Consider the following 52,895-nt stretch of genomic DNA (forward strand, 5'->3'; position numbering starts at 1 on the left):
TTCCCCCGCCGCTACCTCCCCGAAGGCAGCATGGACAAGATCTACCCCAACAACGATCAGATCGGTCCGGCTACACCACCACAGGGGACATGACCCACCCCTGACCGTTGTCAAGCAGTACATCGAGAACCAGCAGCGCCCCGTCTGACCGTCACCACGGGGGGGCAGAGCCCTCCGGCGCTCCGCGCCTCCGGCCCAAGGACGGCCTCCACCCCCCTCTGAAGGGCGGAGCACTGCGCAAGATCAGAGGTAGATCTCCCACCAGCGGTCTGCCGCAGCACGGGCCAGTTCGGCGTCGTACTGTTCGGCATCGAAGTGAAGCGCCGGCGGCGGCACCTCTGGGTACGGCACCTGCCAGTCGGACCACTCGACCACGCCACCGCTGCGCTGCACGAACACGGACAAGTAGCCGCAGCAGCCGCCGGTACAGTCCGGCTCGCCCAATCCGACACGTTGGCCTTCGCTGGTCGCGGAAAGCGGGCTGGGCCGGTCCGCAGGCAGTGCCCACTTCGCATACGGCCCGCGGCCCCCCTGTCCGAGCGTCTCTTCCACCAGGTCACGCCCGTCGACCCAGAGTCGTAGCTGGGCTGTGTACCGGGGTCCCGGCGGCAGCACGCGCATCGTGAGCCGATTGAACACGAGGCCACCCTACGGTGCGTGCCCGCCCCCTCCTGGCAATCGCCGCACCGGTGACGGGCTCTCCGTCGAATGAGCTCACGGCACTTGCCGGGCCCGAGTGGGCGCACTGCTGCACCCTGTCGGGGCCGAAGGTCAGCGACCGCGGCAGCGACCAGGCGGAGCAGCGTGATCGGATCACCGGCGGCCGCCGCGGCCAACGGCGCCTCTGCCGGGTGCCGTTGACGCCCGTACGGCCGATGAACGGCCCCTGCGCGCAGCGGCCCCAACGCCCGGCGGGGTGACCCGCCGGGGCCGTGTGTTGCGGGCGCGGCGCCGTCAGGCGGTGCGCGGCGCGTGCGGCGGCATCGCGGGCGGGCCTGCGGCCGGGCGGGCAGGGGTCGCGCGGCCGTGGAGTTTCAGGCAGTGGGCCAGGCAGCCCAGGGCCGCCGTGCACAGCAGGGTGCGCATGATGTTGGTGGTCTCCCAGATGCCCTTGAACTTGTCGACGAGGGAGAAGTCGCTCACCTTGGACGGGTCGCCGAGCTGGGCGAGCTCGTTGTTCAGGGGGATGTTGACGGAGAACGTGATGAGCAGCGCCACCAGGTAGAGGGACGCGGCGATCGCGGCCCACAGGGCCGGTGAGCGGCGGCCGCGGCGGTATTCGATGACGGCGGCGGTGGTGGTGGCGATGAACGCGGCGATGAAGACGAGGGCGAACAGGCCGCTGCTGTCGATGAGTTGGTTGAAGTTCTGCATCGCCTCGACGTAGACCCGGTCGGGGGTGCCGGCCAGGCCCGGCATGATCGACACGTCGAAGGTGAAGAACAGCCCGGACATCAGCCCCATGGTGATGGTCGAGAGCACCAGCAGGATGCCGGTCGACCTGCTCGGCGCGGGGGCGGGCGGGGGCGGCACGGGCGCGTACGGGTTCACGGGGCCGTACTGGTGGTACGGGTTGGCAGTCATCGGGGTCGTCCTCACTGTGGTCGTGTCCGACGCTCACGAAGCTCGCGAACGGTGCCGGGCCGATGCGCGCAAGCGTCGGGAGCCTAGGGCGGGGACGGGTGCGCGGGCAGGTTTTACGAGTGGGGCTGGACGCGGTCTCGAGGCGGCAGGGAGCGGCGGGCACGCGCAAAAGGCTGTGCGCCGCAGGCCGGTGGGGGCGGCGGGGGCGAGCGGGTTTCGACGGTTTCTCGAGCGGTCGCTGAGAGCGTGCGCGGGGCGCTGTCCGCGCCGCCATGCTTCGGAGGAGGCCGTCTTGACCGCGCAGCTCTTCGACAAGCCGGCCCGGCCGGCGGCCGCGCCGGCCGGCGGGCCGGGGCGGGCTGGGCGGCCCGCCGCCGCGCTCGCGGTGATCGCCGGATGCAACGCGATGATCCAGCTCGACGACCCGATCGTGAACATCGCGCTGCCCGGCATGCGTGCGGACCTCGGCCTGACGGCCGTGGGCGCCTCGTGGGTGGTCACCGCCTTTTCGCTGGTGTTCGGCGGGCTGCTGCTGCTCGGCGGCCGGGCCGGTGACCTTCTGGGCCGCCGCCGGGTGTTCATGGCCGGGGTGTCGCTGTTCACGGCGGCCGCGGCGCTGCGCGGGGCGGCCTCGTCGGGCGAGATGCTGATCGCGGTGCGGGCGGTGCAGGGTGCGGGCGCCGCGCTGGCCGCCCCCAGCGGTCTGGCGCTGCTGCTGAGCATGTTTCCCCAGGGCCCGTCCCGGACCCGGGCGATCGCGGTGTGCACGGCGGTCGGGGCGCTCAGCACGGCGGGCGGGCTGCTGCTGGCGGGGGCGCTGACCTCGCTCAGATCCTGGCGGTGGGTGGTGTATCTGGATGTGCCTCTGGGGGTGGCGATCGTGGCGGCCGCGCCGTTCGTGCTCGCCGAGACGCCGCGTGCCCGGGGCCGTTTCGATGCGGCCGGGGCTCTGGTGTCGGCGCTGGGGGCGGCGGCGCTGGTGTTCGGGCTCGCGCGGGCCGCGGAACGGCCGCTGGGTGATGTGACGGTGGTGGGCAGTGTGCTGGCGGGGCTGGTGCTGCTGGCGGTGTTCGCGGGGATCGAGCGCCGTGCCCGGCAGCCGATCGTGGCGCCCGCGCTGTTCGCCGACCGGGACCGGCTGCTGGCGTATGCGGCGACGCTGGCGGTTCCGGGCGCTTTGATCGGCACGTACTTCTTCCTCAACCAGTTCTTCCAGGCGGAGCGCGGCTGGCCGGCGCTGGCGGCGGCGTTCGCGCTGCTGCCGCTGCCGGTGACGATGGCGCTGACCGCGAGCGTGTGCCCGCGGCTGCTGGGGCGCTGGGGTGCGCGGCGGATGCTGGCCGTGGGGGCGACTCTGCTGGGGTGCGCCGATGTGTGGCTGGCCGTGGGTGCGCAGGGGCGGTACGCGGTGGCGGTGTTCCCGGCGCTGGTGCTGCTGGGAGCGGGAATGGCGTGCAGTGTGCTGCCGCCGACGGTACTGGCGACCTCGTCGCTGCGGCCCGGTGAGGCGGGGGCCGCGGCGGGTGTGCTGAACGCGGTGCAGAGTGTGGGGGGTTCGGTCGGTCTGGTGACGCTGGTGACGGTTGCCGCGCACGGGGCGGGCATGGCGGGCGGGTTCGCCACGGGCGCGGTGTTCGCGGGGCTGGCGCTGGTGGCCGCCGCCGGGCTGCGGAGGCGGCCGCCGGGCGCCGTCAGCTGATGCGCATCTGGGCCATCATGCCCATCGCGGAGTGGTCGAGCAGGTGGCAGTGGTAGACGTAGGTGCCGCGGTAGGTGTCGAACGTGGCGTGCAGCCGTACGGTCTCGCCGGGCAGCAGCCGCACCGTGTCCTTGAGGCCGGACTCGGAGGCGTCGGGGGCCTGCCCGTTGCGCTCGAGGACCCTGAACTGCACCAGGTGCAGGTGGAAGTTGTGCGGGACGAGGGTGTTGGGGTTGGTGACGGTCCAGATCTCGCCGGCCCCGTGGCGGATGCGGGTGTCGATGCGGTCGTGGTCGAACACCTTGCCGTTGATCAGGCCCTGGGCGCCGGGGGCGCCGCTCTCGTCGCTCATGCGCACGTCGAAGGAGCGCTCGACGCTCGCGGCGGGCAGGGGCGGCAGCGTGCGCAGCACGGACGGGATACGGCTCGGGTCGGGCGCGGTGCGCACCACGTCGAAGCGCAGGACCTGGCCGACCTGTTCGGGGCTGCCGGGTCCCAGGGTGTTCTCCAGGACCAGCCGGGTGCCCACCCGGTAGCGGGAGAAGTCGATGACGATGTCGGCCCGTTCGGCGGGTGAGAGCCACAGCTCGTCGGTGGTCGCCGGGGCGGGCAGCAGGCCGCCGTCGGAGCCGATCTGCGTGAAGGTGCTGCCGTCGGCGAGCCGCAGGCGGAAGAAGCGCAGGTTGGAGGAGTTCAGCAGCCGGAAGCGGTACTTGCGGGCGGCGACCTCGAGGTAGGGGTAGGGCTTGCCGTTGGCGAGGAGGGTGGTGCGGCCCAGTGCGTCGTCCATCTCGTAGACGAGCCGGCCCTCCTCGTCGAAGCGGGCGTCGCGCAGGGCGATGGGGATGTCGTGGGCGCCGGCGGGCAGCGGCAGGGACCGTTCGGTGTCGTCGGTGAGCAGGTAGGAGCCGGACAGGCCGCGGTAGACGTGTTCGGACTCGTGGTGGTGGGCGTGGTCGTGGTACCAGAGTGAGGCGTGCGGCTGCCGGTTGGGGTAGGTGTAGGTGCGGGTGGTGCCGGGGGCGAAGGTGTCCATGGGGGCGCCGTCGTCGCCGGGCGGCACCGAGGCGCCGTGCAGGTGGACGGAGGCCGGGGTGTCGAGGGCGTTGCGGTGGCGGACGACGACCGGCCGGCCGGATCTGGCTTTGATGGTGGGGCCTGGGAAGTGGCCGTTGTAGGTGAGGACCTCGGTGCTGACGCCGGGGAGTATCTCCTTGCGGACACGGCGCAGGGTCAGGGCGTAGGTGTCCTTGCCGCCGCGGGTGGAGACGGGGGCGAGGACGGGCGGCTGGGGCAGCGGAACGGCGAAGCGGGGTGCGTTCGCGGCGCGGGGGCCGGCCTGGGCGCTGCGTGCCTGGAGCAGCGGGGTGAGGGCGGCTGCGGTGAACAGCGAGGCTCCGGTGGTGGCGAGGGCTGCGCCGAGCACGCGACGGCGGGTGACCATGGTCTTCTCCTTGAGGGCAGGGTGCGGGCCCGGTGAGTGCAGCACGGCCGGCTCGCACGGCGCTGGGGCCCGGCGGGCGGGGGTCGCGGGGTGCCCTGCGGGCGGGATGGGCCCGGCGCGCAGGCGGGTGCGGCATCGCGGGGCAGGTGCGGGATGGGCCCGGCATGCGGATGGCCCGGCATGGCGGGATGGGCGCGGCAGGCGTGGCGTTGCGCCGGGGGCGTGGCATTGCGGGGGTGTTGCGCCGCTGTCCGTATACCTGGTGCGTCGGTTGTGCCGCCTGGGAGGACAGTTGTCGTGGATCTTCGTTACTGGCTTCCGCGTGCGGTGGATGTCGTGGAGCGGTTCGGCGAGCGGTTCGGTCCGTTCACGGCCCATCCCAGCCACCAGGTCGACGATGCGGCGTTCGCGCCGGTCTTCGAACGGTTCGCCAAGCGCCTGGACGACAACTATCCGTTCTTCCACCCCGTCTACGCGGGCCAGATGGTCAAGCCGCCGCATCCGGCGGCCGTGGTCGGCTATGCGACGGCGATGCTGTTCAACCCCAACAACCACGCCGCGGAGGGCGGTCCGGCGACCACCGAGATGGAACGGGAGTGCGTCGCCGCGCTCGGGGCGATGTTCGGTCTGGTGCGGCCGCTGGGCCATCTGACGACCAGCGGCACGATGGCGAACCTGGAGGCGCTGTATGTGGCGCGCCAGTCCCATCCGGGGAGGGGTGTGGCCTACAGCTCCGAGAGCCATTACACGCACGAGCGGATGTGCCATGTGCTGGGCATGGAGGGCCACCGGGTGCCGGCCGACGGCGAGGGCCGGATCGAACTCGAGGCGCTGGAGCGGCTGCTGGCGACGGGCCGGGTCGGCACGGTGGTGGTGACGCTGGGGACGACGGGCCTGGGCGCGGTCGACGCGGTGCACGAGGTGCTGCCGATGGCGCGCCGCCACGGGGCCCGGGTCCATGTGGACGCGGCCTACGGCGGCTTCTACGCGCTGCTGGGCCGCTCCGAGCGGCCGGAGGGCCTGGACGTACGGCCGTGGCGGGCGGTGGCCGAGTGCGACTCGGTGGTGGTCGACCCGCACAAGCACGGGCTGCAGCCGTACGGCTGCGGGGCGGTGCTGTTCAACGATCCGGGGGCCGGGCGGCATTTCGCGCACGACTCCCCCTATACCTACTTCACGCAGGCCGAGCAGCACCTGGGCGAGATCAGTCTGGAGTGCTCGCGGGCGGGAGCGGCGGCGGCGGGTCTGTGGCTGACGCTGCAGCTGCTGCCGCTGAGCCGGGACGGTTTCGGCGAGATGCTCGCCGCGAGCCGCCGCGCCGCGCTCGGCTGGGCCGATCTGCTGGACGCCTCCGAGGTGCTGGAGCTGTACCAGCGGCCGGACCTCGACATCGTCACGTATCTGCCCGCGGTGCGGCCCATGTCGCTTGCGGCCGCCGACGCGGCCTGCGAGCGGATGCTGCACGAGGGCATGTACGCGGCCGAGGATCCGGTGTTCCTGAGCGTGCTGCGCGCGGACGCCGACGCGTTCGCCCGGCGTCTGCCCCATGTGGTGCGGGACGCCGGTGCGGCACGGGTGATGCGCAGTGTTCTGATCAAGCCGGAGGCCGAGCTCCATCTCGACCGGCTCCACGCCAGGGTGGAGCAGTTGGCCGCCCTGGCCGCCGGGGGGCAGTAGTCGGGTCCCGGGGCGCGGACGGCCGGCGCCGTTCTTTTTGGAGGGATGGGTCCCTTGTCCTCGTTCACAGTCCCGGCGGCGCCCGGCATCGGCCGGTCCGCGTCGCGGGCCGAGACCGATGTGCTGGCCGCTTTGCTGGCCGATGCCTTCTTCGACGATCCGCTGACCCGCTGGATCACTCCCGACGACACGCGGCGGGCGCAGCTGCTGCCCGGTTTCTTCAAGGTGGTGCTCTCCATGTCGTTCGCGTTCGACGCGGTGCGCACCACGGCCGCCTTGGACGCGGTGCTGACCTTCCTGCCGCCCGGCGGCTTTGAGGAGACCGAGCGGCAGGGCGAGCGTTACGCACGGCAGTTCGAACAGGTGCTGGGCGAGGACGCGGCCCGGCTGGCCGCGATCGGCGCCGCGCAGGCCGAGCGCCATCCGGTGGACCGGCCGCACTACTACCTGGCGTTCGGCGCGGTGTGCGGCCCGGCGCGCGGCGCGGGTGTGATGGCGGCCCTGGTGGGCGAGATGACCGCGCTCGCCGACGAGCAGGGCGTGGGTACGTATGCGGAGGCCAGCTCTCCCGGTGGTGAGAAGTCGTGCCTGCGGCACGGCTTCACGCCCTTCGGGGATCCGATCGCCTTACCGGGCAAGGGGCCCTCACTGCGCCCGCTGTGGAGGGATCCACGGTGAGGGGCGACGAGACGCTGCGGATCTTCTCGGCCGACGAGGTGGAGCGCGGGCAAGTACCCGACGGGCAGGCGGGGCCGCTGCGGCGGGTGCTGGAGTGGAGCCGTGAGTTCCTGGTGAGCGGCCATCCGCTGCTGGGCCGCAGCGGGCCGGTGTGCCCGTACACGCAGCCGTCGCTGCGCCGCGAGCTGTTCCTGCTGGCGGTGCCCGCGGCGGGCGGTGCGGCGGATCTGGCGGACGCGGTGGCGCATCTGCGGGTCTGGTACGAGAAGTTGTCGGTGGATCTGGAGGCGGAGGACCGGGAGCTGCTGACTCTGCTGATGGTCCTGCCTCACCTGGATGCACAGGACTCGGCGCCGCTGGATGCTCTGCAGCGGGCGGCCAAGGACGAGTTCGTCGCCGAGGGGCTGATGATCGGCCAGTTCCATCCGGTGTGTGCGGAGCCGGGCCTGTGGAACGAGGAGTTCCGGCCGTTGCGTTCGCCGGTTCCACTGCTGGCGGTGCGCCGGCTGCTGGTGTTCGATCTGCCGTTCCTGGTGAACACCGACCGTCATCTGGCGCACTACCTGCGGCAGTTCGCGCCGGGGATCCCGGCGCGGATGCGGGATCAGCTGGTGAGCCGGATCGCGTCGTCCTGACCGGCCCCCACGGCGGTGGCCCCTCCTTCGGGCTTCCGGCCTGTGCCGGCCATTCAGAAGGCCCCACCGCCTGGGCGGTGGGGCCGCCTGTGTGTACGGGCCGGCGAGCGCAGGTACGGTCCTGGTGTCGGGTCTGAACCGGAGCCGGGTATGCGTCTCTGCCGCATGACCACACCGGCGCGCGCATCAAGAGGTGTGTGTCACCGGAGCACGAACGACGTGAGTGTCAGTGCAGACGAATCGTTCGCCTTCTCTCCTTTCCTTTTTAGACCAGGAGCGCCCGGAACCGTCCGTGTACGACGGTCCGGCCCCGGGACGGCACGGCACGGGTTCACAGGGGATTCTCATGCTGTTCCCACATTCGGCACAGCCTGGCGCCCCATCCTCGATCACGTCACAGATTCCGGACCGGAGGAGTGTTCGATGGCGACCAAGAGAGCCCGAGTGGGTCTTGCCCTCGCAGGAGTCGCGAGCGTGGGGTTGTTGTTCCCGGCCGTGGCCCTGGCGGAGGACAGCGGCCCGGCAACCGTGACGGGGCCGACCGCGTCTTCCGGTGGCAAGGGGGATCAACGGGAGGACCGCCGCGAGCGCGGGCAGGACCGCCTGGAGAAGCGGCAGGACGAACTGGCCGCCGCCCTTGCGAAGGAACTGGGCGTGTCCGAGGACAAGGTGAAGACCGCGCTGGAGAAGGTCCGGAGCGAGAAGCAGCAGGAGCGCAAGACGGAGCGCGAGAAGCGGTTGTCGGAGCGTCTCAAGAAGGCGGTGTCCGAGGGGAAGCTCACCCAGGAGCAGGCCGACGCCATCCTCATGGCGGCGGAGAACGGTGTCCTGCTCGGGGACGGCAGGCCCGGTCACGCCCGCCCCTGAGGCACCGGCCGTCCCGGGGGCCGCGCCGACGGGACGGCCGCCCGACGCCGGCCGGCAACCCCGATGAGCTGAGGGGCTTTCGCCCCCGCGGGGGCCGGCGCCGCCCGTCCCGGCCCTCCGCCGCGCCGGCGGTCAGGGGCGGGGCGCCTGCGGCGGATGCCTTGCCCGCGGTGGCGGGCCGGGGCCCGGTGTCCCGTCCCAGGCCGCGAGATCCGCCCAGTCCCGGTCGACATTGCGGTAGCGGTTGAGCGGCCCGGTCGGGCCCCCGCGCTCGAACTCGCCCGCGTAGAAGTCGAGGTCCTCCTCGGTCAGCCGGGAGGGCAGCGGGCCGCGGGAAAGCGGTCGGACAGCCGCCCTCCCCGGGCGGTCACAGGCTCTCGGCACTGGCCGGCGGCCGGCCGTCCTCGTCCGTCCATACGGAGGATGTCACCGTTCCTAAGCGAGTTGGCCAGTGCTGGCCGCATCGCATGATTTCGGACTGGTAGTCCGGTGATCCTCCGAACGGTCTTGAGGATCTGGGAACAGCGCGAGCTGGTCACCTTGGCCCCAGCAGGTCTTACCGCCCTGGTTGGGTGCGCCTGTGGTCCGGGGTGGGCTCGCGGTCCCGCGTGGCCTGGGAACGAATACGGCCTGGCCGGTAGCTCTCCGCGCCGCGATCCTCTGGTCGCGGGCGGTCACACCTGGCCGACGCCGAATCCTGTGGCCCAGGCCACGTCTGCCGATCGCCACAGCGGCACCGTGGTGCCGAGTGACGCTGGTCCTGGTCTGCTGCTGGACCGGGGCTTTCCAGTACCTCTCGCCCCAGATGCTGGTGTATGCCGGGTCGACTGCGATGACGAGGAGTCCGGCGTGGAAGGCCATGTTGCGCAGTCGTTCGCGGAAGCGTGCGGTGGGGATTGCGGCGACGGTGCGGCGAAAGGTCCTGCCGCGCTTGCCGCGCCCCATCGTCTCGCGGCCGGCCGCACGGGCGTCGTCGAAGCCCAGGTTTTCGATCGCGATGCCGGCGCAGTCGTTGGCGCGGGCGATGACCAGGAGTTGACTGATCGCGGCCCGCAACCTGCCGTCGCGTTGGGAGGCGGGACCGGTCATCTCCAGTGGCACGGTGATCGGCTCGCCGACCGGGTTGCCGTACGGATCGAGGACGTAGGCGGCCAAGTGGTCGGCGTTGAGGTCCACACCGAGCATGCGTGCACCCAACGCGGCGATCTCGTCCGGGGCGGGGAGGGCAGCGGTGTCAGCCGACCAGGAGGCATCGAGGTACCAGCGTCCGCGAACGGGATCGTGGGTGATGTCGTAGCGCACCGCCCGGTTCGCGCTCACGCGGTCCAGCCACTCGCCGCGGCGGTGGGAGAAGGCCACGGTGCAGGCGAGCCGGTAGCGGCCCCTGGGGGCGTTCGCGAGATGTCGCAGCGGTTCGGGCAGCAGGATCGACACCGAGTCATCGGACGGGTCGACGGTGATCGTGTAGTTGCCGTGCGGTGCGCTGGACTCACCATCGGCGGTGAGGAACAGCCTGTTGGCGTCCCACTGCTGCCGCCACTGCTGCTCGCTGAGTCTGGCGTCAGCAAGATGGTGGCGGGTCTTCGCCAGCCTCCGGCCGCCGACCACGACAGCGGGGCGGCCTTCCTCGATGCGCTGCTCGACGGCGGTCAGGCGTGCGGTCAGCACCTGCAACCGGCGCTGCTTCTGGGCGCGTTCGTGTCGGTCCGGATAGCCGCGCACCTTGCCTTTACGCTGCCCGCACGGCACCGCGAGACGCTTGCCGATCTTCCGGAGGGCACGGCGCAGAGCAGTCCGCTCGTCGAACAGGCAGCGCAAGGAGAGCTTGTACTGGTCTTCGGATACGCGGGTGATGGCACCGGCCCACCGGGAAGACGAGTGCTTCGTCAGCCCCCGCTTACGCTCCGCCCGCTGGGTCTTGTTGGCCTTGACGTTCCCGATCCGCACCCGCTCCGCCAGATCAGCGCGGGCATGGTGGCCCAGGTGGTCGCCGACGGCCCGCAGAACCTTCTCATCGGCGGGTGCCAGGCGCAGACGGTCACGGATACGGGCACCTGTGGGTGCCGCGACGGTGAAAGGGGCAGCCAGGATACGCAGCTTGCGCCTGTTCTTCGTGCGCTTGGCGGTCACTGGCCAGCCTCCTCTCAACTCGCTAACGCGACACTATATATGTCCAATCCTGGCCTACAAATCGCCTTCGCCGACTGTGGTTTTGACCGCCCGTGTCAACGCCCGCGCCTTCGCCGAGCGGGATCCGTACAGGCGGCCGGAGAAGCTGGTGACGACCGCGAGCATGTCCCGCACCAGATCCCCGTCTCCCGTCTCGTCCAGCTCCTCATCTCCACCGGTGATCTCCAACCGGCACCCCCACGACGGCAACACCACCTCCGCCAGCATCGCCGTGCCGAACCGGGCCAGCCGCTCGTCATGCGTCACCAGCAGCACGGTCACGGACTCGTCCTGACATGCCCGCAGCGCACGCCGCAGCCCCCTGCGTTTGTCCGACAGCCCAGAGGCAACGTCGGTGAACTCTCCCACCACGATCCGGTCCCCGGCAGCCTGCCGCAGCCGGGCCATCTGCCGGTCCAGGTCACCCTCAGCCCGCTGCCGGTGCGAGGACACCCGCCCGTAGAGCACCACGCCGCCGGCCGGCGGCGGCGCAGGACGGCCCCGGCGCCGGGACAGCGCATCCAGGTCCCCGACACGGAAGACCCGCCGCCCGCCAGGCGAACGCCGGTCCTCCAACACACCTTCGAAGGTGTAACGCCGCAGCGTCCGCGTCGACACCCCAAGCCGCTTCGCGGCCCTACCCGTCGAGATCCAATCGTCAGCCATCTCACTCATGTGGGGGACCCTATGACCCACCGTGGCCTACAACCGAATCAACAGTTGCCTACCCGATCCGGACAGTGGCGCAGCTGAACGTCTTGTCCTGGATCAATGCCGGAGTGAGGGCCGGGACCGCTGTTGTGTACGGCGGCGGTTCAGCGGTGCAGGCATTCCTCGAGGAAGGCGAGGGCGCGCAGGTGGTAGGGGCGGGCGGCCCAGCCGAGGCTGATGTTGTGGCCGGCCGCGTCCTGGCGGTCGACGCGGACGCGGGGTGAGGCGGTGAGGCGGGCGGCCATGGCCGTGAGGGAGGCGTCGTCGGTGTGCCACCACTGCTCGTGTTCGGCGAAGGTGAGGCGCACGGGCACCCGGACGCGGCCGGCCAGCTGCCGGTAGCGCAGCGGCCAGGGCGGGCCGGGGTCGTGTTCCTCGCGGTGGGGGGTGGCGGCCATCAGGCCGCGGGCGGCACGGAAGGTGCCGGGCGGGTAGAGGCCCAGCGGGCCCCAGTTGAGGCCGGCTGCACCGCCGCCGAGGGTGGCGGGGAAGTGGCGGGCGGCGGGGGCGTACTGCTCGCCGAGGCCGTTGATGTCCAGGCCGATGAGGGTGCTCTCGGTGTCGTCGGCCGCGGCGTGCAGGGCGAGTTTGCCGCCGTAGGAGTGGGCGACGAGGAAGAACCCGGCTCCGGTGGGGTGTTCGCGGGCGAACGCGGCCAGCGCCCGGTGGAGGGTCTGCGACTGTGCGGCGAGCGGCTGGCCGTCGGGCAGGCGGTCGGCCAGGCGGCCGTAGCCGGGGCGGTCGAGGGCGAGGACGGGGTGGCCGAGGCGGGCGGCGAGGGTGAGCAGGGACAGGTCCCGGTGGGCGGGGGCGTGGAAGTAGCGGGCCTGCATGCCGAGTCCGTGGACGGCGACGACGACGGCGCGCGGCGGCCCGGCGGCCCCGGCGGGTGTTGCGTAGAGGGCGGACAGCGGCAGGGAGCCGGCCTGGAGAGTGATTTCCTCGATCCGCACCCCGTCGTCGTCCTGCTCGCGGGCCACTCCTGGGGGGTCCGCTCCCCTGTCGGCGGGGGATGTCAGGTGTGCGGGCGGCGGTGCGGCCGCCGGGCCTGTTCCGTCCGGATGCCAGGTGGCGCCCCCGGCGCCGCGCGCCGCCGCGTCCGGGCCCGAGTCCGGCCGGGCGGGCGGGACGGGCGCGGACGCGGCGGGTGCACGGGCGGCGGGCGGTGGTTCAGGCGGCCGGAGCATGGCGGGCGGCGCTGCTGGTGGTGGGCCAGTCGTGCAGGTCGGCGGCGCGCAGCAGGGCGGTGGCGATCAGCAGCCCCTTGTAGCCGGCGGACAGCAGCCGGGCGGCGGTCTGCGGGGTGTCGATGGCGCTGGCGCTGACCGGGCAGGGGGTGCCGGCGGCGGTCACGGCGGGCAGCAGGGTGAGGCTGCGGTTGATGTCGCCGGCGTCCTGTTCGCGGGCCTTGATGTCCTTGTTGTTGACGGCGATCACGCATTCGTCGGCGTGCGGGACGTGTCCGAGTTCGCCCTCGCCGGTGATCTCGACGAACGGGGTCAGGCCGGTGCGCAGGGCGGCGGTGACCAGGGTGCGCATGCTGGAGGCGGGCAGCAGGGCCGCGGTGAGCAGCACTGCGGAGGCGCCGAGCGTTTTCGCGGTCTCGAGCTGGTCGCGGCGGGTGATGAAGTCCTTCTGGAGCAGCGGGAGTTCGGTGAGGCGGGCGACGTCCCGCAGCAGGTCGGGGGTGCCGCCGAACCAGCGTCCGGTCACCACCGAGATGCAGGGGGCGCCGGCGGCCTCGTAGCCGGCGACGATGTCGGCGGGGGTGCGGCCGGACATGAGGTCGATGCCGTGTGCGTCACGCCGTTTGACCTCCATGACCAAGGGGCGTTCGGCGCTCAGCAGGGCTTCGATGAAGCGGGACGACATGGGTGCTCCTTCGCGTGCGGATGGTGCTGTGCGGTGGCCCGCCGGGACGGCAGGGTGGACCGGCCGGCCGGAGCGGGGGCGCAGCGCCGGTGGAGCGGGCCGCGCCGCCGCCGGGGCGGCGGCCGGCTCGTGCGGTGGTGGTCCGGCCGGGCCGCCGGGTGCGCCGCGGTGCGGCGCACCCGCCTCCGGCGGCTGTCGGTGCGGTGGCGTGCGGGGCCGTGGCCCCCCACGTCGTGTGCACCGGTGCGGGTGCCGAGTTTCATACGCCGAGGCCCAGCATCGAGGCGATGCGGTTGTACTGGATCTCGTTGGTGCCCGAGTAGATCGTGCCGCCGACCGCGTTGCGGACGTCCTGCTCGAGGCCGTACTCGGACATGTAGCCGTGGCCGCCGAAGATCTGTACGGCGGTCAGGGAACTGGCCACGTTGGCCTGGCTGGTGAGGAGTTTGGCGATGGCCAGGTCCGTGGTGACGTTCTCGCCGTCGGCGAGGCGCTGCGCGGTGTCGTACAGCCATTTGCGTGCTGTTTCCAGCCCGATCTTGGCGTCGACGATCTTGTTGGCGACGGACTGGTAGGAGCCGATCGGTTTGCCGAAGGACCGGCGGGTCTTGGCGTAGGCGAGGCAGCGGTCCAGCCGGTGCTGCATCTCGCCGGCGTTGACGACGAAGGAGAGGAGGATCTCCCGTTTCATGACGTGGTCGAGGACGATGAACCCGCCGCCGACCCGGCCCAGGACCCGCTCCTTGGTGATGCGGCAGCCGTCGAAGTACAGCTCGCTGAGCGGCGAGGTCCGCAGGCCCATTTTCTTGATCGGTTTGCCTACGGTCAGGCCGGGGGTGTCGCGGTCCACGAGGAACGCGGTGACCCCGAGCGGTCCGCCGTCGGGCCGGGTGCGCGCGTAGACGACGATCACGTCGGCGACGGGTCCGTTGCTGACGAACGTCTTGCTGCCGGTGAGGACGAAGTGGTCGCCGTCGCGTTCGGCGCGTGTGGTCATCGCCATGGCGTCGGAGCCGCCTTCGGACTCGGTGATGGCGTGCGCGCCGATCGCTTCGCCGGAGCAGATCTGCGGCAGGTACCTCTCTTTCTGTTCGGGGGTTCCGAACCGGGTGAGGGGGATGCCGGTGCTGGCCAGGGTGGTGGTGACGGAGAAGTTCAGGCCGGCGTCGCGGCAGTGCTCCCCGAGGCCTTCCAGGACGTACATGGTGGTGAGGAGGGACTGGCCGAGGCCGCCGTGGTCCTCCTCGAAGGGCAGGGCGAGGATGCCGGTCTTCTGGATCAGCTTCCATTTGTCCCAGGAGAACGTGGCCTGCTCGTCCCGTTCTATGTGGTCGGCGCTGAGCGCCTCACCCCACCGTGCCAGGCCTTCGCGGAGCTCGGCCTGTTCGGTGTTCCATCGGATCACTTCGGACCGCCTTCACGGTGTGCGCGTCAGTACGCGGAGGAGACGTGCTCGTCGAGACTGTGGGTCTCGTCGCCCTGCAGGGCCGGGCTGAAGACGCACACGAGCCGCAGGTCCTCGTGGGGGCTGGCCACCAGGTAGTGGGCGTCGTGCTGGTCGAGCGCGTACATGCGGCCCGGGGTGATGGGGTGGGAGGTGCCGTCGAGTTCGATGACTTCTCCGGAGCCGGCGATGCAGTAGCAGGCCTCGAGGTGGTTGCGGTACTCGAGGCGGGACTTGGTGCCGGCCAGGACGACCGTGTCGGTGAGCGAGTAGCCGACACCGTCGGAGGCGAGGAGGAAACGGCGGCTGACTCCGTTGCCCCAGTCGACGGTCTTCACGTCCTCGATGTCGCGGATGATCATGGTCAACTCCGATCTGGTCGTGTGCGGCGCGGTGCCGCACGGGCTGGGCGGACAGCGGGCGTGGCCGGCTGCCATGCCGTGCGTGTCCTTCTCCCCGCAGCCGGCGGCTGTCGGGGACGACGTGGGTGCCGCGGCGGATGCGGCGGCGCGGTGCGGCCGGGTCAGCCAGGGGCGGCCGCCGCCTTGGCGGTGGTGCGCGGCGCGGTGCGCAGCCGGTCGGCCAGGGCCCGGGCGGCGCCGGAGGCGATGGCCTCGCGGGCGGCGGCGAGCGCGCTCGGCCAGGTGTCGCGGTAACCGCCGGCGAGGGCCAGGGCGGCGGCGTTGAGGCACACGGTGGCGGTGGCGGCCGGGTGGGCGGTGCCGTCGAGGACGGCGAGGAAGTGGCCGGTGGCCTGCTCGGGGGCGACGGGGCGCAGGGCGTCGAATCCGCCGTCGGCGTCGATGAGTTCGCCGGGCCGCAGGGTGAGTCGGGTGCCGTCGTTCACGTCGACGGTGTTGTCGGCGAAGCCGAGGAGTTCGTCGGCGCCGGCGTTGTTGGAGGTCAGCCAGATCCGCCGGCCGCTGGTGTCGGCGCGGGTCAGCTCGCGCAGGTCGGGCAGCGGCATGGCGGCGCTGACGCCGGTGACCTGGGCGGTGACGGGCAGGTCGGCGAGGAAGGGGCCCAGGGCGTTGAGGAAGCGGCCGAAGGGTTTCATGCCGAGGGGGGCCACCGTGCGGGCCAGCCGGGTCAGTTCGGCCGGGTAGACGAACGGGCCGGCGAACGCGATGCCGTGGCGTTCGAGCATCTCCTCGGTGTGGGTGTAGGAGGTGGTGAGGCGGATGCCGAGGCGCTGGAGCAGGTCGATCGAGCCGAGGCTGGAGGTGTAGGCGCGCGAGCCGGTCTTGACGACCCGTACGCCGCCGGCGGCTGCGACGAGGGCGGCGGCGGTGGAGATGTTGAAGGTGGCGGGTCCTCCGCCGGTGCCGACGATGTTGACGGTGCCGGGCCAGGCGGTGGGCGGGGCGGTGGTTCTTCGTTCCCGCAGGGATTCGAGCAGGGCGTGCAGGGTCGGGTGGCCGGGGAGGCTGGTGGTCAGGGAGGCCAGCAGGGCGACGGCCTGCTCCTTTTCGAGCGTGCCGTCGCCGAGCCGGTCCCACAGTGATCGCCAGGTCTCGCGCTCGGTCACCGGGGCGCCCGCGAGCAGGCCGGTGAGCGCGGAGTGCATGGCTAGCTCGTCACCCCCTGGCGGGCTTCGGCGATGAAGGCGTCGATGGCGCCCACGCTGCGGAAGTTGTCGGGGTCCAGGTCGGCGTCGCCGACGGCGAGCTGGAAGTGGTCCTCGACCCAGGCGATGAGCTTGAGCACGCCGAGGGAGTCGATGACGCCGTCGGAGAGCAGGTCGTGGTCGTCGGCAAGCTCGTGGACACCAAGGTCGGGCAGGAACTCCTCGATGACGAACTTCTTGATGGTGTCGTTGTGGCTCATGACGTCCTTCCTTGGGCTGGGATCAGTGCGTTGCGTCGGTCGAGCGCGGCGCGTTCGACGTGTCGGGTGGCGCGGGCGGGCCGGGGTTGGCCGGTGATCCGCCGCGTGCCGGGGGACCTGGCCGGGCGCTCGGCGCGTCCGGTCAGGTGGAGCAGGCCGTCGGCGTCGCGGCGTACCAGGTCGCCGGTGCGGAACCAGGTGCGGCCGTCGTCGGTGTGCAGGGGGTGGGGGGTGAACGTGCCCCGGTGACGGCCGCGGTCGAGGTAACCGGGCGACTGGAAGGGCGTGCAGACGTACAGTTCGCCGCGGCCGGGGCCGTCGACGGGCATGCCGTTCGCGCCGACGACGAGGGCCGCCACGCCCGGCAGTGGCCGGCCGATGGGGACGGGCGGGAAGACGGTGGTCCTGGTGTCGACCTCGTGGACGAAGCTGTCGCCTGTCTCGGTGCAGCCGTAGAGGTTGTGCAGGCGTGCGTACGGGAACAGGTGCGGCAGTTCGGCGAAGGTGCGGTCGGACAGGGCGGCGCCGGTGAACATCGCGTGGCGGACGGTGGGCAGGGTGGTGCCGGTGCGGCGGGCGGTGTCGGCGAGCAGCCCGTGGAGCGCCGGCAGGCCGTGGACGACGTGGACGCCGTGGCGGGTGACCAGGTCGAGCAGGTGGTGTCCGTCCGTGGCGAGGTCGGGGTCGGCGAGGACGGCGCAGCCGCCGGCGGCGAGGGTGGTCCAGATGTCGAGGAGGCACCGGCCGGAGTCGAGCGGCGCGTGGCTCAGGACGGTGGTGCCGGGGCCGATGCCGAAGGCGCCTGTGGCCCAGTCGGTGAAGCGGTCGACGGCGGCCTGCCGCAGCGGAACGATCGTGGGCGCAAGGGTGGCACCGGAGGTGGTGAGCATGAACGCGGCCGCCTCGCCGTCCGGGCGGGGCAAGGCGGCGGCCGTGGCCGACGGCAGGATGCGCCGGCGCCGCTGCCCAGGCGCCCGAGCAGCCCGTCCCGAGCCTGCCGGGGCCGCTTTTCCGGATCCTGCCGGGGCTGCGGGCGTCAGCACCCGGGCGCAGCCCGCCTGGGCGAACAGGTCGGCGAGCCGGGTGCCGGCGAATGCCGGGGACGGCAGCAGGAACGGCCGCTTCGAGAGCAGGCAGGCCAGGACCAGGGCGATGGCAGCGGGCGAGGTGCGGGCGAGGACGCCGACCGGGTCGCCGGGGGCGATGCCGAGGACCGCGAGGCGTTCGCGTTCGCGGCCGGCCGCCTCGTACAGGGCGCGGTAGCTGGTGGGCTCGCCGTGCCAGATCAGGGCGGGGGCATCGGGGTGGTGGCGCACCTGGGTGAGGAAGCCGGCGGCGAGGCCGGTGGGGCCGCTCATCGCAGCTGCGCCCATCCGCTCTTGACGGCGGGCCCGTTGGCCGTGCGGCAGGCGAAGCGCACGGTGGTGCGGGCGGCGTCGGGCTGGAGGGTGATGTCGAGGGGGTCGCCCGGCGCTACGGGGGCGGAGAAGCGGCCGCCGACGGCGCGGATGCGGGTGATGTCGCCGTCGGCGTACCGGTCGGCGATCTCCTCGCAGGCCAGGGCGATGACGCTCATGCCGTGGGCGATGACGGTGTCGAATCCGGCGGCGCGGGCGGCCTGTGGGTCGAGGTGGATGGGGTTGAGGTCGCCGGAGGCGTGGGCGTAGGCGCGGATCGTGTCGGGGGTGAGGGTGTGGCAGGCGGTGGCCGGCTCGCCGACGGGTCCGGTGGGGGCGGGGGCGCTCGCGGCGGGTATGTCGCCGAACGGCTCGATGTTCTTGGCGCCCACGAGCAGGGCGTGGGTGAGCAGTTCGGCGAAGTCGACGCCGTCGTCGCCGGTGAGGCGGGTGCGCACGGCGATGCGGGTGCCGCGCGGCTCGCGGCGGGCGCCCAGCACGTCGAGGGCGGCGGTGACCTGTTCACGGGCGCGTACGGGCCGCTCGAGGCGGATGTCCTGGCCGAGGTGGACGACGGACGTCTCCTCGGGGGTGGTGAGGGCGCGCACCGTCTTGTCGGCCAGGTCGTGGGCGAGGACGAAGGTGTGCACGGGTGAGGCCTGCGGCGTGGGCGCGGCGGGCAGGCCCATGCGCACGGCGGTGCGGTAGGCGTCGATCTCCTGGGCCGAGGCGGTGCGCTGGGCGGTGCGCGCGGGGACGGGGGTGGTCGTCATACCGGCACCACCACCAGGGAGGCGTTGTGGCCGCCGAAGCCGAAGGAGTTCGACAGGGCGGGCCCGGAGGCGATGGTGCGGGGGCTGCTGTGGACCACGTCGATGTCCAATCCTGGCTCCAGGCGCTGGTGGTTGGCGGTGGGCGGCACTTCGCGTGCGCGCATCGCGAGGGTGGCGGCGATGAGTTCGACGGCGCCGGCGGCGCCGATGAGGTGGCCGATGACGCCCTTGGGTGCGGTCACCGGTGGGCTGTCGGCGCCGAACACCTTGTTCAGGGCGGTGGCTTCGGCCCGGTCGTTGTGGGGGGTGGAGGTGCCGTGGGCGTTGATGTGGGCGATGTCGCGGGGGGTGAGGCCCGCGTCGGCGAGGGCACTCGTCATGGCCCGGGCGGCGCCCGAGCCGTCGGGCAGCGGCATCGACAGGTGGTGGGCGTCGGCGGTGGCGCCGTAGCCGGCGACCTCGGCGTAGGGGCGGGCGCCGCGGGCGCGGGCGTCGTCGGCGCGCTCCAGGACGACGAATCCGGCCCCCTCCCCCATCACGAACCCGTCGCGGTCGGCGTCGAAGGGCCGTGAGGCGCGCTCCGGTTCGTCGTTGCGCAGGGACACGGCGTTGAGGTTGCCGAATCCGGCGAGGGTGACGGGGGTGAGGGTGGACTCGCAGCCGCCGGCGATGACGACGTCGGCGCGGTGGGTTTTCAGCAGCAGCATCGCCTGGCCGATGGCGTCGGCGCCGCTGGCGCAGGTGGTGGCGATGGTGGTGGCGGGGCCGGTCCAGGAAAGGCGCATGGCGATCTGGGCGGCGGCCGCGTTGGGCATCGTCATCAGCGGCATCAGCGGGTTGACGCGGTGGGGGCCGTGCTCGGTGAAGTGCGCGGACTCCAGGTCGCTGGTGGCCCGCCCGCCGACCGCGTTGCCGACCACGATCGCGGTGCGGTCCGGGTCGGGTGCGGGGGCGCCCGCGTCGCGGTGGGCGGCGAGGGCGGCGGTGGTTCCGTACAGGGCGAACGGGTCCATCCGGCGGGCGTCCTTGGCGCCGACGAGGCCGACGTCGTCGAGCCCGGTGACGCGGCAGCCGATCCGTACCCGGTGGCGGGCGAGGTCGAGGTGGGTGAGCTCGGCGGCGGTGGAGCGGCCGGCGCGCAGTGCCGCCCACAGCGCGTCGGGGGTGCAGCCCGCCGGTGTGACCAGGCCGATGCCGGTGATCACGACCGGGGGCGGGCTGGAGGTTGCCATGGTGGGGTTCCCCGTTCCGTTTCCCTGGGTTTCTCGTGTCCCAGGGGTGCGTTCACCCGGGTTGCGTTTCACCGGGTTGCGTGTCCCCTGGGGTGCGTTTCGCCGGCCTCTCAGGCCGGGATGATGCGGCATTCACGGGCGGAGGCGAGGAACGCCTGGGCCGCGAAGTCGATGTCGGCCTCGGTGTGGCGGGCGGTGACCGCGATCCGCAGCCGGGCCAGGTCGTTGGGGACGGCGGGGGTGACCACGGGCAGGCCGATGACGCCGTTCTTGCGGCAGGTGGTGGCCAGGTCGTAGGCCGCGTCGTCGGAGCCGGCGATGAGCGGCAGGACCGCGGTCTCGCTGTCCTGGGTGCGCAGGCCCTCCGCGTTGATGATGTTCCGCAGGCGGGCGGACTGGTGCTGGATGTGGGCGACGCGTTCGGGTTCGCGCTGCAGGATGCGCAGCGACTCGAGTGCGGCGGCGGCCTGGGCGGGTCCGAGGGCGGCGGAGAAGAGGAACGGCCGTGCGGCGTAGCGCAGATGGCCGATGAGCTCGGCGGGGCCCGCGATCCAGCCGCCCATGGAGGGGATCGCCTTGGAGAGGGTGCCGAGTTTGACGTCGACCCGGGCCTTGTGGTCGAAGTGCTCCTCGATGCCGCGGCCCGTCTTGCCGATGACGCCGAGCGCGTGGGCCTCGTCGACCATGAGGAGGGCGTTGTGCTCGTCGCAGACCTTGCGCAGCTCGGGCAGCGGCGCGATGTCGCCGTCCATGGAGTAGACGCTGTCGACAATGACGAGCCGCACACCGTCGGGGCTCGCGGCCCGCAGCCGGCGGTCGAGGTGGTCGACGTCGTTGTGGCGGAAGCGGGTGACGGTGGCCCCCGACAGGCGGCAGCCGTCGACGATGGAGGCGTGGTCGTACTTGTCGATGAACACGGTGTCGCCGGGGCCGACGAGGCCGCCGACGGTGCCGGTGTTGGCGGCGTAGCCCGAGCCGAAGACCATGGAGGCCTCGCGGTCGGCGAACCGGGCGACCTCCGCCTCCAGTTCCTCGTGCAACGGGATGGATCCGGCCAGGGCCCGCACGCCGTGGTTGCCGGTGCCGTAGAGGTCGACGGCGGCCTTTGCGGCGGCGACGACACGCTCGTCGCCGGCCAGGCCCAGGTAGCTGTAGCCGGACATCATCAGCAGGCGGCGGCCGTCGAGGTCGGCGTAGGCGCTGTCGCGTTCGACGGTGTAGGCGACGAAGCTGTTGCGGCGCTCGGGTTCCCATTCGAGGGCCTGGACGCGGCGTCGCGTCGCCGCCAGCTTCGGCTCGAGGCGTTCCCATCCTCCGGATGCGTTCACGTGCGTCTCCTCATCCACTTCTCGGGTCTGTCCAGGCGCGCCGTCTTTTCTAGGCGCCGGCCCGCAAGGTGGGCGCAACAACACCGCTGAGGTGTGTGAACAGCCGTTGCGGAGGCGAGATTTGATCGCGATTTGATCAAAAGACAAATACCGGAGCCGCTGGTTCCCACTTATTCCCGCGGGTATGTTTTTTAGCCAGTGTTGAATGTGGCGACAATTGGCCGGTACGGTCGAATCCTTGGAAAGGGAGCACGAAACAGAGATCTGGTTGCGAAGCCGGGGCGCGTATTCGCGACCTCCCTTTTCCTTATTCGCGCCCCCGCGCGTGTGTGTGCCGCGTGCAGCCGAAGTCTTGGGGGACTCAGCGTTGCTGATCAGACTCGTAGGTCTTGTCACGATCGAACACGACGGGACGGCGCCCCAGCATCTGTCGAGCGCTCAGGCCCAGGTGGCCTTCGCCCGGCTGATTCTGGAGCGTACGTCGGGAACCAGCCGCGACCAGCTCGCGGACACCGTGTGGCCGGAGGGGCTGCCCGACACCTGGGCCTCCGCGCTGCGCAGTGTCGTGAGCCGGGTCCGCGCCTATCTCACCGGCCCGCTGCAGAAACCGGGCGGGACACCACTGATCGCACAGAGCGGACGGTACGTACTGCGGCTGCCGGACGACGCGGCGGTCGACCTGGAAGCCGCGGAGGCGGCGCTGGCCGAGGCAAGGACGGCGTTCGCCGACAGTGCGCACGCGGTGGCGCACCAGCTCGCCGCCGGCGCGGTGTCCAATCTGCGTGGCTCGTTCCTGCCGGCGCACGAGGGCGAGTGGGTCAACTCCGTGCGCGAACGGGTCGACGAACTGCGCCTGATGTCGCTGGAACTGGCGAGCCTGTCGGCGTCGGCGCTCGGCACGGAACACCACGCGGTGCGCTACGCCGACGAGGCGGTGCGCCGTGCGCCGTTCCGGGAGAGCGCCCACCGGTGCCGGATGACGGCGCTCGCCGCGGCGGGCAACCGGGCGGACGCGCTGCGCGCCTACCAGCAGCTGCGGGAGGTCCTCGCGGACGAGCTGGGCATCGACCCGTCGGCCGAGACGCAGGCCGCGTACCTGGAGCTGCTGCGGGCCGGGGAGCCGGCCGGGCCGCGGCGGCCGGCACCGTCCGGTCGGATGGCGGCGGATGCGCTGGATCCGCTGCTGCTGGGGGCGTTCGAGGCGCTGAGCCCGCCGGGGGCGGTGGCGCCGATGCCGGCGCGGTAGCACGCGGGCGGGCGCGGAACAGGCCTGCCGAGCCCGCCGTACGGGAGCGTCTGCCGGGGCGGCCGGGCAGGAACGTCTGCCGGGGCGCGGCCCGGGGAACCTGCGGGTGCCCGGGGCCGCCCCGGAGTCGTGCGCGTGTTCAGCATGGCGGCATGGACGCATCCGACGGATGAACGAGTACACGCTCGACGGCAAGCCCAGTCGTCGCCTGGAGGCGGTGCTCATGGTGCAGGACAGCGACAAGTGGCTGATGGACGAAGAGACCGACAGCCCGAGTGCCGACGAGCCGACAACCACGCGACGCTTGGTGTCCATCCTCTGTTACAGGTGGCGTGCCGCAACAACCACTGAGCTGGCTGGCGTTGTGAGTACTTCAGTGGCGTCCAGGGCCGGATGAGTGAGGTAGAACAGTCGGAGCTCATCCATTTCGCCGCCAAAACGAGGCGGCCAATGGGGCGACGGGGTGAAGTCGTCCAGGATGAGAAGGCCACCTGGAGCAAGCAGCTCGACGACCCCCTCGGGGTCGTCACGCTTGCCTCCGCCGTCGCAGAAGAAGACGTCGAAGGGAGCGTACTGCTCAAGCAGCCGCCAGTCCCCGGTGAGAACGCTGACGCGATTGTCGTCCGCGAAGACACCGGCCGCGCGACGGGCCAGCTCCTCGTCACGCTCGACGGTAACCAGGCGTGCACTGGCGCCAAGACCGCTGTGCAGCCAGGCAGTGCCCACGCCCGAGCCGGTGCCGCTCTCCGCGATGATGCCGTGGGGCTTCGCAGCAGCGGCCAGCCTGAGCAACCTGCCCACTTCAGGGATGCAGCTCTTCTTGAATCCCGCCTCTGAGGCGACACGCTCTGCGGCCGTCACACGAGGCGGAGCCACACGTTCCGCCATGATCACTCCCCCTTCCATTCTTACGAGCCCACGCCCACACCGACACGGGTCAAGACCTCATCGGCCAGTTCCTGGCAGGTACGCTCGCCGTCCAAGAAGATCGTGTCCGTCGGCAAAGCGTCAGCCGCAGCCACGCACTGCTCAATCTGAGCCTTGCACCACTGGCGGGCAGCCTCGTCACGTTCAGGATCGTGCGGCGCCACACTCCGGGCGTCGATCCGTTGCGCCAGAACTTCGGACGGAACCTTGAGGAAGAAGTGGTGGATGGCCACGCCCGCTTCGTCCAACGCGCCGAAGATCTCAGCAACGTACTGCGGGTTGGTCAGTGTCATCGGAGCCAGGACCGGACGTTCGTACTCCTCCAGCAGCCCTACAGCCATGCTGACCACCTGCCGCCGCCACAGGGGCAAATCCTGAAAGTTCCCGGTCGGTACATCGACGATGTCACGCAATACGAAGCCGGTCTGCTCAGGGTCGTACACCAAAGCAGCAGGCCAACGCCGGTGCAACTCGTCGACCAGAGTGGTCTTCCCACTCCCGAAAGCACCGTTCACCCAGAGGATCACGTACGTCTTCCTCTTGGATCGCCGTCATCTGGCCAACACTCTATCCGTCAACGACCAACAGTCGACGCCAGTGCCAGGCACCACGGGGAGTGACGGCTTCACTTCCGCACGGGAAGCTCCGGCTACACGATCAACGACGCTTACCCGCCCCAAGGCCGCATCCGTGGGCTGGGTGAACGGCCTTTGCCCGACCAGGTCCCAAGGGATCCCGGGTATGGAGCAGCGCTCAGCGGGCCGGCGGGTTCAGGTGCTCGTAGTGGTCACACAGCGAACAGACCGACAGGGCCACCTTCTTCGCGTGCCGGTAGGCAGCGCCCGGGCCGAAGCCACGCGTGGTGTGCAGCCGTCGCCACGCCTCGTCGACGCCGACCTGTGCAATCCCCGCGTGCAGATCGCCGGAGGACTGCGTACGGATGAGGGCGCGGATCTCCGGTACCAGGAGCTGAACGTGCCCGCGCAGGATCTCGGTCAGCCGTTCCAAGTCCTCGAGCAGGGGCGTCGCTTCACCAAGTGCGAGCACGCGACGCGCCATGTCCCGCATGGCTGAAATGTCGACCGGTCTCGGATCACGGCCGCCGTCTGTGGTCGAAATCTGTGCGGTTGTATGTTGCTGCACGTCGACGCTCCTCGTAAGCGTTGGCCATGCCCCGGGGCCGTGTCCGCGGTCGCCGGGGTCTCACGGGATGGCGCACGGTGGCGCCCAAGACAGATGATGGGCGCCCGCAAGGGCGACAAGGGCTACAGGATGTAGCCCCTGTAGCCCTTGTCGCAGGAGTTGGATCAGACGGCACCGATCCATTCGGCGAAGCTCGTGAGATCCTCGGCGTCGGACCTCTTGAGGCGGCGGAGCGTGGTCACGTCTTCCTTGGCCCAGGGGTGCTCGCGGGTGTGCTGCGGGGCCACGCTCCGGGCAACCTTCAACGACTCGAATGCGTGGTCGGCGAGGCCGGACCACAGTTGGGCGCGGGCAAGTTCGATGTAGAAGCCGCTGCGCCGCTCGGCAGGGAGGTGGTCGGCCGGCTTCCATTCGCGCGCGACGGCCAGAGCGCGGCCAAGGTGGTCGCCGCCCAGGCTGACGGCGACGGACACCTCGTGGATGCGTACGGAGTCGGGGCCGAATGCCGTGCCCTGGTAGACATCCTCGCTGACGCTGTCCCCCAGTTGCCGGGCCTCGGACAGGTGAGCGTCTGCTGCAGCGGCATCACCCGCACGACCGGCTAAGACCGCGGCCCGCATGTGCAGGGCACCGCGAGCGGCGGCGCAGCGGGCAGTATCGGGCGGCGGCACGTCATCGACGGCGAACTCGAGGGCACGCAGCCCCGCCTGGTGGGTGCCGGCAGCGAAGAAGGTTTCAGCGCGGACGTAAGCGACGGACGCGCTGAGGAGCGGGTCGCCCGCCTGGGCGGCGGCCCAGCGCATCATGTCGATGAGGCGCGCCGATAAGTCGTAGGCCCCGTACTTGTAGGCCATGGCGTCGGCCGTGCGGGCGGCGGCGACCACAAGGCGTGCGGCGTCCGGATGCCGGCCGGCGTGCAGGTGTCGAAGGGCCTGCTCGAGCAGGCTCGGCACATGTTGGGCGATGCGCCCGTACTGGGCGGCGAGCCGCCAGCTCACGGCCTCGCTGACTGCTCCCTTCAGCTCGTCCGCCGTGTTGCGCGGCGGGCCGAGCGGAATGTCATACGCGGAGAGGACCGCGGACAGTTCGGGCAGCGCCGCGTGGACACGCCGCTCCGTGCCCACATGCCCGGTTGCGAGCCGCGACGGGTCGACCGCGAGGGCGGCAGCGATCGAATCGAGGGTGGTGTAGCTGGGCGCGCGTGCTCCCCGTTCGATCGCTTTGATCATGGCGAGGGAAACGTAGGAGGTGCGGGCGAGGTCGGCCTGGGTCATCCTTCGTGACTGGCGGGTGGCCGCGATGCGCCGGCCGACCTGCCGGGGTGTGTCGGCGGGCATACATGCTCCGTTCACGGCGGCACTCGAAACGGTACCCGGGCGGTGACGCACGGCGTGCGTGAACGACTCCGGTCGGCATGTGCCGAGCGGGCCGCTCTGCGTTGCCTACTCGCTGATGAGCGACGTCAGTTCGGTCAGAGAGCGGATGCTCCAGTCAGCGGCCGCGGTGACCTCCGGATCGTCCGCCCACAGGTGCCCCCAAGGGCCACGCCGCAGGTGGGCGGTGCGCAGACCGGCCGCCTTCGCAGGGAACACATCGTTGACCGGGTGGTCGCCGACGTACACGGTGTGCTCCGCCGGCGCCTCGGCCACCTCGAGCACACGGGCAAAGAAGCCGGCCGACGGCTTGGCGACGCCCCACTCCCCCGATGTCGCAACCACGTCCGCCGGCAGCTCGAGGCCGCGCAGCAGCTGCGCGGCCTTCGCCGTCTGGTTTCCTGCCACGACCACACGGATACCGAGCGTGCGAAGCGCGGACAGTGCGGGCCGTACGTCGTCGTACAGGTCCTGTTCGTCCAGTTGCTCACCGCGGCCCGCTGCCTCACGAGCCGCGTACTCGGCCTCGATGTCGATGCCGGGGCGCAGCAGCCGCAGGGCGTCCGCATTGTCGCGGCCCTGCACTGTGACAGCGCCGACGAGCGCCGCGACGGTGTGCCGCGGCGCTCCGATCCAGTCCGCCCAGGACGCCCAATAGCGGTCGTCTCGGGTCAGTGTCTCGCCGACGTCGAACACGATGCTCTCGATCACAACAGAAGCCTATGTCTAGCCCGGCTCACGGCCCGAGGCGCGAACTCCCGGTACGTGCGCGTGGACGGCTCCAGCCGCATCGAATGTGCCTACTTCGCACAGGCCGGTAGGTTCCTGCGGAACAAGGGGCACCGCGTCCTCGACGTGGACGCCTCCCACGTACCGGCCGAAGAAGTCGCCCGTACGGTCGTTGCTGCTTCTCCCGACTCATGAAGAACCAGGAAGACGATGATGCTGGACGTCCTGACGTTCAACCTCAACAACCCGTCCCGCCGGCGCGCGGAGACACAGCTCCGGTACCTGGTGGAGCGGCCGGAGTCGGTGCTGATGCTGACGGAGACGGCGCGCAGCGTGGGGGTGTGATTTCCTGGCCGAGGAGTTCCAGGCCGCCGGCTGACTTACCCCCGCCCGGAGTACGGGAGCAGGGAGCGCGGCGTGATGGTCGTGTCCCGCCTCGCCGCCAAACCCTTGGAGCTGCCGGTGGACTACCTTCCCCACCGGGTGGCAGCGGTGAGCGTCCAGTGCGACAGCGGACCGCTGGACATCGTGGGCGTGTACGTGCCCTCACGGGACGCCACCGAGGCGAAGGCCACTCGTAAGCGCACGTTCCTCGAGAGCCTGGCCGCCGCCCTGCCCACCGGAGAGATGGGGCAACGCCTGGTGATCGGAGACTTCAACATCCTGGAGCCGGTGCCGCAGTACCGCACGTTCCAGACCCGGGAGTACGCGTTCTACAGCGGACTCGGCGCGGCCGGGTACGCGGACGCCTTCCGCACCGTCGCCCCCGTCGCCCTGGAGTATCCCTGGGTAGGCCGCACCGGAGACGGCTACCGGTACGACCACGCCCATGTTTCCGGGCCCCTCGCGGACCGGTGGACACCTGCCGATACGTGCACGAACCACGTACCGGCGATGACCGACTCACCGACCAATCCGCGCTGACGGTGTCTGTCGCGCTGGCCGCGACGGACCCGCTGGATGTGGCCGACCCGACGCGCCGACGCTGTTCTGACGAGACCGAGGAGACGGCATGGACGAGACATGGAGCCGCGTGGAGCGGCTGCGGGAGTGGCTGGACGAGGAGGCCGCCCCCGCTGCGGCCGGTGACGTGCGGCTGCTGCGGGTGCTCAAGATCAGCGAAGAGGTGGGTGAAGTGGCGGAGGCCCTGCACGGGGCGCTCGGCGCCAACCCGCGCAAGGGCGCATCCCACACCTGGCAGGACGTCGAGAAGGAGCTGTGCGACGTCATCGTGACCGCGATGGTGGCCCTGTCCACCATCAACCCGGACGCGGAGAAAATCCTCGACAGCCGCCTTGAGCACCTGGTGAACCGGGTACGCCCTGACCCGGCGCCGACCGCCGGGCGCTCCCAGCCCGCCGTGTGGCCCGCGGACTGAACTGCCGGTGGGCCCACAGGGAGTGGCCCGCCGCCCCTTGTGGGGGGCGGCGGGCCACTCAGGGAGAGGCGGTCTCAGGTGATGGAGACGCCGCTGTCGATGCTGATCACCTGGCCCGTCATGCAGTCCTGGTCGAGGAACAGGGACGCGCTGCGGGCCACCTCCTCCACGGTGACGAAGCGCGGGACGGGGGCCTTGTCCTCCATGCCCTCGATCACGCGGTCGGGGAGGTCCTTCGTCATGCCGGTGATCATGAAGCCCGGGGAGAGGGCGTTGACGGTCACCCCGCGCCGGCCGCATTCGGCGGCCAGTGTGCGGGTGAGGCCGATCAGGCCCGCCTTGGAGGCGGAGTACGCCGTCTGGCCGGCCGTCGCGATCAGGCCCGACGGCGAGACCACGTTGATCACGCGGCCCCACCTCTGGCGCAGCATGTGCGGGACGGTGACGCGGGCGGTGTGGAACGAGCCGATCAGGTTGGTCTGGATCACCTGGGCCCAGTCCGCCGGGTTCTGCATCGCCATCAGCGCGTCCTTGCGGATCGCGCCGTTGTTGACGAGGACGTCGACGGGGCCGAGGCTCTCCTTGATCTCCTCGTAGAGGGCGGTGACGGCCTCGTAGGAGCCGACGTCGCCGCTCACCACGATCGAGTCGTGGGTGAGTTTGTCCTTCACGGCCCGGGCCGCGTCCTTCGAACTGTTGTAGTGGACGGCCACCTTGCAGCCCAGCGCGTCCAGTTCGAGGGCCAGGGCCTGGCCGAGGCCTCCCGAGGCTCCGGTGACCAGGGCCACGGGGTGTTCGGGGCGGCTGCCCGTCTGCTTGCCGGTGCTCATGCGGTTCCTCCGTCCCATCGCAGCAGGATCGATCCCCAGGTCATGCCCGCGCCGAAGCCGGCCAGCAGGACCAGGTCGCCGTCGTTGATCCGGCCTTCGTCGAGTGCCTCGGTCAGCGCGATGGGGATCGACGCGGACGCGGTGTTCCCGTACTTGTGCAGGTTGGCGACCAGGGCCTCGGGCCTCAGGCCGGTGTGGCTGAGGATCGAGTTGATGATCCGGATGTTCGCCTGGTGCGGGATGACGTGGCTGACGTCGGCCGCGTCGACCTTGGCGTTCGTCAGCGTCTCCCGCACCGTGCGCACGGTGTAGCGCACGGCGTTGAGGTAGATCTCGTTGCCGTTGATCTGTGCGTAGTGCAGGCCCTCGCGGACGGTGTCCTCGGTGGTCGGCATCCGGCTGCCGCCGGCCAGGACCTTGAGGCTGCCGGTGCAGGAGCCGTCGGCGCCCAGATTCCAGGCCAGCACCCGGTCCTCGGCCGCGGGGGCCAGGACGATGGCGCCCGCGCCGTCGCCGACGAGGATCGACAGGTCCCGGTCGGCGGGGTTGGCGGTGAGGGTGTGGGTGTCGGAGCCGATCAGCAGGATCGGCCGCGGGTCGATCTTGATGAGGGCCATGGCCTGGACGAGGCCGTAGACGAAGCCGGCGCACTCGGAGTTGACGTCGTGCGCGCTGCCGGCGATGCCCAGTTCGTGGTGGACGAACGCGGACGTCGCCGGCGACGGCTGCTCGGGGGTGGCGGTGGCGACGATCAGGTGCGCGATGTCGCCCCCGGTCAGCCCTGCTTTGTCCAGTGCGCGCCGGCCGGCCTCGACAGCCAGGGAGGCAGTTGTCTGGCCGGGCCCGACGGCCCGCCGCTCAAGGATCCCGCACCGGCTGACGATCCAGTTCTCGTCGACGCCGAAGCGCTGCGCGAGGTCCTTGCTGGAGACCACGCGCTCGGGTACGGCCATGCCCCACCCGGTGATGTCGAAGCCGTTCACAGGCGTCTCCCGGTGATCAGGCCTGGGCCGGCACGAGCTGGACGATCCGGTCGTAGACGACGCGCAGGGTGGTCGTGTCGTCGATGTCGGCGAACAGCGACTCGTCGGCCGGGATGTGCGGGTACTGGTTCTGGAACCCGTACAGCCACTCCATCAGGTCCAGCGAGTCGACGTCCGCGATGTGCTGGAGCGGCTGGTCCGGGTCGACCTTCTGTGCGCCCGAAACGGCCTCGAGCTGGCCGGCCAGTTCTTCGATGGTGGGCAGCGACATGGAGTTCGGTCCTCTCTCGCAGGGCTTGGCTTGTTCTGGAGGAATCGAAGCCCCAGCCGCGCAAGGTGGGCGCAACAGCTCTGGTCGCGCCGCGTCTTGCACATCTGTTGCGAGCACTTCGCTTTCCTCTTCTCCGACACCGCACCCCGGAGTAGGAGTTGAGGAAGAGATGACGACGGTCGCTGACAAGTCGGTCCCCGAGGTCGACGCGATCAGGCACCACTACGAGGTGAGCAACGACTTCTACCGCCTCCTGCTGGGCCCGACGATGATGTACTCGGGCGGCTACTGGGAGGAGGGCGAGGGCCTCACGGAGGCGCTCGACGAGGCCCAGGAGCGCAAGCTCGACCGGTTCGTCGAGCTCGCGGGCGCGGCCGGCAGCCGGCGGGTGCTGGACGTGGGGTGCGGGTGGGGCACGATGCTCAACCGGCTCACCACCGTCCACGGCGTCAAGCAGGCCGTCGGCCTGACGCTCAGCCGCACCCAGGAGGCGTTCATCGCCGGCCTGGACAACCCGCGGATCACCACCCGGGTCGAGTCGTGGGAGGACCACACCACCGACGACCCGTATGACGCGGCGTTCTGCATCAACGCGCTGGAGCACTTCGTGTCCTCCACGCTGCCGCCGCGGGAGCGGACCAAGAAGTACCGGGTGTTCTTCAACAAGGTGGGCGCGGCCCTCAAGCCGGGCGGCCGGTTCGTGCTGCACACCATGACGGCGGAGGCGCTGCCGATGAACCGGCAGCTGCTGGACGACCTGAAGTTCCTGCAGCGCTCGGAGTTCGAGAACTGCCACATCCCGCACCTGCACGAGCTCACGCAGGCCGCGGAGGGGCTGTTCGACGTCGTCGAGATCGTCAACGAGCGCGAGTCGTTCGCCGTCGCCTGCCGTGCCTGGCTGGAGCTGCTGGCCGCCCGCCGGGACGAGGCCGTCGCCCTGGAGGGCGAGGAGGTCGTGGCCCGCTTCGAGCGCTACCTCGACATCTTCGCCTACACGCTCGAGGACAAGTTCTTCAACAACTTCCGCGTCACCATCGCGCGCCGCTGAGGAGGCCCACGTGACGAGCATTCTGGAACCCGCGCGCAGCGACGGGAATCCTGCGTCCGGCGTGCAGGCGACGGGCGGCGGCCCCACCCGGCATCTGCGCGTCGCGGTCATCGGCAGCGGTTTCTCCGGCCTGGGCATGGCGGTGCGCCTGCTGCAGAAGGGCATCGACGACTTCCTGGTCTTCGAGCGGGCGAACGAGGTCGGCGGCACCTGGCGCGACAACTCCTATCCGGGGGCGGCGTGCGATGTGATGTCGCACCTGTACTCGTTCTCGTTCGCGCAGAACCCGGGCTGGAAGTCCACGTTCGGCAAGCAGGCCGAGCTGTACGACTACCTGCGTGACGTCGCCGACCGGTTCGGCGTCCGCCCCTACATCCGCTTCGGTCACGAGATGCTCGCGGCCCGCTGGGACGAGACGGCCCGGCGCTGGCATGTGACCACCTCCCAGGGCGACTACACCGCCCAGGTGCTGGTGTCCGGCACGGGCTACCTGTCCGAGCCGGCCGTCCCCGACATCGCGGGCCTGGCCGACTTCGAGGGCACGGTGTTCCACTCCTCGCGCTGGAACCACGGACACGACCTGACCGGCCGCAACGTCGCCGTCATCGGCACGGGCGCCTCCGCGATCCAGTTCGTTCCCAAGATCCAGCCCGAGGTGGGGCGTCTGGACCTGTACCAGCGCACGCCGGCGTGGATCGGGCCGAAGAACGACAAGCCGACCAGCGCGCTGCAGTCGAAGCTGCTGCACAACGTGCCCGGCTACCAGCGGTTCCGCCGCAACTTCAACATGTGGGGCCGTGAGGTCCTGGCGTTCGTGATGAAGCGCCCGAAGGTCGCCGGGAAGATGCAGAAGATGGCCAGCGACCACCTGGCCAAGTCCGTCGCCGACGAGCAGCTGCGGGCGAAGCTGACGCCCGACTACGTGATGGCGTGCAAGCGGCTGCTGTTCTCCAACACCTGGTACCCGGCGATCCAGCAGCCCAACGTCGACCTGGTCACCGACGGCATCGACCATGTGCGGGCCAAGTCGATCGTGTCGGCGGACGGCACCGAGCGCGAGATCGACACGATCATCCTCGGCACCGGCTTCAAGGCCACCGACCGGCCCGTCGCCGGCCGGATCGCCGGCCGCGGCGGCAGGCTGCTGCGCGACGTGTGGCGCGAGGGCGGCATGGCCGCGCACCGCGGCACCACCGTCGCCGGTTTCCCCAACCTGTTCCTGCTGCTGGGCCCCAACACCACGCTGGGGCACTCCTCGCAGGTGGTGATGATCGAGGCGCAGATCGGCTACGTCCTTGACGCCCTGGGGCAGATGGACAAGCGGGGCCTGGCCAGCGTCGAGGTCCGCGCCGAGGCCCAGCAGGCGTACAACGAACATCTCCAGGGCCGGCTCGAGGGCACCGTGTGGAACGCGGGCAACTGCAAGAGCTGGTATCTGGACGAGCACGGCCGCAACCCGTCGATCTGGCCCACCTACACGTGGCGGTTCCGCCGCACGACGCGCCGTTTCGACCTGGGCGAGTACCAGCTCGCCACCACAGTCAATGCCGGCAGACCGGCACTGGACCACGTGTAACCACAACGGGAGGCAGACGCCGATGAACAGCAGCACGCTCTCGCGGCGCAAGGTACTGGGCGGCATCGCGGCCACGGTCGCGGGATGGAGTGTCGCCAACCAGTCGTGGGCGACGGCCGCGGAGGTCGCCGACGGCAGGGTCGAGGTGAAGCAGGTCCCGGACCTGGACGGCACGCTGACGACGTCGGCGACCGATCTGGAGGGCTTCCGCAAGGACTTCGGGCGGCTGAAGCCGTCGGCGCCGTGGGCGGTTCTGCGTCCCGGCTCCGACCGGGACATCGTCAAAATGGTCAACTACGCCCGGGCGAACAAGCTGAAGATCGCCGTCAACGGGCAGGGCGGCACCGGCGACGACATGGAGTCGCACTCCGTCTACGGCCAGGCGGCCGTGCCGCGCGGCGGCATCTCCATCGACGCCCGCGCCATGTCGAAGATCATCAGCATCAACTCGACCAACGCCGTCGTCGAAGCAGGTGTCACCTGGGGGCAGCTGACCGACGCCGCGCTGAAGGTCGGCAAGACCCCGCCGGCACTGCCCGACTACCTGCACCTGTCGATCGGCGGCACTGTCTCCATCGGCGGCATCGGCGGCACGGTGCAGAAGTTCGGCCTGCTGGCGGACACCGTCCACTCGCTGGACGTCGTCACCGGCAACGGCGACCTCTTCACCGTCTCGGCCTCCTCCCGCCCCGACCTGTTCAACTCGGTGCTCTCCGGCGGCGGCCAGACCGCGATCATCCTGCGCGCCAAGGTGAAGCTGACGGCCGCGCCCCAGCGGTCGGTGGTCTTCAGCCTCTTCTACAACGACCTGGCCACCTACCTCGCCGACGGCGAGAAGGTCATGACGGAGAACCGCTTCGACGTCCAGGCCGGCGAGATGCTGCGCAAGAGCGACGACTCGGGCTGGCGCTACAAGATGGAGGTCGCCGCCAACTACTCGGGCACGGCCGTCCCCGACCGGGCGAAGCTGCTGGCCGGGCTGCGCGACATCCGGGCCGAGGCCGTCATCGAGGACGTCCCCTACCGGGACTACATGTTCCGGCTCGACGGCTACGAGGTCTACCTCAAGGAGACCGGCCACTGGTTCCAGCCCAAGCCGTGGCTGAGCCTGTTCCTGCCGGCCTCCAAGACCAAGGCGTTCATGGAGCTGGTGGAGAAGGAGCTGACCGCGAACGACCTCGGCGGCGGGTTCCTGCTGTTCTACCCGTACTACACCCGCAAGGTCACCCGGCCGCTGGCCGTGCAGCCGAACGAGTCCGTCGGCTACCTCTTCGACCTGCTGCGGTTCCCCAACCCGGGCGAGACGGGCATCAAGGAGATGCTCGAGCAGAACCGCCGCCTGTACGACAAGGCGGTGGCGCTGGGCGCCAAGCGGTACCTGGTCGGCGCGATCCCCCGGATGACCACGGCCGACTGGAAGGCGCACTTCGGCCCCCGCTGGGGAGACTTCTGCCGGGCCAAGCGGCGCTACGACCCGGCGAACATCCTCACCCCCGGTCAGGGCTTCTTCGGCTGACGGGTCCGGCCGCGGGGCCGGGGCGGCACGGGGCGGCATCGCTGACACGAGCCGGCCGCCGGCCCGGCCCGCCCCGGCCCGCACCCCTGGCCCGCACCCTGACCCGCACACCGACAGGAGAGTTGGCATGACAGGTTACGACCTGATCGACGAGGCGGTCATCGACGCTCCGCCGGACGTCGTCTGGGACGCGCTGATCGCCGAGTTCCGCGGCGGGGCCCGCTGGTGGGTGCCGGCCAACACCTTCGCCGCCGGGTCCGGTTCACCGGACGAGGTGGGCGGCGAGGTGCGGGTGACGGTCCACACCAAGGGCGTCGACAAGGGCGGTCCGAAGCTGCGGTTCACCTCCCGGACCACGGCCGTCGAGACGGGCCGGCGGCTGTCGGTCGAGTACGTCGAGGGCGTCTTCCGCGGCCCGAGCGACTTTCTGCTCGAGCCGCTGGACGGCGGCCGGCGCACCAAGATCGGCATGCACTTCCGCGGCCGTCCGCACGGCTGGCTGAAGGTGCTCGCGAAGGTCGCCGACATCGGCGCCGAGCACTCCAAGGCCACCAGCGCCGCGTTCGTGGCGCTGGGCGAGGTGCTGGCGAAGGAGCGGGTGCGATGACGACGGTGGCGCCGGCCGCCACGGAGAGCACGCTGGTCACGGACGACGGCGCGCGGCTGGCCGTGACCGTCCTCGCTCCGCTCGGTGCGGCCTCCGGTCGCACGGTCGTCCTTGTGCACGGCTGGGCCGCGGCCCGCCGGGTGTGGGGCACGGTCGCGGACCGGCTGATCCGCCAGGGGCACCGGGTCGTGCTGTACGACCTGCGCGGCCACGGCGCCTCCACGCTCGGCCGGGAGCCGTTCTCGGTCCCCCGGCTGGGCGCGGACCTCGGCGCGGTCGTCGAGCACGTGGAGGCGTCCGGCGCGATCGTGGTCGGGCACTCGGGCGGCGGGTTCGCGGCGATGGCGTACGCGGCCTCGCCCGGGGCGCGGGTGGGCGGCCTGGTGCTGCTGGGCACCGCCGCCCACGACCAGGACACGCCCGACAGCGAAGTGAAGATGATGGGCAGCCCCGTCTTCTCATGGGCGGTGCGCCGGCCGGCGCTGGGCCGCCTGCTGCTGGGGCAGAACATGCTCGGCAAACGGGCCGACGCCCGTGCCGGGGAGGTCAACCGGCAGATGTTCGCGGCCACTTCGCCGCAGATGCGCTCCGATGCGTTCGCCTCCACGCGCGGCATGGACCTGCGCACGGACCTGGCCCGCATCTCCGCCCCGGCGGTGGTGCTGGCCGGCGGCGCCGACAAGGTCATCGCCCCGGCGCTGGGCCGGACGGTCGCCGACACGCTGCCCGGTGCCCGGTTCGAGCAACTCGAGGGCGCGGGGCACATGCTGCCGCTGGAGGCCCCCGAGGAGGTCGTGCGGGCGGTCGAGGAGGTGTCGGGCGGGGTGGGGTGACGGGTCGGCTCCCCCGCGCGCGGGCGCCGGTCCACCGGATCTTCCGGCGGGCCGGCGCCCGCGTTTCGTGTTCGGGGGCGCCGCCGAGGGACGGGGCGATCTCCAAAGACTTGCATCCATGCAACTTGCATAGATGCAAGTCTTTACCCGGATCGGTGACCCACGTTGTCCTGGCACGGTTCAAGTGATTGAGCCCCCGGTAACGAGCCATGCCCCACTATGGGGTCATCTCGACAGGGTGGCCCGCACCTTCCCCCCATTGATGAAGGACGCCTCTTCCGGCATGACCACGCTCACCGCGTCTTCCCGGAATGCAGCATCACTGAGGAGCTTGCGGAGAAACTCGACCATCCCGAAGGGATGCACCCTTCCATGGCACTCCACAGGGAATCCGTTCAGGCCCGGGCGCGGACGATGAGCGTGCCGACCTTACGCGGGCCAGGTGGCGCGGGCAGGACGCTCGCCACGGGCGATGGGAATCCGTGCTCGCAGAGGACCTCCGCCCAGCGTTCGGGCTCGTAGTCCCAGCGCTTCACGACGAGCGGGTCCTCGTCCTCAGAGCGATTGATGTACGAGGCCTGACAGCCGTAGCAACCTTCGACGGCCGGACGCTGCGAGAAGGCGAACACGCCGCCGGGCTTGAGCCGCTTCCGGACGGCCGGCAGTAGATCCTCGGGGGCGGTGAACCAGACCGCGCCGAACACCGAGTAGACGGCGTCGAAGTGCTCGCCGGTCTCCTCGAGGAACCGGACGGCGTCCGTGCGGTGCAGCACCAGGTCGGCATCGGCCCATCGCACCTCGGCGGTCTTCAGCTGGGCGAGGGACACGTCGACACCGACCGCCTGTCCACCGAGCGCGGCAACGTGGGCGAGGTTGCCGCCCTTGCCGCAGCCAAGGTCCAAGACGCTCGCACCCGGGCCGATGCCGAGGATCTCGGCGCCGGGCCCGTGGTCGGGGTACTGGGTCCAGTTGAACCAGGTGGTCTCACCGGCGGCGTTCGTCGGTCGCCGATCAGGCTTCTGCTTCGAGTACATGTCCCACGCGGTGTTCGTCACCTGCTGCTCCGTTCGCGGGGCCGGCCGCCCGGGGCGTACCGGGCGGCCGACAGACCGCTGATTGCGCTACTTCTTGCCGCCGTTCGGGCTGTCGGTGCACCCGGCGTGGCACTGGGAGCACGTCCCCATCTTGGCGGCTTCGGGCCATAGATCGTGGTCGATCGCGTAACCCGCCTCGGTGATGGCGGTCAGGGTGCGCACGCGCGCTGCCGCGCCATCGCCGGGGGCCTGGTCGCCATCGTCGGTGGGGACATGGTGGATGAACCGGCCGGCGACCTGCTCGCAGAAGAGGCGTAGTCGACGGTGTGCAGGATGAACGTGCGCCAGCCGATGTCGACGAGCTCGCTCGGTGCGAGTTCGCTGCCGGGGCACTGGCCGCTCGCGGCGAGGAACGCAGCGGCCTGGCTGACGATGCGCCGCGCGGTGGCGTGGTCGATGTCGGCATGGTCCTTGACGATGCGGGCGGTCAGTCGCTGCATCGTCCCGGCCGGGACGAGCGTGGCCGCGTCGGTGGTGCCCACGGGACGGTCTAACGCGATGGTCATCTTTCCTCCTGTGTGGACGGTGCCCCGGGGGGCTGGACCCGTCCGCGCCGGGTGACGGGGTTCACCGGCACGGGCGGGAGTCGGTGGGGTGCAGTGACAGCCGGTCGGCAGTCGGCGGCGTCGGCGTGTATGACGACGCGCACGTCGGGACCAGACATGCGGGGTACCCAATGGGCGCGCCCGCTGTCAGTTGCGCGGCGTCGGTGCAGACGTCATACCGGCGTCATACGGGGCGTCATTTCGGTGTCATTCAGGGTGCGTTGGAGCTATCGTGCTCACATGGCCACACCGAACAGTGTTCGGGCGTCCGCCGTGGTTGCCCTTCGACGGCGGCGGTGACCTGGCCCTCCAGGGTCTTCTCCCGGATGTAGTTGCGCTCGATCTGTGCCGCGGCTGCGACGACGGCGAAGAACATGGCGCCCATGCCGTTGGGGTCGTAGATCCCGGTGAGCGGGCCGGTGAGGAGTTCGAGCTGCATGCCGGCGCCCTGGAGCTGGCCGGAGAGGGTCATCAGCTCGGCGGCGTTGCGGGCCAGGCGCTTGAGCTCGCGCCCACGGGTGCGGCAGGGACTGCCCGCCGGGGCTTCACAGTTCGGACAGTCGTTTCATTCTACCGCGATTGCGGCTTGAGCAGGCGTCAGATCCACCCCGGCAGCCTGTCAGAACTGTCTCGCACAACGCCCCGGTTTTGAGAGGACTTCCGCGAATCGCGACCTGCGGAAACGTGATCGACTCCGGGCCTCTCGCAGAACTCTCGCAACTGGTCGTTTGTGAGAGTGACCGCGCGTGCGGCTCTGGCCCCCGTTTCTGGTCGGGGAGGATCACCAGGGTGAAGTGGGTGGTGTCGCGGCCATCTGTTCGAGCTTCGCAACGAGGAGCCGCGCGTCGGCGACCGCGTCGTGCGGGCCGCCGAGCGGCTGGTTTACTCCGCCAAGCACCGCCGGCACGGAGTGAACGTCCAAGTCGTCACCGACCCGCCGGAGATGTGCTGTGGATCTCGCCCGCGCTGCCGGGCCGCACCCACGACCTCAACAACTCGCGGTCGGCCACGACAGTCGCGCGGTTACGGCACCACGGGTGTTCGTGCGCCGTTGAGGAACGCGCTGAGCCCGGTGTCGAAGTGCATGAAGGAGGGGACGAACAGGACTGTCTCGTCAGGGGCGACGTACACCTTGCCGCCTCCGCGGGCGGGGTGGACGACGCAGACTCCTGCACCGTCTGCCAGCTCGATGACGTTCGGCTCCGTGGTGGGCGTGATCGTGCCGAGAAACGCTTTGCCGACCTCGGCCAGTTTCTCGTTGTCGGTCCTCGTCGCACCGTTGCGAGTGCGTGCCGGACTGGGGTCCTCTATCACGCGCGGGACAGGGGGCCGGACAGGGGCGACGCTCGGGCTGAGGTGCACGACCTTGCAAGAGCACTTGTGCCCCGGCTGAGCACGCGGGCTGTCTGGTCCCTGCCGCGGGAAACAGGCGGGATCGTTGCTGTGGACGTGCACCTGCCCGGTACACGGGCCGCCCAGGGCCGGCTGGCCGCACATGATGTCCTGTCCGCAGTGAATACACCGCATGGTTCCACTTTGCTCTTCCGTCGGCTCCATGGGCTGCTCCTCAGCTCGCTGTGATACCGCGGGCGGCAAGGAGCCCCCGCCTGTCCTGCTTGCGGGCCAGGGTGCCGTCGTCCACCGCAGTGACCCATCTGAGGTTGGGGAGCAGTGCGAGGTCGTCCAGTGAGTGGACGTCGAAGAGGTCGTCCTCGCCGCCCCAGGCCGGCGCGCAGTGATAGTAGATGTCCAGGCCGGCGTCGAAGCACAGACCCTCGATGCCGGCCAGCAGTTCGTCGCTGATCTCCAGCTCCTCGAAGTAGGTGCGTGACTCGTCGAGGATGTCCTCGTCGAGCTCATTCTCGAGCAACTGCGGCGAGCCAATGACCGAGGGCCTTTCGAGTGCGGCGATCGGAGCGTCTGCCGTGTTGGTGGCGAAGCAGGTAAGCCGCAGACCGTCGGCGTCGGTGATCCGCAACTGGGCGCCGGGGTGTGGCCGTCCCTTCCGCACGATCAGCCCCCGCATCCCTTCAGGCCAGTAGGCCGCCCGTAGCCTCTGGCCATGCAGACAACTCTGATGATCTACGACGGCACCGCACCGGCCGACTCCGACGTCCCGCGTACCGGGGGCGTGCCGCTGGCTCCTGCAGGATTCACCTGGCCCATGTGCGGCTCCTGCTGCGGAGGGCCGCTGCAGTTCTTCGCCCATCTCCCCTTCGAGGACGGCGTCCTGTCGGTATTCGTGTGCCAGAACGACCCCGGCGCATGCGAATTCTGGGACGCGACTTCCGGCGCGAACCGGGTCTACCTGTTTCCCCGGGAGGGACTGCATCCGGTAGCCGTGCCCGAGACGGGCGTGACGCTACTGCCCGCCACCTCGGCCATCCGCAACCACGTCGTGACGCTCGACCCCGAAGAGAACGACGACCGGCTCACGCCTGACGCATACGACCTTGCCCGTTCGGGATGGAAGCGGGAACCCGGAGAACGATTCGGGAAGCAACGCGAAGTGCTCGGGTCGCTCGGAGGCAGCGCCTCCTACCTTGAGGACGACCGACTGCCCGCATGCCCCTCCTGCACCGGCCCGATGGAATTCGCGGCACATCTAGAGGAAGGGATCTCCGCGCAGACCGCGATGACCCTCGGCGGCCAGCTGGGCTACGTCTTCATCTGCCGCGCTTGCCGCGAAGGTGCCTTCCTCACAGACTGAGCACACCGCACCGCAGCCGACGCTCCGTCAGCCGCCTACCAGGGCCGACGGAGGCTTGCGGGCTGCCCCGCGATTGATCTTGACCGTCTGGGACATGCGGAAGGCCGCGCGAGTTGTCTGGTGTGTGAAGACCAAACGGGCCCGGGCGGCCATGTCCCAACATGCCTTCTGTGGCCTCGCGCGCGAGCATCTGGGTGCCATGATCGAGGAACTCGCTCCGCAAATGGGATGCGCGTTGTGAATCCAGGCGCCGTCAGCGGCATGAGGGTGGTTCCAGCAGATCCTCGATCTGCGCGGCGAACGCACCGAACGGGACGAGGACCTTGACGCCGCCCGCGCTACGAACCGCGAACTGACGGCTCACGTCAACCGCTGACGCCATCGCCATTACCCCACCAGGTCAGGGCGGCGGCTTTGATCGCCAGATGCGCCGTGTTGTCCGCAACATCGGGGCGCTCGCGAGGGGCGGCGGCGGGCGGGGAACGGTGCTGAGCCCCGGGCACGGCCCGCCGGGCGGGGGAGCTTACGCTCCTCTTATGCGATTCCCCAGAATTCTGACCGGCGTGGCCGCGGCGACCCTGCTCAGCGCGGGCTGCGGCGCTTCGGAAACCGCCCAGGGCGGCAGCACGGACGACGCGGCGAAGGCCCTTCCGGTCGCCATCACCGGCCCTCAGCCGGACGTGTACATGCGTGGCGGCGACAAGCTCCGGGTCACCCCGGCCCCCGATCTCAGCACTCCCTTCGTGAAGAAGGTGGAGCACGCGCTGCGCGAGAACGTGCTCAGCGCCGCCAAGGTCGTCGGTGAGACCAGCGCCACATGCCCCGCCGGCGTGACCCAGAAAGCCGGCGCCGTCAGCCAGTGCGTGGTGACGTACGCGGGGGCCGAGATCCCCTACGACGTCAAGATCAGCGACAGCTACACCGAGGGCAGCAGCATCATTTCGTACACCAAGGAGCCCAAGAAGGCTCTCCTGGTCGACAAGCTCGTCTACCAGATGATCTACGAGAGGTACGGCGCCGAGTCCGGGCGTACCGACGCGAGCAAGGTCGCCTGCGACAAACTCCCCGCCGCGAAGGCATTCGACTACGGGGCCGACACCGGCTTCACGTGCCAGTACTGGAGCGAGCACGCCAAGAACGGCGAGCCGGGCTACCGGACCGTGCAGATCAAGATCGGCAGCAAGGGCTACAGCTACAACTTCGAGGAAGTGGAGTAACGGCTGCCAGAGCCCAGACCGAGGCCCGTGCCTGTCGACGACAGCTCTGCGCCCGGGAAGCCGCCGACCTCCCGAGCATGCCTGTTCCCGCAGCACGGTGAGGATGCGCCGCAAGTCGTCGAGGTCGCGGTAGTCGCGGGTGCAGACGCACGCCCGGGTGAAGTCCTTTGGGCTTCATCGGCGGCACGCCCTCCTTCGCCGCCGGCGAGGCCAGCAAGCACCTCGAGAAGGGTTCACTCCTGAGCGACGTAAACGGGAAACACCACCGCCCCACGTTCATCAACACGATCGGCAAGTTCGGGGGGAAGATATTCGGCGCGCCGGTCGCCGTGGTGGCGACGGGAATCGACTTCTACTACACCCCGTCGAAGAAGGAGTCGGGCGATACCTATGTGGAGGCCCCAGCGGCACCGGGGAGGGTGAGGTACCGATGAGGCACTCCGCGAGCCCGCCACCGCCCGGTCGGCGCCGCCCGAGTGTGTGGCACTGGCTGAGACCCCGGACCTCACGGGCGTTCGTACTCGGCATCTGCATGGCCGTCGGCGGGCTCACCGGCGGGGTGCGCGCTGCGGTGGACGGAAAGGGGATCTGGACGGCCCTTGGCATCTTCGGCGTGGGGGTACTCGGGGTTGCTCTCGCCGTGTCGTGGATCGTGACGTACGCACGGGAGCGCTGAGGAGACGGCTCGGGCACCTACCGCAGCGGCCCCGGCTTGGACGCCGGGGGCCGGGCCGTGCCGTGGTGGGAGGGGTGGCGGCGCTTCTGCCGCTGACTGGCCGGAGCGACGTGCTCCAGCGCCCGTGGGGGCGCGGCACCGTCGGCGGCGTGCCGGGTCAGGTTGATGTGGTGAGGACGATGGTCTGGGCCGGGGTGCCCGCGGGGAGTTCCTGTTCGGTTGCGCGGGTGGTGCGGTATTCCTGGGGGCTCATGCCCCGTACGCGTTTGAACGCGGCGCTCAGGGCGAACGCGCTGCTGTAGCCGACGCGGCGGGCGACGGTGGCGACCGTGGCGTCCGGTTCGCGCAGCAGGTCGGCGGCGAGGGTGAGCCGCCAGGTGGCCAGGTAGGACATGGGCGGCTCCCCCACCACGGCGGTGAAGCGGCGGGCCAGGCCCGCGCGGGAGACGCCGACCTTGCGGGCGAGCAGTTCCACCGTCCAGGCCTGGCCCGGGTTGTCGTGGAGCAGGCGCAGGGCGGGGCCGACGGTGGCGTCGGACTGGGCCCGGTACCAGGCGGGGGCGCCGGCGCCGGGTTCGGCGAGCCAGGTGCGCAGCACGCTGACGAACAGCAGGTCCAGCAGGCGGTCGAGGACGAGTTCCTGGCCCGGTTCGTCGCGGCCTATCTCCTCGGCGAGCAGGGAGACGAGTGCGTTGTCCTCGGCGCCGGCGGGGCGTACGAGGAGGGCGGGCAGGGCGTTGAGCAGGCGGCGGCCGATTTCGCTGGGTGCCTGGTAGGTGCCGCTGAGCATCACGGAGGAGCCCTGGCCCAGTTCGTCGCCCCAGGTGCGCACGCCGAGCGCCATGGTGTCGGTGACGTCCTCGCCTTCGGTGGTGTTGCAGCGCTGTTCGGGGCCGACGACGATCTGCACTCCGGTGTCCTGTGCGTCGGCGATGGTGTACGGGTCGGGGCCGCGCAGGACGGCGACGTCGCCGGGCCGCAGCAGTGCGGGGGTGGAGCGGTCGGGCAGGACCCAGGCGTCGCCGCGGACCATGGTGACCAGGGAGATGGGGGCGCGGTCTTCGACGCGCAGTGCCCACGGCGGGCTGAAGACCGACTTGATCAGGAACGCGCCGCGTGCCTTGGGGCCTTCGAGCAGGCCGGTGAGTGCATCCACGGGTCGGTACCTCTTCGCTGGAGGCTGGGGGACGGGTGCGCCCGCCCTGCCGTGCGGGGGACGTCCGGCAGGACGGGCGCAGTTTCGGGGGCGCGGGGCGCCTTCAGTGGCGCAGTGTCGACAGTGCCCGGCCGAGGCAGAGCAGGGCGGCGGTGCAGGCCAGGGTGCGGGCCGCGTTGGAGGGGACCCAGGTTTTCCTGAACGTCCGGCGCAGGTCGGCGAGTTCGCCGGCGGCCTGGGGCAGGCCGGCTGCGGCGAGGCGCTTGTTGAGGGGGACGTTGATCCGCAGGGTGAGGATCACGGCGGCGGTGTAGAGGGCGAGCGCGGCCCAGGTCCAGCGGGCGGCGGTGCGCTGCCCGATGCGGGTCAGGCGGCTGCCGGCGACGCCGGTGGCGAGGAAGGCGCCGAAGAAGACGAGTCCGAACAGGCCGTTCTCGATGGCCTCGTTGATGTTCTGCATGGCGGCGACGTAGGTGTGGTCGTCGCCGCGGTCGAGTCCGGGCAGGACGGAGACGTCGAAGGAGAAGTAGAGGCCGGCGCTCAGGCCCATGGCGATGGTGGCGGCGTAGAGCGCGGGCTGGGCCGTGGACATCCGGGCTTCCTTCCGGCGGGTGCGCGTGGGACGTGTGTGGGCGCGGGGGTGGGTGGTCGTCAGCGGGGGTCGAGGACGGCGGCGAGGCCGCGTTCGTAGCGGCGGCGCAGGACGGTGCGGCCGAGCAGCCGTACGGGCGGCGGCATGGTGGCGGCGACGAGCTGCACGGAGTGCCGGTCGGCGCCGTCGAACATCCACGGTGGCAGGTAGGTCAGGACGCCGCCTGGTGCGGTGCGCACCAGGCGTTGTTCCAGGGCGAGGTAGTCGCGGGCGGCGAGTTGGGCGAAGACGGGGAAGACGATCTTCTCCTCGTCCGCGAGGTGGTGGTGCAGGACCTCGCCGAAGTGGGCTGCGGCGCCGGGCAGTGCGGTCAGGCCGGCCGGGGTGGACAGGGCGGTGGTGACCTGGTCCATCGCCCGGTCCAGTTCGGTGTGGTCGCCGGCGATCTCGTCGGCCTGCGGCCGGAACTTTGGGTGTCGGCGCAGCAGTTCGGGCCACAGGAAGTCGTCCTCGCTGCGGTGGTGCCAGTCGATGACGTCGCGCAGCCGGCGCCACCACTGGGCGGCGGGGTCGAGGCCGCGGGCGGTGAGGCGGGGGGCCGCGGCGCCCAGCCTGCGGGCGTCGCGGCGCATGGCGATGTGCATCAGGGCGAAGCCGTGGAAGTGGCCGGGCAGGGTGTCGAGGCGTTCGCTCGACATGGGGTTGCTCATGGCCGCCTCCTGGTCGGTGGGTGGTGCGGGCTGGTCCGGTGCCGCGGACGCGGGTGCGTCCGTCCAGTCCGCGTCCGCGGCACCGGCGCTCAGGGGGTGGGCTCAGACGTTCCAGACGCCGCGGGCGGCGGCTTCCCGGGCGTAGTCGGCGAAGTCCTTCGGCTTGCGGCCGAGGGCTTCTTCGACGCCGTGGACCAGGTGGGCGTTGCGCCCGTCGAGGACGTTCTCGAACAGCTCGGCGAAGTCGGCCGGCAGGCCGTGCTCGACCAGGGCGGCCCGGTATTCGTCCTTGGTGATCGGGATGTACTGGATCTGGCGGCCGGTGGCCTTGGTCAGCTCGTCGGCGATGTCGCGGAAGCTCAGCAGGCGCGGGCCGGAGAGCTCGTAGGTCTTGCCGATGTGCTTGGGGTCGGTGAGGGCGGCGACGACGACGTCGGCGATGTCGTCGGCGTCGACGAAGGCCTCCACCGCGTCGCCGGTCGGCAGGGCGATCTCGCCGGCCAGGACGGGCTCGAGGAAGAAGCTCTCGTCGAAGTTCTGGTTGAAGAAGCTGGAGCGCACGATCGTCCAGTCGGCGCCGGACTCCTTGAGCTTGTTCTCGCCGATCACGGCGCCTTCCTCGCCGCGGCCGGAGAGCAGCACGAGGCGGGTGGCGCCCTTGGCGACGGCGAGCTTGGAGAAGGCGGCGATGTGCTCGTCGGCGCCGGGGAAGGCGAGGTCGGGGTAGTAGGTGACGTAGACGGCGCCGACGCCATCGAGCGCGGCGTCCCATGTGGAGGAGTCCTCCCACACGAACCGCGGCTCGCCGGAGCGTGATCCGATGCGCACCGGAAGGCCCTGTGCGGTGAGCCGCTCGGCGACCCTGCGGCCGGTCTTGCCGGTGCCGCCGATCACCAGCGTCGTCTTGGTTCCGGTCGTCTGCGTGTTCTGTGTGTTCGTCATGTGATGAGTCAACTCCAGTGCGGTGAGACGAGCCATAGCCGAAGCGCTCAACTCCATAAGCGTGCGTCTCAGGAGGAGCGGGGCGCGGTGCGAACCCCGGTCAGGTTAGGCATCGGGCTCTGTCCGGGGCCACCGTGCGGGGCCCGTTCTCGAGCGTGCCGAGGCGGGGTCTCGAGGGCGGGGCGGGGCCGCCCGGCCGTCCCGGGGCAGGCGTGGCGGGGCGCGACGACGGGCCCGCACTTCGGTGCCCGGCGCCTTCCGCACCTCTGTCGCCCAACTCACCCAGTTCGCTCGGCAGTTCTTCCGTGGCTATCCGTACACCAACCCTGGATTCGCCCTGCCGGCCGCGGAGGTCGGCGTCCGACTCACGGTCGGCCGCACAGGCGGCAGTGCCGGGGCAACGCCCCTCGCCGAGCCCCAGCACTGCCCTGCAGTACGAACTGCCCGGCACCCGTCCCCGGCCGGCCGGACCGCCGCCCGTACCGCGACATTCGAGCACCACCCTCACAGGGGAGAGGATAAGAGGTAGGATCAGTAGCATGAGCGAGCCTACCGGCAAGTACTCGATCACCATGCCGCGCGACATCGCCGAAGCCGCCAAGGCCCGCGGCGGTCCTTCCGGCCTGTCCGCCTACGTGGCCTCAGCCGTCGCCCGCCAGATCGAGCGGGACAACCTGAACGAACTCATCCAGGTCGCCGAAGCCGAGCACGGCCCGGTCACGGACGAGGAGATCCAGGCGCTCCGCGACCAGCTCCAGCAGGCTCGCAGTGAGCAGAGGCAGGGCGGAGCGAACGCCGCGTGACCCGCTCCCCCGCCACCCCTGGCGGCACCCTGGTCCTCGACAGCGAAGGACTGGCCAAGGCTGTCCTGCGCGACCGCACAGTGACCGGCTGGCTCGCCTTGGCCCGCGCCGATGACCTGCGGGTCATCACGTCGGCGGCCACGCTCGTGGAAGTGGTCCATCCTCGGATCAACCGCCCGGCTCTGGAGTGGACGCTCTCCCGCCTTGTTGTGGAACCGGTCACCGAGTCGATCGCACGGCATGCAGCCACGCTCCTCGCCGACGCCGGTCTCCACGGCCACAAGTACGCCATCGACGCCATGCTCAGCGCCACCGCGCTGGCCGCACCCGGCCCCGTCACCGTCCTCACTTCCGATCACGAGGACCTCGCCACGCTGTGCGCCGGACGCGTCACCGTCGTCAAAGTCTGACTGCAACCGCCGAGAGGCTGCCGGCACACCGAGCCCGCGCTCTCCGCGTCCTCGCAGCTGGGAGGTCATGCCTGGCGGCGGCCGAGGGCGATCTCCGTTTCGTCGCCACCCCAGCTGTCTGGAGAGCGCCACAGGACGTGGACGCCGAAGATGTCGCGGACGGTGTCGGCCGACCAGTCCTCGGCGGGCGGTTCGCACAGGACCAGGTAGAGGCGGGCGGCGGGCGAGGGCAGGGTGTGGTTGATCTCGAGGAGGCGGGTGGCGCCCGAGCGGAGGTCCGTGTACGTGGAGCGGCCGGCGCCCAGGACCTCGTAGACGAACAGGCCGTCGCCCACGGTGCAGCTGACGTCGACGATCTCGGAGTCGGTGGGCTGGAGGTCGGCCCACAGCAGCTCCGACTTCAGCGCGTGGCGGACCGCCTCGTGCTTCTTGCAGGTGCGGTCGGCGGCCGCGAGGGCCTCCAAAGCGTGCAGGAAGCCCTCCTTCGCCGTCACGGCCGGTGCGGCGGAGGCTTCTTCAACAGTGGGCACGGGTTCGGCTTCCTTCTTTTCGGGCCGGTGCACAGCAGGGGTGGGAGTGTTCTCGTCGGCCGGGTCGATGGCCTCGGCCGCGAGGCGGTCTTGAAGGACTTCCCGGGCGTGGGTGAGGGCCTGGCCCCACCCGGAGTCCGCGAGCTGATGCTGCAGGCGGCCGGCGTCCAGGGTGTTGTCCTTGAGTGCGCGGTTGGTGGCGGCCGCGAGGTCGCGCAGTGCGCTCAGGCGGTGGCGGTCCGGGGCTCCGAGGACGCGCCGTACGTCGACCCAGTCGGCCTGGTCGCGGCGGAGGATGCGGTTGGCCATGCCCTGCAGTTCGGACAGGCGGCTCCGTGCGTCGCCGGGGATGTCTCCATCGCCGGTCGCCAGTTCGTCGAGGACACCGAGCGCCGACACGTAGCGTTCGGCCATCCTGGACGAGATGGGGCTGCGGCCGCGCTGGTCGGCGGTGAGCACGCTGTGGCCCGTCTCGTTGGCGAAAACCCAGCAGTCCAGTTCCTGGCCCGGGCGCGGCGGTGCGGAGCCGTGCCGGACGGTCAGGACCAGGGGGCGGTCGGTTTCGGGTGCGAGTGCCCTGACCTTGTAGCGGCCGCCGGGGCCGGGGCCGGTGACCCGGACCTTGATGTCGGATCCGATCTCGGGGACGTCGTCCGGGTCGGGGCCGGATTCCGTCTCGGTGGCGGGGACTTCGGGGGCGGCGTCCGTGTTCGTGAGGGTTTCCGGGAGCGGCGAGGTGTGCAGCACGGTCAGGCTTTGCGTGCTGCGGGTGAGGGCGATGTACAGCTGCCGCAGGCCTGCCGGTCCGCGGTCGGCGATGGTGGCGGGTTCGACGACCAGGACGTGGTCGTACTCCATGCCCTTGGCCTGGGCGGCGGCCAGGACGGAGACCGCCTCGCGGCGTGGGCCGGTGAGTCCGGCGGCCTGGTCGAGGCGGCTGCTGATCTCGTCGAGCCAGCCGGAGTCGTCGGGGACGATGACGGCCACGGAGCGCAGGGTGCGCCCGTCGCTGGTGCCGACCAGGCGCGTCACTTGGGTGACGGTGTCCTCGAGGAGTTTCCACGGCTCGGTCGCCAGAGTGCGTACGGCGTCCTCGCCGGCCTCGCGCACGGCCCGGGGGTAGGGCAGGCCGGGGGCGACCGCGCGGGCGAGGGGCGCGACGAAGTCCATGATCTCCGCCGGTACGCGGTAGCTGGTGTTCAACTCGGCCACGCGCCAGTCCCCGTGGTCCGACAGGAGGGTGCCGAGACGGTCCCAGCCGGTGGGAGTGTGCGGGCCGGTTGCCTGGGCGAGGTCGCCGAGGACCGTCATGGAACCACCGGCAGCGGTGCGGCGGCGCAGGGCGCGGGCCTGCATGGGTGTGAGGTCCTGTGCCTCGTCGACGACGATGTGCCCGTAGCGCCTGGTGGTCTCCCCGTCGATGAGGAACCGGAGCTCTTCGAGGCAGACGTGGTCGTCGAGTGTCCAGGGATCGGCATCGGCGGTGGCGGCCCGGGGCCGGTGCAGGGCCGCCTGCTCCTCTTCGTCGAGGATCCCGTCGGCGCAGGCGCGGAGCATGTCGGGCGAGTCGTAGAGGGTGCGCAGGGCCTCCCTGGCGCCGGGCGAAGGCCAGACGCGTTCGACGAGCCGTTCGACCCGGCGGTTGCGTTCCAGGTCACGGCGGATCGTGCCGCCCTGCCCGCGGCGTGGGGCGATGGTGGCGAGCTCCTGAAGGAGGCGGTCGACGAAGAGGCTGCGGAAGCGTTCGCGGCGTTCACGGTAGGCGCCGTCACCGCCTCGGGCCTGGTCCACGAGCGCGAGGACCTCGGGCCTCGGGACACGCAGCGTGGTGCTGCCGGCGGTGACGACGACGGCGGGCTCGTCGCCCTCGAAGGAGGGGGCGACGGTGAGGTCGTCGAGGGCTTCGGGGCGGCAGGCGTCCTCGACCCTGCGCTGCAGGACGGCCGCCATGCGTTCGTCCGACTTGACCAGCCGCGTCCGCTGGGTGTCGGTGCCGAGGATCTCACTGTCCCACAGCCGGGTCAGCTGGACGGCGTTGACGTCGCGGGTGCCGAGGGTGGGGAGCACCTGGCCGACATAGTCGAGGAAGCGCTGGTGGGGGCCGATGACGAGGATGTCCTGGGCTTTGAAGTGCTCGTTGTTGACGAGCCAGGTCACGCGGTGCAGACCCACCGCGGACTTACCGGTGCCCGGACCGCCCTGCACGACCAGGATGTCGGACGGCGCCCCGGTGACCAGGTCCATCTGGTCGTGGCGGATGGTCTCGACGATGTCCCGCATGCGGCCCCCGCGCGAGCGCTGGAGCTCGCGCAGAAGGAAGTCGTCCGGCTGGAGCGGCTTGCGGCTCCGGCGGCGGACCACGTCGCCGGGGGTGGGGGCCGGGCTCTGCTGCCTCTGCGAAGCCTCCGGCTCGGCTGCCGTCCGTGCCTCGTCTCCGGCAGCGTCGTCCGCGGCTGCTCGCGGCTCGGGTACGGAGGGGGTGCGGGCGACAGCCACGCGTGCGATCTCGTCGAAGTAGCTCTCGACGACCCGCTGTACGCAGCGCAGCTGCCGCCGCAGGACTACCTCTCCCGGCGCCTTCGGCGTCGCCTCGGTCCACGTCTTCGCCAGCGGGCTGGTCCACGGCAGGACCACCAGTTCCTTGTCCGAGTCGTGCACCACACGCCGGCCGATGTACCAGGGCCGGGGCTCACCACCGGGATCCTCCGGCGCGTCGACGCGTGCGAAGACCAGCGCCTCGTCACCGAGTCCGCCGTAGGCGGCGGCTCGCGCCTCCCCGTCCTTCCGGTTGGCGATGCCGTCCTTGCCGGTCGCCGACGCCGTCGCGGTCGACGTGCCGCTCATCTCGGCCAGCCGTGCGGTGTAGCAGTCGTAAGCGTGGTCCACCGCCTTCTGCTCTGTGGCAAGGACCTCGTCGTGCCTGGTGGTGCCCATGTGCATCCCTCCCTGCGGCGCCGTCGGCGCCGCTACGGGCCATGCGCCCGTACCCCGCGGAAACAACTATCAGAAACCGGACGGTGACGAACAGTCAGGGTTCAGTTCCCGGACCGTTCCTCCACCTCCGCGCGCCAGGGATGCAGGGTTGATCAAGTGACCGTCGTGCCTGAGGTCGGGGACGTGTGTCTCGGCGGACCGTTCGACAGGCTGCGCGTACGGACTCGCGGTATCAGTCGGCTCGAGGCTGATGTCTTGGGGCGCGGGACGCCTCGACACGAGAAGCTGTTGTCTCGTAATGGTTGATCAGATCGGTGGACGGGCATCACGCGAAGTTCGCGCTGCAGCACGCCGCGGTCCGCAGTTCGACCTCGGATGGACCGGCGGGGCCGAAGGGATCCCGACTCGACTTCGTCCCCCTCGTGAACGAGGGGGATTCCTACGGCTCGCGCCGTGGGATTTTCTGCTTCGCAGCCGACTGCCCGCCCGGAGTTCTCCGTTGAGGTCTTGCACCAGCTCCACAGAATGTCACAGCCGGCCCGGCGGCCAGGGTTCTTCGCCGCGTTCACGTCCCGGTCGTGGGGCCGTTCCGCAGCTGTCGCACGTCCGGATACGGACGGAAAGCTTCGGCCGCGGCACCACCCCCGGGGCGACGTCGCCGGCTACCCGGGGCCCGCTCCGGCCGTCGCCCGCCGCGCGCCCGTTCCGACAGTCCTGCTGGATCTGCTGGATCTGCTGTTCTCCAGGGCGTCGGTTGAACCGTCGGCCCCAGCCGCCCCTTGAGGAGGGTTCTTTGAACGCCTGCCCCGGCGACCGACACGGCACACCGCCCGACCCTCGACCGGCTCGCCGGCGACGTGGGCGCCCTGCTGGACGTCCTGAGCCTGACCAGGGCCGGCGCCGAGCAGCCGGCCGACCGCATCGACACCCGCTTCGCCGCTACCGCCGCCCGCACGGCGGCCAGTCGCTGTGCGCGTATGTGGTCGCCGACCGCGACGCGGTGTGCCGGCGTCCACAATCCGCACGGCCCTCGCCGCCCGCCTGCCCGCCTGCCCGCCTGCCCGCCTGCCCACACGATCCCCCGGCAGGTCCGCCACCTGGACCGTCTCCCGGTGACCGCCCACGGCAAACTCGACCGGGCGGCACTGCCGGGGTAGGCGTGCGGCGGGGCCGTACGGCTCCCGCGCGGGAGGGCTGACCGTACTACTCGGAGGGAGCAAGGTCCGGACCTCGCCGCTTGATGCTCTGCTGGCGGTGGCTGCCAGGACCGGAGCCACCGAGGAGCATGGACAGGGCTTCGTACGGGTCCCGCGCAGGGCCGGACCTGGTTGATGCGCCCGTCAGCGGGAACGGGATGCGCCAAGGGGCCGACAGGCACGCCCCGTACGTCCCAGCATGAATAATGTCGGGCATGGATCCGCAGCACTCCCGCTCGCCCGAACCCTCCGCCGCCGATGTGCTGCGTGCCCGGTACGCGGGCCGTCTGCCCAGCCGTCTGGACGAGCTGACCGGGCCGGTGCACGGGCAGGTCGAGCTCCCGCTGCACGTCGCCTGGTCCGGCCTGCGCGCGTACGATCTCGACCGGCCGCGCCAGCGGATGAGTCTCTACCGGACCGTCCTGGCCGAGGGCCAGCGCCGTGACCTCGTCACCTTCCTGGACCGGAACCTCCTCGTCGCCCAGTGGCCGGCGTTGCGCACCCTGGTCAGCAGGCACATCCGCGACGTGTGGGAAGACGCCTTCCCCGAGCTCGCCCACGAGGCGGCCGCCGCCGCGTGAACCTCAGCGAACTGCATCGCCGCCTCCTGTCCGACGTCCTCTCCATCGGCACCCCCTACCCGCTGGTCATCACCGGCGGATACGCCGTTCAGGCGCATGGGCTGGTCGACCGGCTCAGCCAGGACCTCGACGTCGCCACGGAAAGCCCCGCCCCCATGGCGGACATCGCCGAGCACCTCCGCCACGCCCTGACCGAACGGGGCTGGCATGTGACGGTCATCGGCGTGGACCCGCTGTCCGCACGCCTGCTGGCGGCCGACCCGGACAGCGGCGCAGACTGCGAGGTGGACGTCCTCAAGGAGAACCTGTGGGCCGCGCCGCTCACCACCGAGTACGGCCCGGTCCTCGCCCTCGAGGACGTCATCGGCACCAAGGTCCGCGCCCTGGCCGACCGTGGCGCGGTCCGCGACCTGATCGACGTCCACGCCGCCTCCGCCCACCACACGGCCACCGAGCTCGAGCGACTGGGCGAACGGCACGGCCGCGACGAGTTCCGCCGCCAGGACCTGCGCGACCGCCTCGCCGGCGCCGAGTGGTACGACGACGAGGAGTTCGCCTCCTACGGCCTGGCCGAGGAGCAGATCGCCGGGCTCAGGGCGTGGGCGCAGCAGTGGACGAGTGACCTCGATCAACGGCTCGGCGAGGACGAAGACCTCCCTCACGACGGCTGACGGCTGACGGCTGACCGGACAGGGGAGCTGCGCCCACCGCCGCGCGAGCGGACACCGCTCTCCCCGGTCCAGGAACGGTCAGTAGCGGTAGTGGTCGGGCTTGTACGGGCCGTCGACGTCGACGCCGATGTAGGAGGCCTGCTCCGGGCGCAGGGTGGTCAGCTTGACACCCAGGGCGTCCAGGTGGAGCCGGGCGACCTTCTCGTCGAGGTGCTTGGGCAGGACGTACACGTCGGTCGGGTAGTCCTGCGGCTTGGTGAACAGCTCGATCTGGGCCAGCGTCTGGTCCGCGAACGAGTTGGACATCACGAACGACGGGTGACCGGTCGCG

At 70.9% G+C, this 52,895-nt stretch carries 58 protein-coding genes and 5 pseudogenes; 24 read left to right on the plus strand and 39 right to left on the minus strand.

The features are described from left to right. Positions 1–243: 243 nt before the first annotated feature. Both ACZ4SA_RS33230 and ACZ4SA_RS33235 read right to left on the minus strand, forming a co-directional pair. Complete coding sequence (locus ACZ4SA_RS33230) at positions 244–639, minus strand: hypothetical protein (protein ID WP_468281629.1); 396 nt, start codon at positions 637–639, stop codon at positions 244–246. A 315-nt stretch (positions 640–954) separates the two neighbouring features. Beyond that, a complete protein-coding gene (locus ACZ4SA_RS33235; RefSeq protein ID WP_468281630.1) occupies positions 955–1,584 on the minus strand; it encodes an anthrone oxygenase family protein in 630 nt (209 codons plus the stop codon). A 292-nt stretch (positions 1,585–1,876) separates the two neighbouring features. Here ACZ4SA_RS33235 and ACZ4SA_RS33240 point away from each other — a divergent pair, with 292 nt between their 5' ends. Then, positions 1,877–3,283, plus strand: a complete 1,407-nt coding sequence (locus ACZ4SA_RS33240; RefSeq protein WP_468281631.1) for an MFS transporter — start codon at positions 1,877–1,879, stop codon at positions 3,281–3,283. On the opposite strand, the gene ACZ4SA_RS33245 is transcribed toward ACZ4SA_RS33240, so the two are convergent. Further along, positions 3,276–4,727 (minus strand): multicopper oxidase family protein, encoded by a 1,452-nt coding sequence (locus ACZ4SA_RS33245; RefSeq protein ID WP_468281632.1) that lies wholly within the window; start codon positions 4,725–4,727, stop codon positions 3,276–3,278. The two genes, ACZ4SA_RS33240 and ACZ4SA_RS33245, sit on opposite strands and share 8 nt — an antisense overlap. Positions 4,728–5,024: 297 nt before the next feature. Between ACZ4SA_RS33245 and ACZ4SA_RS33250 the strand changes: the two genes are divergently transcribed. The 4 genes from ACZ4SA_RS33250 (at position 5,025) to ACZ4SA_RS33265 (ending at position 8,584) form a co-directional block, all read left to right on the plus strand. Next, entirely contained in the window at positions 5,025–6,404 is a 1,380-nt protein-coding gene (locus ACZ4SA_RS33250) for a pyridoxal phosphate-dependent decarboxylase family protein (protein WP_468281633.1), read from the plus strand. Between the two features lie 45 nt (positions 6,405–6,449). Further along, the gene (locus ACZ4SA_RS33255; RefSeq protein WP_468281634.1) at positions 6,450–7,082 is read left to right on the plus strand and encodes a hypothetical protein; all 633 of its coding nucleotides are present in this window, start codon (positions 6,450–6,452) and stop codon (positions 7,080–7,082) included. Continuing rightward, positions 7,079–7,717, plus strand: coding sequence for a DUF6875 domain-containing protein (locus tag ACZ4SA_RS33260; protein WP_468281635.1), 639 nt, complete (start codon positions 7,079–7,081; stop codon positions 7,715–7,717). The genes ACZ4SA_RS33255 and ACZ4SA_RS33260 overlap by 4 nt, the downstream gene beginning before the upstream one ends. Before the next feature lie 423 nt (positions 7,718–8,140). After that, entirely contained in the window at positions 8,141–8,584 is a 444-nt protein-coding gene (locus ACZ4SA_RS33265; RefSeq protein WP_468281636.1) for a hypothetical protein, read from the plus strand. Between the two features lie 186 nt (positions 8,585–8,770). Here the strand turns inward: ACZ4SA_RS33265 and ACZ4SA_RS33270 are convergent. The 13 genes and pseudogenes from ACZ4SA_RS33270 to ACZ4SA_RS33330 all read right to left on the minus strand — a co-directional run. Next, positions 8,771–8,943 (minus strand): annotated as a pseudogene (locus ACZ4SA_RS33270) (alpha/beta hydrolase); the annotation flags it as partial. Positions 8,944–9,019: 76 nt separating this feature from the next. Further along, complete coding sequence (locus tag ACZ4SA_RS33275) at positions 9,020–10,714, minus strand: nuclease/transposase family protein (protein WP_468281637.1); 1,695 nt, start codon at positions 10,712–10,714, stop codon at positions 9,020–9,022. 54 nt (positions 10,715–10,768) lie between these two features. Beyond that, positions 10,769–11,428 carry an IS607 family transposase gene (locus ACZ4SA_RS33280; RefSeq protein ID WP_468281638.1) on the minus strand — a complete coding sequence of 220 codons (660 nt, stop codon included), beginning with the start codon at positions 11,426–11,428 and terminating at the stop codon, positions 10,769–10,771. A gap of 140 nt (positions 11,429–11,568) precedes the next feature. Continuing rightward, positions 11,569–12,444 carry an alpha/beta fold hydrolase gene (locus ACZ4SA_RS33285; protein ID WP_468281639.1) on the minus strand — a complete coding sequence of 292 codons (876 nt, stop codon included), beginning with the start codon at positions 12,442–12,444 and terminating at the stop codon, positions 11,569–11,571. A gap of 190 nt (positions 12,445–12,634) precedes the next feature. Beyond that, positions 12,635–13,336, minus strand: a complete 702-nt coding sequence (locus ACZ4SA_RS33290) for a beta/alpha barrel domain-containing protein (RefSeq protein ID WP_468281640.1) — start codon at positions 13,334–13,336, stop codon at positions 12,635–12,637. Between the two features lie 259 nt (positions 13,337–13,595). After that, positions 13,596–14,741: an acyl-CoA dehydrogenase family protein gene (locus ACZ4SA_RS33295; protein WP_468281641.1), complete on the minus strand. Its 1,146-nt coding sequence runs from the start codon at positions 14,739–14,741 to the stop codon at positions 13,596–13,598. A 26-nt stretch (positions 14,742–14,767) separates the two neighbouring features. Beyond that, the gene (locus tag ACZ4SA_RS33300) at positions 14,768–15,142 is read right to left on the minus strand and encodes an ectoine synthase (RefSeq protein WP_159682262.1); all 375 of its coding nucleotides are present in this window, start codon (positions 15,140–15,142) and stop codon (positions 14,768–14,770) included. Between the two features lie 161 nt (positions 15,143–15,303). After that, positions 15,304–16,347: a hypothetical protein gene (locus tag ACZ4SA_RS33305; protein WP_468281642.1), complete on the minus strand. Its 1,044-nt coding sequence runs from the start codon at positions 16,345–16,347 to the stop codon at positions 15,304–15,306. 2 nt (positions 16,348–16,349) lie between these two features. Then, positions 16,350–16,607 (minus strand): phosphopantetheine-binding protein, encoded by a 258-nt coding sequence (locus ACZ4SA_RS33310; protein ID WP_468281643.1) that lies wholly within the window; start codon positions 16,605–16,607, stop codon positions 16,350–16,352. Next, positions 16,604–17,965, minus strand: coding sequence for an AMP-binding protein (locus ACZ4SA_RS33315; RefSeq protein WP_468281644.1), 1,362 nt, complete (start codon positions 17,963–17,965; stop codon positions 16,604–16,606). The genes ACZ4SA_RS33310 and ACZ4SA_RS33315 overlap by 4 nt, the downstream gene beginning before the upstream one ends. Further along, positions 17,962–18,777, minus strand: coding sequence for a MaoC/PaaZ C-terminal domain-containing protein (locus tag ACZ4SA_RS33320; protein WP_468281645.1), 816 nt, complete (start codon positions 18,775–18,777; stop codon positions 17,962–17,964). The genes ACZ4SA_RS33315 and ACZ4SA_RS33320 overlap by 4 nt, the downstream gene beginning before the upstream one ends. Further along, positions 18,774–20,009: a beta-ketoacyl-[acyl-carrier-protein] synthase family protein gene (locus ACZ4SA_RS33325; protein ID WP_468281646.1), complete on the minus strand. Its 1,236-nt coding sequence runs from the start codon at positions 20,007–20,009 to the stop codon at positions 18,774–18,776. The genes ACZ4SA_RS33320 and ACZ4SA_RS33325 overlap by 4 nt, the downstream gene beginning before the upstream one ends. A gap of 110 nt (positions 20,010–20,119) precedes the next feature. Then, positions 20,120–21,337 (minus strand): aminotransferase class I/II-fold pyridoxal phosphate-dependent enzyme, encoded by a 1,218-nt coding sequence (locus ACZ4SA_RS33330; RefSeq protein WP_468281647.1) that lies wholly within the window; start codon positions 21,335–21,337, stop codon positions 20,120–20,122. Positions 21,338–21,704: 367 nt separating this feature from the next. Between ACZ4SA_RS33330 and ACZ4SA_RS33335 the strand changes: the two genes are divergently transcribed. Continuing rightward, the gene (locus tag ACZ4SA_RS33335) at positions 21,705–22,583 is read left to right on the plus strand and encodes an AfsR/SARP family transcriptional regulator (protein ID WP_468281648.1); all 879 of its coding nucleotides are present in this window, start codon (positions 21,705–21,707) and stop codon (positions 22,581–22,583) included. A 321-nt stretch (positions 22,584–22,904) separates the two neighbouring features. On the opposite strand, the gene ACZ4SA_RS33340 is transcribed toward ACZ4SA_RS33335, so the two are convergent. The 5 genes from ACZ4SA_RS33340 to ACZ4SA_RS33360 form a co-directional block, all read right to left on the minus strand. Continuing rightward, positions 22,905–23,471 carry an O-methyltransferase gene (locus tag ACZ4SA_RS33340; RefSeq protein WP_468281649.1) on the minus strand — a complete coding sequence of 189 codons (567 nt, stop codon included), beginning with the start codon at positions 23,469–23,471 and terminating at the stop codon, positions 22,905–22,907. 20 nt (positions 23,472–23,491) lie between these two features. Then, positions 23,492–24,037 (minus strand): AAA family ATPase, encoded by a 546-nt coding sequence (locus ACZ4SA_RS33345; protein ID WP_468281650.1) that lies wholly within the window; start codon positions 24,035–24,037, stop codon positions 23,492–23,494. A gap of 226 nt (positions 24,038–24,263) precedes the next feature. Further along, positions 24,264–24,578, minus strand: a complete 315-nt coding sequence (locus ACZ4SA_RS33350; protein WP_468281651.1) for a DUF6415 family natural product biosynthesis protein — start codon at positions 24,576–24,578, stop codon at positions 24,264–24,266. Between the two features lie 239 nt (positions 24,579–24,817). Beyond that, positions 24,818–25,990: a helix-turn-helix domain-containing protein gene (locus ACZ4SA_RS33355; protein ID WP_468281652.1), complete on the minus strand. Its 1,173-nt coding sequence runs from the start codon at positions 25,988–25,990 to the stop codon at positions 24,818–24,820. A gap of 105 nt (positions 25,991–26,095) precedes the next feature. Further along, entirely contained in the window at positions 26,096–26,734 is a 639-nt protein-coding gene (locus ACZ4SA_RS33360) for an HAD family hydrolase (RefSeq protein ID WP_468281681.1), read from the minus strand. Between the two features lie 231 nt (positions 26,735–26,965). Between ACZ4SA_RS33360 and ACZ4SA_RS33365 the strand changes: the two genes are divergently transcribed. The 3 genes from ACZ4SA_RS33365 (at position 26,966) to ACZ4SA_RS33375 (ending at position 28,133) form a co-directional block, all read left to right on the plus strand. Then, positions 26,966–27,100, plus strand: a complete 135-nt coding sequence (locus tag ACZ4SA_RS33365) for a hypothetical protein (protein ID WP_468281653.1) — start codon at positions 26,966–26,968, stop codon at positions 27,098–27,100. Positions 27,101–27,172: 72 nt separating this feature from the next. Further along, complete coding sequence (locus ACZ4SA_RS33370; RefSeq protein ID WP_468281654.1) at positions 27,173–27,679, plus strand: exonuclease/endonuclease/phosphatase family protein; 507 nt, start codon at positions 27,173–27,175, stop codon at positions 27,677–27,679. Positions 27,680–27,767: 88 nt separating this feature from the next. After that, complete coding sequence (locus tag ACZ4SA_RS33375) at positions 27,768–28,133, plus strand: MazG-like family protein (RefSeq protein WP_468281655.1); 366 nt, start codon at positions 27,768–27,770, stop codon at positions 28,131–28,133. Positions 28,134–28,207: 74 nt separating this feature from the next. On the opposite strand, the gene ACZ4SA_RS33380 is transcribed toward ACZ4SA_RS33375, so the two are convergent. The 3 genes from ACZ4SA_RS33380 to ACZ4SA_RS33390 are packed head-to-tail and all read right to left on the minus strand — an operon-like array spanning position 28,208 to position 30,217. Further along, the gene (locus tag ACZ4SA_RS33380; RefSeq protein ID WP_468281656.1) at positions 28,208–28,963 is read right to left on the minus strand and encodes an SDR family NAD(P)-dependent oxidoreductase; all 756 of its coding nucleotides are present in this window, start codon (positions 28,961–28,963) and stop codon (positions 28,208–28,210) included. Beyond that, complete coding sequence (locus ACZ4SA_RS33385) at positions 28,960–29,946, minus strand: 3-oxoacyl-ACP synthase III family protein (RefSeq protein WP_468281657.1); 987 nt, start codon at positions 29,944–29,946, stop codon at positions 28,960–28,962. The genes ACZ4SA_RS33380 and ACZ4SA_RS33385 overlap by 4 nt, the downstream gene beginning before the upstream one ends. Before the next feature lie 16 nt (positions 29,947–29,962). Then, positions 29,963–30,217, minus strand: coding sequence for a hypothetical protein (locus tag ACZ4SA_RS33390; protein ID WP_356639467.1), 255 nt, complete (start codon positions 30,215–30,217; stop codon positions 29,963–29,965). A gap of 169 nt (positions 30,218–30,386) precedes the next feature. Between ACZ4SA_RS33390 and ACZ4SA_RS33395 the strand changes: the two genes are divergently transcribed. The 5 genes from ACZ4SA_RS33395 (at position 30,387) to ACZ4SA_RS33415 (ending at position 35,797) form a co-directional block, all read left to right on the plus strand. After that, the gene (locus tag ACZ4SA_RS33395) at positions 30,387–31,265 is read left to right on the plus strand and encodes a class I SAM-dependent methyltransferase (RefSeq protein WP_468281658.1); all 879 of its coding nucleotides are present in this window, start codon (positions 30,387–30,389) and stop codon (positions 31,263–31,265) included. 10 nt (positions 31,266–31,275) lie between these two features. Then, positions 31,276–32,841 carry a flavin-containing monooxygenase gene (locus ACZ4SA_RS33400; RefSeq protein ID WP_468281659.1) on the plus strand — a complete coding sequence of 522 codons (1,566 nt, stop codon included), beginning with the start codon at positions 31,276–31,278 and terminating at the stop codon, positions 32,839–32,841. Between the two features lie 22 nt (positions 32,842–32,863). Continuing rightward, on the plus strand, positions 32,864–34,357 hold the full coding sequence (locus tag ACZ4SA_RS33405; RefSeq protein WP_468281660.1) for an FAD-binding protein: 1,494 nt from the start codon (positions 32,864–32,866) through the stop codon (positions 34,355–34,357). 127 nt (positions 34,358–34,484) lie between these two features. Continuing rightward, positions 34,485–34,964 carry an SRPBCC family protein gene (locus ACZ4SA_RS33410; protein WP_468281661.1) on the plus strand — a complete coding sequence of 160 codons (480 nt, stop codon included), beginning with the start codon at positions 34,485–34,487 and terminating at the stop codon, positions 34,962–34,964. Further along, positions 34,961–35,797 (plus strand): alpha/beta fold hydrolase, encoded by an 837-nt coding sequence (locus tag ACZ4SA_RS33415; RefSeq protein WP_468281662.1) that lies wholly within the window; start codon positions 34,961–34,963, stop codon positions 35,795–35,797. The genes ACZ4SA_RS33410 and ACZ4SA_RS33415 overlap by 4 nt, the downstream gene beginning before the upstream one ends. A gap of 395 nt (positions 35,798–36,192) precedes the next feature. Here the strand turns inward: ACZ4SA_RS33415 and ACZ4SA_RS33420 are convergent, their stop codons facing one another. The 4 genes and pseudogenes from ACZ4SA_RS33420 to ACZ4SA_RS33435 form a co-directional block, all read right to left on the minus strand. After that, complete coding sequence (locus tag ACZ4SA_RS33420) at positions 36,193–36,852, minus strand: class I SAM-dependent methyltransferase (protein WP_468281663.1); 660 nt, start codon at positions 36,850–36,852, stop codon at positions 36,193–36,195. A gap of 188 nt (positions 36,853–37,040) precedes the next feature. Further along, complete coding sequence (locus ACZ4SA_RS33425; RefSeq protein WP_468281664.1) at positions 37,041–37,397, minus strand: hypothetical protein; 357 nt, start codon at positions 37,395–37,397, stop codon at positions 37,041–37,043. Positions 37,398–37,647: 250 nt separating this feature from the next. Beyond that, positions 37,648–37,932, minus strand: a complete 285-nt coding sequence (locus tag ACZ4SA_RS33430) for a recombinase family protein (RefSeq protein ID WP_468281682.1) — start codon at positions 37,930–37,932, stop codon at positions 37,648–37,650. A 6-nt stretch (positions 37,933–37,938) separates the two neighbouring features. After that, positions 37,939–37,992, minus strand: a pseudogene (locus ACZ4SA_RS33435) (hypothetical protein); the annotation flags it as partial. Positions 37,993–38,277: 285 nt separating this feature from the next. Here ACZ4SA_RS33435 and ACZ4SA_RS33440 point away from each other — a divergent pair. Further along, positions 38,278–38,441, plus strand: a pseudogene (locus ACZ4SA_RS33440) (transposase family protein); the annotation flags it as partial. 18 nt (positions 38,442–38,459) lie between these two features. On the opposite strand, the gene ACZ4SA_RS33445 reads toward ACZ4SA_RS33440, so the two are convergent. From ACZ4SA_RS33445 to ACZ4SA_RS33455, 3 genes and pseudogenes are all read right to left on the minus strand, one after another. Beyond that, a complete protein-coding gene (locus tag ACZ4SA_RS33445; protein ID WP_468281665.1) occupies positions 38,460–38,750 on the minus strand; it encodes a hypothetical protein in 291 nt (96 codons plus the stop codon). 253 nt (positions 38,751–39,003) lie between these two features. Further along, on the minus strand, positions 39,004–39,306 hold the full coding sequence (locus ACZ4SA_RS33450; RefSeq protein WP_468281683.1) for a DUF6892 domain-containing protein: 303 nt from the start codon (positions 39,304–39,306) through the stop codon (positions 39,004–39,006). Positions 39,307–39,333: 27 nt separating this feature from the next. Continuing rightward, positions 39,334–39,474 (minus strand): annotated as a pseudogene (locus ACZ4SA_RS33455) (IS1380 family transposase); the annotation flags it as partial. A gap of 24 nt (positions 39,475–39,498) precedes the next feature. On the opposite strand from ACZ4SA_RS33455, the gene ACZ4SA_RS33460 reads away from it, so the two are divergent. Beyond that, positions 39,499–40,146: a hypothetical protein gene (locus ACZ4SA_RS33460; RefSeq protein WP_468281666.1), complete on the plus strand. Its 648-nt coding sequence runs from the start codon at positions 39,499–39,501 to the stop codon at positions 40,144–40,146. A 253-nt stretch (positions 40,147–40,399) separates the two neighbouring features. Here ACZ4SA_RS33460 and ACZ4SA_RS33465 read toward each other — a convergent pair whose 3' ends face one another. Next, a complete protein-coding gene (locus tag ACZ4SA_RS33465; RefSeq protein ID WP_468281667.1) occupies positions 40,400–40,528 on the minus strand; it encodes a hypothetical protein in 129 nt (42 codons plus the stop codon). 154 nt (positions 40,529–40,682) lie between these two features. On the opposite strand from ACZ4SA_RS33465, the gene ACZ4SA_RS33470 reads away from it, so the two are divergent. From ACZ4SA_RS33470 to ACZ4SA_RS33480, 3 genes are all read left to right on the plus strand, one after another. Further along, a complete protein-coding gene (locus ACZ4SA_RS33470; RefSeq protein ID WP_468281668.1) occupies positions 40,683–41,363 on the plus strand; it encodes a hypothetical protein in 681 nt (226 codons plus the stop codon). A 167-nt stretch (positions 41,364–41,530) separates the two neighbouring features. Then, the gene (locus ACZ4SA_RS33475; RefSeq protein ID WP_468281669.1) at positions 41,531–41,797 is read left to right on the plus strand and encodes a hypothetical protein; all 267 of its coding nucleotides are present in this window, start codon (positions 41,531–41,533) and stop codon (positions 41,795–41,797) included. Further along, complete coding sequence (locus ACZ4SA_RS33480) at positions 41,794–42,039, plus strand: hypothetical protein (protein ID WP_468281670.1); 246 nt, start codon at positions 41,794–41,796, stop codon at positions 42,037–42,039. The genes ACZ4SA_RS33475 and ACZ4SA_RS33480 overlap by 4 nt, the downstream gene beginning before the upstream one ends. A gap of 157 nt (positions 42,040–42,196) precedes the next feature. Here the strand turns inward: ACZ4SA_RS33480 and ACZ4SA_RS33485 are convergent, their stop codons facing one another. The 4 genes from ACZ4SA_RS33485 to ACZ4SA_RS33500 all read right to left on the minus strand — a co-directional run bounded on the left by ACZ4SA_RS33485 (position 42,197) and on the right by ACZ4SA_RS33500 (position 45,439). Beyond that, positions 42,197–43,195, minus strand: a complete 999-nt coding sequence (locus ACZ4SA_RS33485) for an AraC family transcriptional regulator (RefSeq protein ID WP_468281671.1) — start codon at positions 43,193–43,195, stop codon at positions 42,197–42,199. 103 nt (positions 43,196–43,298) lie between these two features. Further along, on the minus strand, positions 43,299–43,787 hold the full coding sequence (locus ACZ4SA_RS33490; RefSeq protein ID WP_468281672.1) for an anthrone oxygenase family protein: 489 nt from the start codon (positions 43,785–43,787) through the stop codon (positions 43,299–43,301). Between the two features lie 59 nt (positions 43,788–43,846). Then, on the minus strand, positions 43,847–44,497 hold the full coding sequence (locus tag ACZ4SA_RS33495; RefSeq protein WP_468281673.1) for a hemerythrin domain-containing protein: 651 nt from the start codon (positions 44,495–44,497) through the stop codon (positions 43,847–43,849). 102 nt (positions 44,498–44,599) lie between these two features. After that, the gene (locus ACZ4SA_RS33500; protein ID WP_468281674.1) at positions 44,600–45,439 is read right to left on the minus strand and encodes an NmrA family NAD(P)-binding protein; all 840 of its coding nucleotides are present in this window, start codon (positions 45,437–45,439) and stop codon (positions 44,600–44,602) included. Between the two features lie 539 nt (positions 45,440–45,978). On the opposite strand from ACZ4SA_RS33500, the gene ACZ4SA_RS33505 reads away from it, so the two are divergent. Then, positions 45,979–46,242, plus strand: coding sequence for a CopG family transcriptional regulator (locus ACZ4SA_RS33505; RefSeq protein ID WP_307711068.1), 264 nt, complete (start codon positions 45,979–45,981; stop codon positions 46,240–46,242). Then, positions 46,239–46,652, plus strand: a complete 414-nt coding sequence (locus tag ACZ4SA_RS33510; RefSeq protein WP_468281675.1) for a PIN domain-containing protein — start codon at positions 46,239–46,241, stop codon at positions 46,650–46,652. Before ACZ4SA_RS33505 ends, ACZ4SA_RS33510 begins: the two co-directional genes overlap by 4 nt. 65 nt (positions 46,653–46,717) lie before the next feature. On the opposite strand, the gene ACZ4SA_RS33515 is transcribed toward ACZ4SA_RS33510, so the two are convergent. Next, the gene (locus ACZ4SA_RS33515; RefSeq protein ID WP_468281676.1) at positions 46,718–50,116 is read right to left on the minus strand and encodes a HelD family protein; all 3,399 of its coding nucleotides are present in this window, start codon (positions 50,114–50,116) and stop codon (positions 46,718–46,720) included. Positions 50,117–50,555: 439 nt separating this feature from the next. Continuing rightward, a pseudogene (locus ACZ4SA_RS33520) lies at positions 50,556–50,740 on the minus strand (zinc ribbon domain-containing protein); the annotation flags it as partial. Positions 50,741–50,973: 233 nt separating this feature from the next. Between ACZ4SA_RS33520 and ACZ4SA_RS33525 the strand changes: the two are divergent. The 3 genes from ACZ4SA_RS33525 (at position 50,974) to ACZ4SA_RS33535 (ending at position 52,564) form a co-directional block, all read left to right on the plus strand. After that, positions 50,974–51,273 carry a hypothetical protein gene (locus ACZ4SA_RS33525; RefSeq protein WP_468281677.1) on the plus strand — a complete coding sequence of 100 codons (300 nt, stop codon included), beginning with the start codon at positions 50,974–50,976 and terminating at the stop codon, positions 51,271–51,273. A 254-nt stretch (positions 51,274–51,527) separates the two neighbouring features. Further along, positions 51,528–51,893 carry a hypothetical protein gene (locus ACZ4SA_RS33530; protein WP_468281678.1) on the plus strand — a complete coding sequence of 122 codons (366 nt, stop codon included), beginning with the start codon at positions 51,528–51,530 and terminating at the stop codon, positions 51,891–51,893. Then, positions 51,890–52,564 carry a nucleotidyl transferase AbiEii/AbiGii toxin family protein gene (locus tag ACZ4SA_RS33535; RefSeq protein ID WP_468281679.1) on the plus strand — a complete coding sequence of 225 codons (675 nt, stop codon included), beginning with the start codon at positions 51,890–51,892 and terminating at the stop codon, positions 52,562–52,564. The genes ACZ4SA_RS33530 and ACZ4SA_RS33535 overlap by 4 nt, the downstream gene beginning before the upstream one ends. Positions 52,565–52,642: 78 nt before the next feature. Here the strand turns inward: ACZ4SA_RS33535 and ACZ4SA_RS33540 are convergent. Next, positions 52,643–52,895 (minus strand): adenosylhomocysteinase (locus ACZ4SA_RS33540; protein WP_468281680.1); only part of this gene is annotated, 253 nt, incomplete at its 5' end.

This window comes from Streptomyces sp. NPDC027962 (assembly GCF_055566095.1).

What these genes read in the sequence shown, in the direction of transcription:
- ACZ4SA_RS33315 (WP_468281644.1), bottom strand. Translation starts at nt 17,965, where the DNA reads ATGAGCGGCCCCACCGGCCTCGCCGCCGGCTTCCTCACCCAGGTGCGC.
- ACZ4SA_RS33390 (WP_356639467.1), bottom strand. Translation starts at nt 30,217, where the DNA reads ATGTCGCTGCCCACCATCGAAGAACTGGCCGGCCAGCTCGAGGCCGTT.
- ACZ4SA_RS33405 (WP_468281660.1), top strand. Translation starts at nt 32,864, where the DNA reads ATGAACAGCAGCACGCTCTCGCGGCGCAAGGTACTGGGCGGCATCGCG.
- ACZ4SA_RS33515 (WP_468281676.1), bottom strand. Translation starts at nt 50,116, where the DNA reads ATGGGCACCACCAGGCACGACGAGGTCCTTGCCACAGAGCAGAAGGCG.
- ACZ4SA_RS33305 (WP_468281642.1), bottom strand. Translation starts at nt 16,347, where the DNA reads ATGCACTCCGCGCTCACCGGCCTGCTCGCGGGCGCCCCGGTGACCGAG.
- ACZ4SA_RS33425 (WP_468281664.1), bottom strand. Translation starts at nt 37,397, where the DNA reads ATGACCATCGCGTTAGACCGTCCCGTGGGCACCACCGACGCGGCCACG.
- ACZ4SA_RS33245 (WP_468281632.1), bottom strand. Translation starts at nt 4,727, where the DNA reads ATGGTCACCCGCCGTCGCGTGCTCGGCGCAGCCCTCGCCACCACCGGA.
- ACZ4SA_RS33340 (WP_468281649.1), bottom strand. Translation starts at nt 23,471, where the DNA reads ATGGCGGAACGTGTGGCTCCGCCTCGTGTGACGGCCGCAGAGCGTGTC.
- ACZ4SA_RS33355 (WP_468281652.1), bottom strand. Translation starts at nt 25,990, where the DNA reads ATGCCCGCCGACACACCCCGGCAGGTCGGCCGGCGCATCGCGGCCACC.
- ACZ4SA_RS33490 (WP_468281672.1), bottom strand. Translation starts at nt 43,787, where the DNA reads ATGTCCACGGCCCAGCCCGCGCTCTACGCCGCCACCATCGCCATGGGC.
- ACZ4SA_RS33380 (WP_468281656.1), bottom strand. Translation starts at nt 28,963, where the DNA reads ATGAGCACCGGCAAGCAGACGGGCAGCCGCCCCGAACACCCCGTGGCC.
- ACZ4SA_RS33460 (WP_468281666.1), top strand. Translation starts at nt 39,499, where the DNA reads ATGCAGACAACTCTGATGATCTACGACGGCACCGCACCGGCCGACTCC.
- ACZ4SA_RS33415 (WP_468281662.1), top strand. Translation starts at nt 34,961, where the DNA reads ATGACGACGGTGGCGCCGGCCGCCACGGAGAGCACGCTGGTCACGGAC.
- ACZ4SA_RS33480 (WP_468281670.1), top strand. Translation starts at nt 41,794, where the DNA reads ATGAGGCACTCCGCGAGCCCGCCACCGCCCGGTCGGCGCCGCCCGAGT.
- ACZ4SA_RS33500 (WP_468281674.1), bottom strand. Translation starts at nt 45,439, where the DNA reads ATGACGAACACACAGAACACGCAGACGACCGGAACCAAGACGACGCTG.
- ACZ4SA_RS33365 (WP_468281653.1), top strand. Translation starts at nt 26,966, where the DNA reads ATGATGCTGGACGTCCTGACGTTCAACCTCAACAACCCGTCCCGCCGG.
- ACZ4SA_RS33410 (WP_468281661.1), top strand. Translation starts at nt 34,485, where the DNA reads ATGACAGGTTACGACCTGATCGACGAGGCGGTCATCGACGCTCCGCCG.
- ACZ4SA_RS33265 (WP_468281636.1), top strand. Translation starts at nt 8,141, where the DNA reads ATGGCGACCAAGAGAGCCCGAGTGGGTCTTGCCCTCGCAGGAGTCGCG.
- ACZ4SA_RS33495 (WP_468281673.1), bottom strand. Translation starts at nt 44,497, where the DNA reads ATGAGCAACCCCATGTCGAGCGAACGCCTCGACACCCTGCCCGGCCAC.
- ACZ4SA_RS33280 (WP_468281638.1), bottom strand. Translation starts at nt 11,428, where the DNA reads ATGAGTGAGATGGCTGACGATTGGATCTCGACGGGTAGGGCCGCGAAG.
- ACZ4SA_RS33300 (WP_159682262.1), bottom strand. Translation starts at nt 15,142, where the DNA reads ATGATCATCCGCGACATCGAGGACGTGAAGACCGTCGACTGGGGCAAC.
- ACZ4SA_RS33320 (WP_468281645.1), bottom strand. Translation starts at nt 18,777, where the DNA reads ATGACGACCACCCCCGTCCCCGCGCGCACCGCCCAGCGCACCGCCTCG.
- ACZ4SA_RS33290 (WP_468281640.1), bottom strand. Translation starts at nt 13,336, where the DNA reads ATGTCGTCCCGCTTCATCGAAGCCCTGCTGAGCGCCGAACGCCCCTTG.
- ACZ4SA_RS33530 (WP_468281678.1), top strand. Translation starts at nt 51,528, where the DNA reads ATGGATCCGCAGCACTCCCGCTCGCCCGAACCCTCCGCCGCCGATGTG.
- ACZ4SA_RS33465 (WP_468281667.1), bottom strand. Translation starts at nt 40,528, where the DNA reads ATGGCGTCAGCGGTTGACGTGAGCCGTCAGTTCGCGGTTCGTAGCGCG.
- ACZ4SA_RS33350 (WP_468281651.1), bottom strand. Translation starts at nt 24,578, where the DNA reads ATGCGGGACATGGCGCGTCGCGTGCTCGCACTTGGTGAAGCGACGCCC.
- ACZ4SA_RS33470 (WP_468281668.1), top strand. Translation starts at nt 40,683, where the DNA reads ATGCGATTCCCCAGAATTCTGACCGGCGTGGCCGCGGCGACCCTGCTC.
- ACZ4SA_RS33395 (WP_468281658.1), top strand. Translation starts at nt 30,387, where the DNA reads ATGACGACGGTCGCTGACAAGTCGGTCCCCGAGGTCGACGCGATCAGG.
- ACZ4SA_RS33310 (WP_468281643.1), bottom strand. Translation starts at nt 16,607, where the DNA reads ATGAGCCACAACGACACCATCAAGAAGTTCGTCATCGAGGAGTTCCTG.
- ACZ4SA_RS33325 (WP_468281646.1), bottom strand. Translation starts at nt 20,009, where the DNA reads ATGGCAACCTCCAGCCCGCCCCCGGTCGTGATCACCGGCATCGGCCTG.
- ACZ4SA_RS33505 (WP_307711068.1), top strand. Translation starts at nt 45,979, where the DNA reads ATGAGCGAGCCTACCGGCAAGTACTCGATCACCATGCCGCGCGACATC.
- ACZ4SA_RS33375 (WP_468281655.1), top strand. Translation starts at nt 27,768, where the DNA reads ATGGACGAGACATGGAGCCGCGTGGAGCGGCTGCGGGAGTGGCTGGAC.
- ACZ4SA_RS33235 (WP_468281630.1), bottom strand. Translation starts at nt 1,584, where the DNA reads ATGACTGCCAACCCGTACCACCAGTACGGCCCCGTGAACCCGTACGCG.
- ACZ4SA_RS33255 (WP_468281634.1), top strand. Translation starts at nt 6,450, where the DNA reads ATGGGTCCCTTGTCCTCGTTCACAGTCCCGGCGGCGCCCGGCATCGGC.